At 45.2% G+C, this 57,671-nt stretch carries 55 protein-coding genes (1 of these 55 running past the window's edge); 25 read left to right on the top strand and 30 right to left on the bottom strand.

What is annotated here, in order from left to right; all coding sequences use genetic code 11:
- A protein-coding gene (locus tag FXO21_RS13690; RefSeq protein WP_192579217.1) for an Rne/Rng family ribonuclease crosses the window boundary here: on the top strand, positions 1-339 show its final stretch. The gene continues 1,224 nt to the left of window position 1, outside the view; only the last 339 of its 1,563 coding nucleotides appear in the window; its start codon lies beyond the left edge, outside the window; its stop codon occupies positions 337-339.
- Between the two features lie 94 nt (positions 340-433).
- On the opposite strand, the gene FXO21_RS13685 is transcribed toward FXO21_RS13690, so the two are convergent.
- From FXO21_RS13685 to aat, 5 genes are all read right to left on the bottom strand, one after another.
- A complete protein-coding gene (locus FXO21_RS13685; protein ID WP_149640595.1) occupies positions 434-1,261 on the bottom strand; it encodes an enoyl-CoA hydratase/isomerase family protein in 828 nt (275 codons plus the stop codon).
- Positions 1,262-1,298: 37 nt separating this feature from the next.
- Positions 1,299-2,381 carry a M20 family metallo-hydrolase gene (locus FXO21_RS13680; protein ID WP_149640594.1) on the bottom strand — a complete coding sequence of 361 codons (1,083 nt, stop codon included), beginning with the start codon at positions 2,379-2,381 and terminating at the stop codon, positions 1,299-1,301.
- Positions 2,375-3,625 (bottom strand): glutamate-5-semialdehyde dehydrogenase, encoded by a 1,251-nt coding sequence (locus FXO21_RS13675; protein WP_149640593.1) that lies wholly within the window; start codon positions 3,623-3,625, stop codon positions 2,375-2,377. The genes FXO21_RS13680 and FXO21_RS13675 overlap by 7 nt, the downstream gene beginning before the upstream one ends.
- The gene (gene proB / locus FXO21_RS13670; RefSeq protein ID WP_149643489.1) at positions 3,625-4,656 is read right to left on the bottom strand and encodes a glutamate 5-kinase; all 1,032 of its coding nucleotides are present in this window, start codon (positions 4,654-4,656) and stop codon (positions 3,625-3,627) included. Before proB ends, FXO21_RS13675 begins: the two co-directional genes overlap by 1 nt.
- A gap of 102 nt (positions 4,657-4,758) precedes the next feature.
- A complete protein-coding gene (gene aat, locus FXO21_RS13665; RefSeq protein WP_149640592.1) occupies positions 4,759-5,370 on the bottom strand; it encodes a leucyl/phenylalanyl-tRNA--protein transferase in 612 nt (203 codons plus the stop codon).
- Between the two features lie 328 nt (positions 5,371-5,698).
- On the opposite strand from aat, the gene FXO21_RS13660 reads away from it, so the two are divergent.
- The 10 genes from FXO21_RS13660 to hemH all read left to right on the top strand — a co-directional run bounded on the left by FXO21_RS13660 (position 5,699) and on the right by hemH (position 13,354).
- Complete coding sequence (locus FXO21_RS13660; protein ID WP_149640591.1) at positions 5,699-6,424, top strand: GNAT family N-acetyltransferase; 726 nt, start codon at positions 5,699-5,701, stop codon at positions 6,422-6,424.
- Positions 6,425-6,559: 135 nt separating this feature from the next.
- Entirely contained in the window at positions 6,560-7,759 is a 1,200-nt protein-coding gene (locus tag FXO21_RS13655; RefSeq protein WP_149640590.1) for an argininosuccinate synthase, read from the top strand.
- 6 nt (positions 7,760-7,765) lie between these two features.
- Entirely contained in the window at positions 7,766-7,999 is a 234-nt protein-coding gene (locus FXO21_RS13650; RefSeq protein WP_149640589.1) for a hypothetical protein, read from the top strand.
- Positions 7,996-8,403, top strand: a complete 408-nt coding sequence (gene vapC, locus FXO21_RS13645; protein WP_149640588.1) for a type II toxin-antitoxin system tRNA(fMet)-specific endonuclease VapC — start codon at positions 7,996-7,998, stop codon at positions 8,401-8,403. Before FXO21_RS13650 ends, vapC begins: the two co-directional genes overlap by 4 nt.
- The gene (argC, locus tag FXO21_RS13640) at positions 8,396-9,379 is read left to right on the top strand and encodes an N-acetyl-gamma-glutamyl-phosphate reductase (protein WP_149640587.1); all 984 of its coding nucleotides are present in this window, start codon (positions 8,396-8,398) and stop codon (positions 9,377-9,379) included. The genes vapC and argC overlap by 8 nt, the downstream gene beginning before the upstream one ends.
- 51 nt (positions 9,380-9,430) lie before the next feature.
- The gene (locus FXO21_RS13635) at positions 9,431-9,658 is read left to right on the top strand and encodes a hypothetical protein (protein ID WP_149640586.1); all 228 of its coding nucleotides are present in this window, start codon (positions 9,431-9,433) and stop codon (positions 9,656-9,658) included.
- Positions 9,652-10,026: a type II toxin-antitoxin system VapC family toxin gene (locus FXO21_RS13630; RefSeq protein ID WP_225865676.1), complete on the top strand. Its 375-nt coding sequence runs from the start codon at positions 9,652-9,654 to the stop codon at positions 10,024-10,026. Before FXO21_RS13635 ends, FXO21_RS13630 begins: the two co-directional genes overlap by 7 nt.
- A 12-nt stretch (positions 10,027-10,038) precedes the next feature.
- Entirely contained in the window at positions 10,039-11,175 is a 1,137-nt protein-coding gene (locus FXO21_RS13625) for an aspartate aminotransferase family protein (RefSeq protein ID WP_149640584.1), read from the top strand.
- Between the two features lie 54 nt (positions 11,176-11,229).
- The gene (locus tag FXO21_RS13620; RefSeq protein ID WP_149640583.1) at positions 11,230-12,177 is read left to right on the top strand and encodes an N-acetylornithine carbamoyltransferase; all 948 of its coding nucleotides are present in this window, start codon (positions 11,230-11,232) and stop codon (positions 12,175-12,177) included.
- A gap of 85 nt (positions 12,178-12,262) precedes the next feature.
- Complete coding sequence (gene hemH / locus FXO21_RS13615) at positions 12,263-13,354, top strand: ferrochelatase (RefSeq protein WP_149640582.1); 1,092 nt, start codon at positions 12,263-12,265, stop codon at positions 13,352-13,354.
- Here the strand turns inward: hemH and FXO21_RS13610 are convergent.
- The 3 genes from FXO21_RS13610 to FXO21_RS13600 form a co-directional block, all read right to left on the bottom strand.
- Positions 13,344-14,492: a cysteine desulfurase family protein gene (locus FXO21_RS13610; protein WP_149640581.1), complete on the bottom strand. Its 1,149-nt coding sequence runs from the start codon at positions 14,490-14,492 to the stop codon at positions 13,344-13,346. The genes hemH and FXO21_RS13610 overlap by 11 nt on opposite strands.
- A 28-nt stretch (positions 14,493-14,520) precedes the next feature.
- Positions 14,521-15,924 (bottom strand): phosphoglucosamine mutase, encoded by a 1,404-nt coding sequence (gene glmM, locus FXO21_RS13605; RefSeq protein ID WP_149640580.1) that lies wholly within the window; start codon positions 15,922-15,924, stop codon positions 14,521-14,523.
- Between the two features lie 217 nt (positions 15,925-16,141).
- Complete coding sequence (locus FXO21_RS13600; RefSeq protein WP_149640579.1) at positions 16,142-17,158, bottom strand: alpha-E domain-containing protein; 1,017 nt, start codon at positions 17,156-17,158, stop codon at positions 16,142-16,144.
- Positions 17,159-17,378: 220 nt separating this feature from the next.
- Here FXO21_RS13600 and FXO21_RS13595 point away from each other — a divergent pair, with 220 nt between their 5' ends.
- Positions 17,379-18,935, top strand: a complete 1,557-nt coding sequence (locus FXO21_RS13595) for a helicase HerA-like domain-containing protein (protein ID WP_149640578.1) — start codon at positions 17,379-17,381, stop codon at positions 18,933-18,935.
- Here the strand turns inward: FXO21_RS13595 and FXO21_RS13590 are convergent.
- The 4 genes from FXO21_RS13590 to FXO21_RS13575 form a co-directional block, all read right to left on the bottom strand.
- Entirely contained in the window at positions 18,932-19,492 is a 561-nt protein-coding gene (locus tag FXO21_RS13590) for an acyl-CoA thioesterase (RefSeq protein ID WP_149640577.1), read from the bottom strand. The two genes, FXO21_RS13595 and FXO21_RS13590, sit on opposite strands and share 4 nt — an antisense overlap.
- An 8-nt stretch (positions 19,493-19,500) precedes the next feature.
- On the bottom strand, positions 19,501-20,586 hold the full coding sequence (locus FXO21_RS13585) for a Gfo/Idh/MocA family protein (RefSeq protein WP_149640576.1): 1,086 nt from the start codon (positions 20,584-20,586) through the stop codon (positions 19,501-19,503).
- Between the two features lie 11 nt (positions 20,587-20,597).
- Positions 20,598-21,950 carry a neutral/alkaline non-lysosomal ceramidase N-terminal domain-containing protein gene (locus tag FXO21_RS13580; RefSeq protein WP_149640575.1) on the bottom strand — a complete coding sequence of 451 codons (1,353 nt, stop codon included), beginning with the start codon at positions 21,948-21,950 and terminating at the stop codon, positions 20,598-20,600.
- Positions 21,951-22,074: 124 nt separating this feature from the next.
- Positions 22,075-22,608: a YceI family protein gene (locus FXO21_RS13575; RefSeq protein ID WP_149640574.1), complete on the bottom strand. Its 534-nt coding sequence runs from the start codon at positions 22,606-22,608 to the stop codon at positions 22,075-22,077.
- A gap of 177 nt (positions 22,609-22,785) precedes the next feature.
- On the opposite strand from FXO21_RS13575, the gene FXO21_RS13570 reads away from it, so the two are divergent.
- A complete protein-coding gene (locus FXO21_RS13570; RefSeq protein ID WP_149640573.1) occupies positions 22,786-23,577 on the top strand; it encodes a transglutaminase domain-containing protein in 792 nt (263 codons plus the stop codon).
- Positions 23,578-23,660: 83 nt separating this feature from the next.
- On the opposite strand, the gene kbl is transcribed toward FXO21_RS13570, so the two are convergent.
- Together kbl and FXO21_RS13560 are read right to left on the bottom strand one after the other, a co-directional pair.
- Complete coding sequence (kbl, locus tag FXO21_RS13565; RefSeq protein ID WP_149640572.1) at positions 23,661-24,848, bottom strand: glycine C-acetyltransferase; 1,188 nt, start codon at positions 24,846-24,848, stop codon at positions 23,661-23,663.
- Between the two features lie 150 nt (positions 24,849-24,998).
- The gene (locus FXO21_RS13560) at positions 24,999-25,952 is read right to left on the bottom strand and encodes an NAD-dependent epimerase/dehydratase family protein (RefSeq protein WP_149640571.1); all 954 of its coding nucleotides are present in this window, start codon (positions 25,950-25,952) and stop codon (positions 24,999-25,001) included.
- A 167-nt stretch (positions 25,953-26,119) separates the two neighbouring features.
- Between FXO21_RS13560 and FXO21_RS13555 the strand changes: the two genes are divergently transcribed.
- Complete coding sequence (locus FXO21_RS13555) at positions 26,120-26,581, top strand: Lrp/AsnC family transcriptional regulator (protein WP_149640570.1); 462 nt, start codon at positions 26,120-26,122, stop codon at positions 26,579-26,581.
- 6 nt (positions 26,582-26,587) lie between these two features.
- Here FXO21_RS13555 and FXO21_RS13550 read toward each other — a convergent pair whose 3' ends face one another.
- From FXO21_RS13550 to FXO21_RS13535, 4 genes are read right to left on the bottom strand one after another with little or no spacing between them, the layout of a single operon-like run.
- A complete protein-coding gene (locus tag FXO21_RS13550) occupies positions 26,588-28,990 on the bottom strand; it encodes a hypothetical protein (protein ID WP_149640569.1) in 2,403 nt (800 codons plus the stop codon).
- Between the two features lie 25 nt (positions 28,991-29,015).
- Positions 29,016-30,143 carry a DUF4249 domain-containing protein gene (locus FXO21_RS13545; protein WP_149640568.1) on the bottom strand — a complete coding sequence of 376 codons (1,128 nt, stop codon included), beginning with the start codon at positions 30,141-30,143 and terminating at the stop codon, positions 29,016-29,018.
- Positions 30,144-30,158: 15 nt separating this feature from the next.
- Positions 30,159-32,930 carry a TonB-dependent receptor gene (locus FXO21_RS13540; RefSeq protein WP_149640567.1) on the bottom strand — a complete coding sequence of 924 codons (2,772 nt, stop codon included), beginning with the start codon at positions 32,928-32,930 and terminating at the stop codon, positions 30,159-30,161.
- Positions 32,927-33,649 carry a hypothetical protein gene (locus tag FXO21_RS13535; protein WP_192579216.1) on the bottom strand — a complete coding sequence of 241 codons (723 nt, stop codon included), beginning with the start codon at positions 33,647-33,649 and terminating at the stop codon, positions 32,927-32,929. Before FXO21_RS13535 ends, FXO21_RS13540 begins: the two co-directional genes overlap by 4 nt.
- A 249-nt stretch (positions 33,650-33,898) precedes the next feature.
- Between FXO21_RS13535 and FXO21_RS13530 the strand changes: the two genes are divergently transcribed.
- Together FXO21_RS13530 and FXO21_RS13525 are read left to right on the top strand one after the other, a co-directional pair.
- Positions 33,899-34,960: an NAD-dependent epimerase/dehydratase family protein gene (locus tag FXO21_RS13530; RefSeq protein ID WP_149640566.1), complete on the top strand. Its 1,062-nt coding sequence runs from the start codon at positions 33,899-33,901 to the stop codon at positions 34,958-34,960.
- A gap of 137 nt (positions 34,961-35,097) precedes the next feature.
- Positions 35,098-35,958 carry a beta/alpha barrel domain-containing protein gene (locus tag FXO21_RS13525; RefSeq protein WP_149640565.1) on the top strand — a complete coding sequence of 287 codons (861 nt, stop codon included), beginning with the start codon at positions 35,098-35,100 and terminating at the stop codon, positions 35,956-35,958.
- 38 nt (positions 35,959-35,996) lie between these two features.
- Here FXO21_RS13525 and FXO21_RS13520 read toward each other — a convergent pair whose 3' ends face one another.
- Positions 35,997-37,103 (bottom strand): hypothetical protein, encoded by a 1,107-nt coding sequence (locus tag FXO21_RS13520; protein WP_149640564.1) that lies wholly within the window; start codon positions 37,101-37,103, stop codon positions 35,997-35,999.
- Between the two features lie 102 nt (positions 37,104-37,205).
- Here FXO21_RS13520 and FXO21_RS13515 point away from each other — a divergent pair, with 102 nt between their 5' ends.
- Both FXO21_RS13515 and FXO21_RS13510 read left to right on the top strand, forming a co-directional pair.
- Positions 37,206-37,802, top strand: coding sequence for a thymidine kinase (locus FXO21_RS13515; RefSeq protein WP_149640563.1), 597 nt, complete (start codon positions 37,206-37,208; stop codon positions 37,800-37,802).
- Positions 37,803-37,805: 3 nt separating this feature from the next.
- Positions 37,806-38,450: an SGNH/GDSL hydrolase family protein gene (locus FXO21_RS13510; RefSeq protein ID WP_225865675.1), complete on the top strand. Its 645-nt coding sequence runs from the start codon at positions 37,806-37,808 to the stop codon at positions 38,448-38,450.
- Positions 38,451-38,510: 60 nt separating this feature from the next.
- On the opposite strand, the gene FXO21_RS13505 is transcribed toward FXO21_RS13510, so the two are convergent.
- Entirely contained in the window at positions 38,511-39,605 is a 1,095-nt protein-coding gene (locus FXO21_RS13505) for a chorismate mutase (RefSeq protein WP_149640562.1), read from the bottom strand.
- Between the two features lie 173 nt (positions 39,606-39,778).
- On the opposite strand from FXO21_RS13505, the gene FXO21_RS13500 reads away from it, so the two are divergent.
- Complete coding sequence (locus FXO21_RS13500; protein WP_149640561.1) at positions 39,779-40,981, top strand: proline dehydrogenase family protein; 1,203 nt, start codon at positions 39,779-39,781, stop codon at positions 40,979-40,981.
- A gap of 49 nt (positions 40,982-41,030) precedes the next feature.
- Positions 41,031-41,795, top strand: coding sequence for a lipoprotein signal peptidase (locus FXO21_RS13495; RefSeq protein ID WP_225865674.1), 765 nt, complete (start codon positions 41,031-41,033; stop codon positions 41,793-41,795).
- Between the two features lie 19 nt (positions 41,796-41,814).
- Here the strand turns inward: FXO21_RS13495 and FXO21_RS13490 are convergent, their stop codons facing one another.
- The 8 genes from FXO21_RS13490 to FXO21_RS13455 all read right to left on the bottom strand — a co-directional run bounded on the left by FXO21_RS13490 (position 41,815) and on the right by FXO21_RS13455 (position 51,745).
- On the bottom strand, positions 41,815-43,413 hold the full coding sequence (locus FXO21_RS13490; RefSeq protein ID WP_149640560.1) for a hypothetical protein: 1,599 nt from the start codon (positions 43,411-43,413) through the stop codon (positions 41,815-41,817).
- 284 nt (positions 43,414-43,697) lie between these two features.
- Positions 43,698-44,339: an OmpH family outer membrane protein gene (locus FXO21_RS13485; RefSeq protein WP_149640559.1), complete on the bottom strand. Its 642-nt coding sequence runs from the start codon at positions 44,337-44,339 to the stop codon at positions 43,698-43,700.
- 11 nt (positions 44,340-44,350) lie between these two features.
- A complete protein-coding gene (locus FXO21_RS13480) occupies positions 44,351-44,965 on the bottom strand; it encodes an OmpH family outer membrane protein (protein ID WP_149640558.1) in 615 nt (204 codons plus the stop codon).
- 51 nt (positions 44,966-45,016) lie between these two features.
- Positions 45,017-47,620 (bottom strand): outer membrane protein assembly factor BamA, encoded by a 2,604-nt coding sequence (bamA, locus tag FXO21_RS13475; protein ID WP_149640557.1) that lies wholly within the window; start codon positions 47,618-47,620, stop codon positions 45,017-45,019.
- A gap of 6 nt (positions 47,621-47,626) precedes the next feature.
- Positions 47,627-48,379: an isoprenyl transferase gene (locus FXO21_RS13470; protein WP_149640556.1), complete on the bottom strand. Its 753-nt coding sequence runs from the start codon at positions 48,377-48,379 to the stop codon at positions 47,627-47,629.
- Positions 48,380-48,698: 319 nt separating this feature from the next.
- Complete coding sequence (locus FXO21_RS13465; RefSeq protein ID WP_149640555.1) at positions 48,699-49,481, bottom strand: LytR/AlgR family response regulator transcription factor; 783 nt, start codon at positions 49,479-49,481, stop codon at positions 48,699-48,701.
- Positions 49,465-50,913, bottom strand: coding sequence for a histidine kinase (locus FXO21_RS13460; RefSeq protein ID WP_149640554.1), 1,449 nt, complete (start codon positions 50,911-50,913; stop codon positions 49,465-49,467). Before FXO21_RS13460 ends, FXO21_RS13465 begins: the two co-directional genes overlap by 17 nt.
- A 196-nt stretch (positions 50,914-51,109) precedes the next feature.
- Positions 51,110-51,745 carry a 3-keto-disaccharide hydrolase gene (locus FXO21_RS13455; RefSeq protein ID WP_149640553.1) on the bottom strand — a complete coding sequence of 212 codons (636 nt, stop codon included), beginning with the start codon at positions 51,743-51,745 and terminating at the stop codon, positions 51,110-51,112.
- Positions 51,746-51,839: 94 nt separating this feature from the next.
- Here FXO21_RS13455 and FXO21_RS13450 point away from each other — a divergent pair, with 94 nt between their 5' ends.
- Complete coding sequence (locus tag FXO21_RS13450) at positions 51,840-52,343, top strand: fasciclin domain-containing protein (protein WP_149640552.1); 504 nt, start codon at positions 51,840-51,842, stop codon at positions 52,341-52,343.
- Positions 52,344-52,407: 64 nt separating this feature from the next.
- On the opposite strand, the gene FXO21_RS13445 is transcribed toward FXO21_RS13450, so the two are convergent.
- Complete coding sequence (locus FXO21_RS13445) at positions 52,408-52,827, bottom strand: nucleoside-diphosphate kinase (protein WP_149640551.1); 420 nt, start codon at positions 52,825-52,827, stop codon at positions 52,408-52,410.
- 200 nt (positions 52,828-53,027) lie between these two features.
- Between FXO21_RS13445 and FXO21_RS13440 the strand changes: the two genes are divergently transcribed.
- The 4 genes from FXO21_RS13440 to FXO21_RS13425 all read left to right on the top strand — a co-directional run bounded on the left by FXO21_RS13440 (position 53,028) and on the right by FXO21_RS13425 (position 56,588).
- Positions 53,028-54,062 carry a DHH family phosphoesterase gene (locus FXO21_RS13440; protein WP_149640550.1) on the top strand — a complete coding sequence of 345 codons (1,035 nt, stop codon included), beginning with the start codon at positions 53,028-53,030 and terminating at the stop codon, positions 54,060-54,062.
- 51 nt (positions 54,063-54,113) lie between these two features.
- On the top strand, positions 54,114-55,019 hold the full coding sequence (locus FXO21_RS13435) for an FKBP-type peptidyl-prolyl cis-trans isomerase (protein WP_149640549.1): 906 nt from the start codon (positions 54,114-54,116) through the stop codon (positions 55,017-55,019).
- Between the two features lie 81 nt (positions 55,020-55,100).
- Positions 55,101-55,694 (top strand): non-canonical purine NTP diphosphatase, encoded by a 594-nt coding sequence (locus FXO21_RS13430; protein ID WP_149640548.1) that lies wholly within the window; start codon positions 55,101-55,103, stop codon positions 55,692-55,694.
- Between the two features lie 12 nt (positions 55,695-55,706).
- Entirely contained in the window at positions 55,707-56,588 is an 882-nt protein-coding gene (locus FXO21_RS13425; RefSeq protein ID WP_149640547.1) for a polyphosphate kinase 2 family protein, read from the top strand.
- 81 nt (positions 56,589-56,669) lie between these two features.
- Here FXO21_RS13425 and FXO21_RS13420 read toward each other — a convergent pair whose 3' ends face one another.
- Positions 56,670-57,620: a synaptonemal complex protein 1 gene (locus FXO21_RS13420; protein WP_149640546.1), complete on the bottom strand. Its 951-nt coding sequence runs from the start codon at positions 57,618-57,620 to the stop codon at positions 56,670-56,672.
- Positions 57,621-57,671 lie beyond the last annotated feature (51 nt).

The raw sequence follows: 57,671 nt of genomic DNA, 5'->3' as shown, positions 1-57,671 counted from the left end.
ACACGTCAGCGCGTACGGCCGGAAATGAATATCGTTACCCGGGAAACCTGCCCTACCTGCGGCGGTACTGGTACAATTCAAGCGAGTATCCTGGTTTCAGACGTGATCGCGAATAATCTGGATTACATTCTTACGAAACAGAACGAGCGCGGTATTACGATTTCGCTGCATCCGTTTCTGCATTCCTATTTCACGAAAGGCCTGATGTCTGAGCAGATGAAATGGTTCTTCCAATATAAAACCTGGATCAAGTTGATCAAAGACAGTTCATTGGGTGTTACTGATTTCAAATTCCACAACAGATACGGGGAAGAAATTGAGATTGTACCTGTGAATTGAGGTGAAGCTGTTAGCTGTTAGCTGTTAGCTGTTAGCTGTTAGCTGTTAGCTGTTAGCTGTTAGCTGTTAGCTGTTAGGCAATTGGCTTGGGTGATTATTTGTTCTGCCAGTTTTGAATTCTTTTTTCTTTGAAGGCAAGAACACCTTCTTTTGCATCGTTTGTTGTCAGCAGGAAATCCAATTGTGCTTTCAGGAATGTATGCCGCTCAGTTTCAGGAATATTCTTCATTCGCTGAAATGCAGATATACCCGTTTTTATAGCAAGCGGCGCATTCTGACAGATTAAATTAGCCAGACCATTCACTTCGGAATCGATAGTTTCCTTTTCCACTACCGCAGTAACCAATCCGTATTCGAAAGCCTCCTTCGAAGAATAGTTACGGCCGGTAATTGCCATTTCCAGCGCTTTCCTGTCAGGAACAATCTTAGACAAAGAAGCCATTACCTGCATTGGCCAAATGCCGCGCTTTACTTCCGGCAAGCTGAAATTTGCATTCGGGATACTGATTACAAAAGTGCAGCCGCAGATGATGAGAAAGCCTCCTGCAAGCACCGGGCCTTCTACTTTTGCGATAGCAGGTTTAAGTAAAGCATCAAAAGCATCACCTAATCGCGCCTCTTCGCGTATTGTTGGTAGCGTATTATTTTTCTGGTCAGCGGAACTGTCATGAAATGCATTCAGATCAGCGCCTGCACAGAAAACCGGGCCGGCTGCCTGCAAAATCACACATCTGATTTGTGGATTGTAATGCGCAAAAGCAATTGCATAAATGATCTCTTCGACCATCGTAGGCGTGAATGCATTCCTTTTTTCAGGCCTGTTCAGCGTGATGGTAAAAATATGTCCGGTTAATGTAGTTTGAATGTACAAAAACCGGACAGTATCGAAAGTCTGAGTATCTTCTTGAGAGTAGAATTGCATTGCCAAGCGCATATATTTTGCCGGCAATAATAGCGAATTATTGGGTCACCACACCTTCCAGCATTTTAATATACTGAGCGATACCCTCACCAATTTCATTTAAATAAATAAACTCATCCGCACTGTGTGACCTGCCGGAATGTCCTGGACCCATTTTCAGCGAAGGACAATCAAGTAACGCCTGATCAGAAGTCGTGGGCGAACCATACGTTTTTCTTCCCAGTTTCAAACCTTCCTGAACAATAGGATGATCCACAGGAATACTCGACGGACGTAGTCTGATCGATCTTGGAACCACCTCTGACTGCATGTTCTGCTGAATCTCAGCGATAATTTCTTCCAATGTATATTGATCCGTCACCCGCACATCGACCGTAAAAACGCAGGTATCAGGAACTACATTATGCTGCGTGCCTGCATTGATGATCGTCACTGACATCTTGATCGGTCCCAATGAAGGTGACACTTTCGGAAACTGGTAGCCCGTGATCCACTGAATATCTTTAAGTGCTTTGTAAATTGCATTGTCGCCCTCCTCACGCGCAGCGTGCCCCGATTTCCCTTTTGCAGTACAGTCCAATACCAATAAGCCCTTTTCTGCAACCGCCAGATGCATTTCGGTGGGCTCTCCTACAATCGCAAATTCGATGTTAGGCAGCAATGGTGCGACGATTTCCAAGCCCTCTTTACCAGAAATCTCTTCTTCGGCAGTAGTTGCGATAATGATATTGTATTTTAAATCTTTCCGCTCATAGAAGTAGCAGAAAGTGGCGATCAGCGAAACCAGACAGCCGCCTGCATCATTGCTTCCCAACCCGAAAAGCTTCCCGTCTTTTTCAATTGCCTTAAAGGGATCCAACGTCCATGATTTGTTCGGTTTGACAGTATCATGGTGTGAATTAAGTAAAATAGTTGGCTTAGTGATGTCAAAATGAAGGTTTGTAGCCCAGATGTTATTTTTTAAACGTTCGAACGGAATGCCCTTTTCGTTAAAAAAATCTTCCAGCAACTGCGCGGTCCCATCTTCCTCCTTACTAAACGAAGGTGTCTCAATCAATCTTCTCAGCAATACAATTGCCTCTTCTACCAGCCTTTCTGTTTGTCCCAATTTAATTACCATCTTACCTGTCCATCACCTTTAACAATCCATTTTTCTGTCACCAGCTTTTCCAGCGCAAATGGCCCACGTGCGTGCAACTTTTGTGTAGATATACCAATTTCAGCTCCTAATGCAAATACGCCTCCGTCAGTAAAGCGGGTGGATGCATTTGCGTAAACTGCTGCCGCGTCAACTTCTTTCAAAAATCGGTCGATTAAACTTTCGTTCTTGGAAATAATAGCTTCGGAGTGCCGGGACGAATGTTCGCGAATATGTTCAAGCGCTTCATCCAGCCCATCTACAACTTTTACGGAACACTTATAATCAAGAAATTCCCTTCCAAAATCCTCCTCAGTTGCATGCTGCAAAAATGGATATCCGATTTCAGAAAAGATTGAAAATGAAAGGTCGTCAGCGAAAACCTCCACATTCCATTTCACGAAGTCTTCTTTAAGCTTAGGTAAAAATGCTTTTGCAATTTTCTCATCTACTAAAATGGTATCCAAAGAGTTGCAAACAGATGGCCTGGACACTTTTGCGTTGACAACGATACCAGCCGCTTTTTCCAGGTCACCGGTTTGCTCCACATAAGTATGACAAACGCCTGCGCCGGTTTCAATCGTAGGTACCAGTGAATTTTCCCTCACGAATTTGATCAGACTTTCAGATCCGCGGGGAATGATAATGTCCACAAAGCGGGTAGCAGTCAGCAGCTCGCTGACAAACTTTCTGTCCGTTGGAAGCAGCATGACAGCCGCAGCCGGTATATCAAACTTCGCCAGACTGTCGTGGATCAGACTTACCAGATATAAATTGGAATAGTGGGCTTCCTTGCCGCCTTTTAACACGCAAGCATTCCCCGAACGCAGACATAATGCCGCTACATCGAGCGTTACATTGGGTCGCGATTCATATATTACCCCCACTACGCCCAACGGTACCGCTACCTTTTGCAAAGACAACCCCTGTTCGATCGTCCGCTCCAGTAGTATTTCACCTCCGGGATCCGGAAGTGCCGCTACCTCGCGAAGGCTCTGCGCAAGCGCCTGAATACGTTTTTCGTTCAGCAGGAGCCGGTCTTTTTTAGGATCGGCATCGTCCATCGCTTCGAGATCTTTCTGGTTTTCTGCGATAATTCCGGCAGCGTTTCGCAATACATTTGCGGCCAGATCTTCAAGCATCGCAGATTTCGAAGCGTCTCCCAGATTGCGGATTTGCGCCGAAGCTTTCTGAGTTTCCTGTAATAAAGGTAAAATAGAGTCCATTAGAGCAATACTATATCGTTGGCATGTGCCACTTCAAAATTCACTGTTTTTAAGTTTTGACGAATTGCCGTCGAGGTTTCCCGGGCCCGTGCTACTGCGATCATTTCTTCAGTCGGCGAATAGATTTCGATGATTTCACCGGATTCAAATTCACCTGTAACTTCGGCCACACCCACGGCCAGCAGGCTTTTTCGTTTGGCAAGTGCTTTACAAGCGCCTTCGTCAATTTGCAACCTGCCTGATACAAGTCCGCCACTGCCCAGCCACCTGTTACGCGCAGAAAGCGTGCTTTTACCCGGTGTTATGACCGTACCAGCGGCTCCCTCCAATGCTTTCAGCAATTCATTTTCGGTATTCATCCCAAAAATAACCACCCTGATCGCCATTCGCGCTGCTAATTTGGCAAACGTGAGTTTGGAAGCCATTCCGCCTAGTCCGAGGAATGATTTATCTGTTTTAACAAACTTAAAAACCTCGTTCACATTGGATACGTTCCTCAGTATCTGCCCCGCTTCGTCCAGCAAGCCGCCTACCGACGTACAAAACATAAGCGATTCAGCACCGAAGCCCACTGCCAGTAATGTAGCCAGTTCGTCATTGTCGGAGAATTTGAGCTCACGGTCGCTGACGACGTCATTTTCGTTGACAATAGGAATAATGTTGTTTTCCCAAAGCTCTTCAAAAGTTTCTTTAAGCTGTAAAAATTTATCCCTGTTGGCGAAATGCTGTCTTTCGCACAGACTTTGGGCAATAAAAATATGATTAGGCGCAAAATAGCTCGCATATAAACCAACCAGCAGCGGGTTACCGACCGAAGCAGCGGCCTTCCGTTGGGTCATTGTGCCCTTGTAATTGTGAATATAAGCTTTCCCCGCTCCTACTGCCCCGGAGGAAACGATGATAATGCGGTATTTGGGATGAATTTCAGAAACCTGACGTGCTATTTCAGAGATTTTTCCGGTATCCGGTTCTCCCGAAGCAAGCGTAATCGACGCAGTTCCGAATTTGATGACAAGAATGGGTTTCGACACTTCTGATTTCAAAAAAAGCACTCACTATTAAAAGGAAATGCCTGGTAGTGGATTTTGAGCTAAAATTAAATCATTTCCAATGAAATGGCACATTTACTTTACTTATACGATATCGGGAAGCGGGCTTCCGTTAAAACTGGCCTTCACTTTCAAAGCCTTGTGCAACAGGTCGAGGTACTCTTCCCGAGGGATTTCAATTGCCCCGTAGCGTAATACATTATCATTAATAAACTGTGTATCCAGCAATGCAAAGCCGTTTAATTTCAATATCTGAACCAGGTAATGGAATGCTACTTTGGACGCATTGCTTTCGATGGTGAACATCGATTCTCCGAAAAACACCCCATTAATCGATACGCCATAAAGTCCGCCGACCAGCCGATTGTCGCGGTACGACTCGACACTATGTGCGTAACCAAACCGGTGAAGGGCTGTATAACTCGAAATGATATCGTCTGAAATCCAGGTACTATTCTCCTTCGAGCGTGGCCCGGAGCAGCCTCTCATTACGCCTTCAAAATCCGTATCAACGCGTATTTCGAAATGATTTCTGTTCAAAACCGGCCTCAGCGATTTGGAGGGCTTGTAAGTATCAATAGGAATAATTGCCCTGGGATTAGGAGAATACCAGTAAATTGTCCCATCCGACTCCGCCATAGGAAATATTCCATTGATATAACCGTTAAGAATATCATCCGGATTCAAAGCTGACATAAGATAGGTTCAGGAGTGTTTAAGTAAAAGTTTAATCAAAACCGAACCATAAAAATATATCTTCTGTTTCTTTGGAGTGATAATTTTTTTTTCAAAATTTGCACCTTCTTAGACTCTCTTGACAGTCAAATGAATAGCATCGGCACATATACTGTTCTTCATACTACGCCTTTTCGATTCAGGTCCCCCCGGACCGCATAATTATCTTTTACCTACGTGGTAAAACTTTATACCCCCGATTTTCTTTCTTTTAGTTCTAAACGTCCCATCGTTTTTCATCTGGGTATAGTAATTATTGTTTCGAAATTTTTTGTCAGAATCGCCATCAATGAAAAATACCGAAGTAGTGGGCAGTAAGTTTATCGTTCAGACTGCCAATGAAAATCACCTCAGTTTCGCCGAAGTAATTTGTGCTGAAATGGAGGAAAGCGCTAAAAAGCGCGGTACCGGTATAGCCAAACGTTCTCCAGTGTACATCATGGAAAAAATGGTGGAAGGTAAGGCGATCATCGCTACTACCGATACGGGTGAGTGGGTTGGTTTTTGTTATATAGAGACCTGGGAGCACGGGAAGTTCGTTGCTAACTCCGGATTGATCGTACATCCCGATTTTCGTAACAGCGGAATGGCGAAAGCGATCAAGCAGAAAGCATTTGAATTATCGCGTAAAAAATATCCTGATGCGAAAATCATAGGCATTACTACCAGTTTGCCGGTAATGAAAATCAACTCTGACCTGGGATACGAACCGGTGACTTTTAGCGAACTGCCAGCCGATGATGCATTCTGGAAAGGATGTGCGAGCTGCGTTAATTATGATGTGCTGACCCGGACCGGCAGAAAGCATTGCCTCTGTACAGGAATGATGTATGACCCCACAGAAAAAGAGCCGGCTGCTGCCAAAAGCGGCGTTGTGGTAGAAGAAAAGCATTCCTGGGACTTTTTGAAAGAATCGAGCCTCTACGAGCGCTGGATGCGCATTAAGCAGCGCATTTTGTTGCGAAGGGAGGAACGTGCCAGAAAGAAAAACGCCGGGGCTGTGCTCGTACATTAGAGAAGCACATTCATTTACAGATTTTAATATCTTTTAAATACCTCGCCCGGCAGCTCTGACAAGCCCGATGCGAGGTATTTTTTTGTTTACTTTGTACCTCCATTTAAGAATCCAGTCAGAACCATACCAATCATAATGTCACAACCGAAAGTAGTATTAGCGTTTAGCGGAGGATTAGATACCTCCTTTTGTGTAAAATATTTAGCCGAGGACAAGGGTTACGAAGTCCATTCAGTTTTGGTGGATACTGGCGGCTTTTCGGACGAAGAACTCAAAACCATTGAGGCAAATGCCTATTCACTGGGCGTTAAAAAGCATGCAACGATTTCGAAAACCAGTGATTATTATAACGATTGCATTAAGTACCTCATTTTCGGGAATATCCTTAAAAACAACACTTATCCGCTTTCTGTAAGTGCAGAGCGCGTTTTTCAGGCCGTCGCAGTAGCTGAATATGCCAAGGAAATAGGGGCCCATGCGATTGCGCACGGAAGTACCGGTGCGGGAAATGACCAGGTGCGTTTTGATATGGCATTCCGGATCATTATTCCCGAAGCTGAGATCATTACTCCGATCAGGGATCTCAAACTTTCACGCGAAGCTGAAATTGAATATCTGACCAATAAAGGCGTTGGTCGCGAGTGGGCGAAAGCTGCGTACAGCATTAACAAAGGACTTTGGGGCACGTCAGTAGGCGGCAAAGAAACGCTGACCTCAGAACAGTACCTGCCTGAATCTGCCTGGCCAACCCAGATTACCAAAACTGAACCTGAGCGAATTACGCTTGAATTCGTTGAAGGTGAACTGAAAAGTGTAGCAGGAGAAACTTTTGAAGATTCCGTTCACGCAATTCAAAAACTGACGGCTATTGCACAGCCTTTTGGAATCGGTCGCGATATTCACGTGGGCGATACCATTATTGGCATCAAAGGTCGTGTAGGTTTTGAAGCCGCCGCGCCGCTGATCATTATCAAAGCGCATCATACTTTGGAAAAACACGTTTTGAGCGAGCAGCAGCTTTACTGGAAAGAGCAACTTTCCAACTGGTACGGAAGCCTGCTGCATAAAGGTCAGTTTGTGGAGCCGGTAATGCGCAATATCGAAACATTCCTGACGGACACACAGTCTCACGTAACTGGGAAGGTTCACGTTTTCCTGGCACCCTACCGCTTTCATATTGAGGGAATTGAGTCACCATTTGACCTGATGTCCTCGAAATTCGGAAGCTATGGCGAAATGAACAATGCCTGGACCGGCGACGATGTACGTGGCTTCTCAAAAGTAGCGTCGAATCAGGTAATGATTTATCAGAAAGTGACGGAATCGAACCAATAACTGAATATGACCAAGATAGAACTTCAAAGCCAAATCCAAAGGAAAGTCCAGGAACTACCTGCTGACGTTCTTCAGGAGCTTTATGAATATATGGAGTCTATTTTGGAGAAACGAAAACAGCAGGCTGATGTTGAAACCGGGCTAGTGAAATGGTGGAATGACATTGCTGATTTTTCTGACGATTATTTAACTCAACGTATCCAGCCACCTCTCGATAAATCTGAAAATTTATTCGAATGAAATATCTGTTGGATACCAATATTGTAGCCTACATTATAAAGAAACGGCCGATTGAAGTACTGCATAAGTTGCAAACATTGGAATTAAAGGAGATCGCGATTTCTTCTATTGTTGTCGCGGAGCTTTGGTATGGTGTTGAAAAAAGTCAGTTGAAGGAAAGGAACAAAGCAGCTCTGGAAGCTTTCCTCAAACCGTTTACAATTATCGACTTCGACTCTGCCGCAGCAGCAGCGTATGCTTCTATCAGGGCTGATTTGGAAGGTAAGGGGAAGGTGATCGGAGCAAATGACCTGCTGATCTCAGCACATGCATTAAGTCATGGATTAATTTTGGTCACCAACAATGTCAAGGAATTTGAAAGAGTTGGTAGACTTCAGATTGAAAACTGGATTATAAATGAGTAATATCAATATAGGAATAATAGGCGCGGCTGGTTACACTGGTGGAGAGCTGATTAGAATTTTAATCAACCACCCTCATGTAAATATTGCCTTCGCGCACAGCAAAAGTCAGGCGGGGAAGCCGGTTTATGCTACACACACCGATTTGCTGGGAGATACCGACCTGGTTTTTTCAGGAGATGATATTCAGGAATTGCTGAATAAAGAGGAGTTAAATGCTATATTTCTCTGCTCGGGACATGGGGAATCGAAGAAGTTTTTAGAGGCACATTCGCTGCCTGAAACTGTGAAAGTGATCGACCTGAGTACCGATTTCAGACCAGAAACGGATGGATTTGTATATGGTCTGCCGGAATTGCAACGCGATAAAATTAAGGTTGCAACGAAAATCGCAAATCCGGGCTGCTTTGCCACCAGTATCCAACTGGCGATTTTGCCGCTGGCTGATGCAGGATTGATCAAAGATGCAGTTCACGTAAGTGCAGTAACCGGAAGTACGGGAGCGGGTCAGGCCCTGAGTGCGACCACCCATTTTACATGGAGAAATAACAATATGTCTATCTATAAAGCCTTTACGCACCAGCATTTGACTGAGATTAAAATGAGTATCAGCAAGTTGCAGGCAGGTTTTTCGGAAGCTGTAAATTTCGTGCCTTACCGCGGGGATTTTACAAGAGGTATTATGGCCAATGTTTATACAGCATTTGCAGGCTCTCTGGAAGAAGCAAAAGTAATTTACAAAAGCTTCTACGCATCGCACCCGTTTACCCACGTCAGCGACTCCCCGATCGATCTGAAACAGGTTGTAAATACGAATAAGTGCCTGGTACACCTGGAAGTGCATGATGGTCAGCTGCTGGTCTCCAGCATCATAGACAACCTTACCAAAGGCGCATCAGGACAAGCAGTGCAAAATATGAATATCGCATTCAACTTGCCTGAAGACGCCGGGTTACGGTTGAAAGCACCGGCGTTTTAGGCTATTATGTTATTTTTGTAGTTTTTGCAGCAGACTGTAATTACAATATCTATGGAAGATTTACTTCAGACATTTGATCAGTTGAGCGAACCGCATCGCAGACAATTACTTGCCTATGCCGATACACTTCTGATTCAGCAGAAAGTAAGAAAATCTGATGGAAATCTCGCAGCTTGGAAGGAGAAGATCAAAGGCGTATCCACATGGAGCGAACAGGATATTGCAGCGATGGAAGCCAATTCAAAAGACATTAATACCTGGAAGGTTCCGGAATGGTAATTGACACAGGAATATTTATAGAATACCTGCGAAAAGCAGACAAGTCCCGGACTGTATTAGCTTCGCTACCAAATGAAGCCTCACTTTTTGTATCTGCTGTGACTGTTTACGAGCTCATGATCGGTGCGACAAGTGAAGAGAAAAAGAATGACGTCAGGTTGCTTTTAGATGGAATTCCAGTTTTGCCATTCACAGAGAAAGTAGCTGTTAATGCAGCTGAGATCTATCATCAACTGCGAAGGCGAAACCAAATGATAGAATTTCGCGATATTTTCATTGCCGCTTCGGCGATCACATTTCACTTACCAGTCAAAACATTGAATCTGGAACACTTCCAAAGGGTTGAAAACCTGACTGTTGTCTCTTAAAATAGAAATAAAATGTCACATTTATTTGATGTTTATCCCCTCTACGATATTGAGCCTGTGAAGGCACAGGGAAGTTATTTGTGGGATTCAAATGGCACTGAGTACCTTGACCTTTACGGCGGTCACGCGGTGATTTCGGTCGGCCACTGCCATCCCAAGTATGTTGAAAAACTGACTAACCAGCTGAATGCGATCAGCTTTTACTCCAATTCCGTAAGGATCTCCCTGCAGGAAGAATTGGCTGTGAAGCTCGGTGAAATGTCTGGCTACCCTGATTACAAACTTTTCCTTTGCAACTCGGGTGCCGAAGCGAATGAAAATGCATTGAAACTGGCTTCGTTTCACAACGGCCGCAAAAAGGTAATTTCGTTTACCAAATCATTCCACGGCCGCACAGCCGGCGCGGTTGCTGCTACCGATAATCCTTCCATCGTCGCGCCCGTCAATTACAAGGAGCACGTTACTTTCCTTCCCTTCAATGATGGAAATGCTGCGGAAGAAGGGATTACCGACGAAGTTTGCGCGGTGATCGTAGAAGGTATTCAGGGCGTAGCCGGCATCCACGTTTGCACAGACGAATTTTTGCAAACACTAAGACGTAAATGCGACGAAACGGGCGCGGTTTTAATACTGGATAGCGTGCAATGCGGTTACGGCAGGACCGGCAAATTCTTCTCGCACCAGTTCAGCGGCATTGAGCCTGATATTATGTCCATGGCCAAAGGAATGGGCAATGGTTTCCCGATCGGCGGTATTTTGATTTCTCCCAAGTTCAAAGCCAGCTACGGACTTTTGGGTACTACTTTCGGGGGTAACCACTTGGCTTGCGCGGCAGGTGTGGCGGTGTTGGATATTATGAAAGAAGAAAACCTGATCGAAAATGCAGCTGAGATTGGCGGCTATCTTTTTAAAGGAATAGAAAAAATAGGCGGTTATAAGGAGCTGAGAGGTCGCGGGCTGATGATTGGTATTGAGTTTGATTTTCCTGTAAAAGACCTGCGTAACAAACTGCTTTTCGAACATAAAATGTTTACCGGCGTGGCTGGTGCGAATACAATCCGTTTGTTGCCTTCGCTCGCATTGCGCAAAGAAGAAGCAGACCTGTTCCTCGAAGCTTTGAAGAAAGAGGTTGCAGTCGCAAGCATTTAATATTAACCTTAATCGGCCCGGCCGAGATACAATACTCTCTGAATACTAAACTGAATGAACCACTTTCTTTCCATTAACGACGTCACTGATCTCAATCAGCTTATCAGCAGCGGAATTGCCGCCAAACGGAATCCATTTGCCGACATTGATTTGGGGAAAAACAAAACGATCGGCCTGCTTTTCTTTAATTCAAGTTTAAGGACACGGATAAGTACCCAGAAAGCAGCCCAAAACCTGGGCCTGAATGTGATCACCATGAATGTGGGGCAAGACGGCTGGGGGCTGGAAATGGAAGAGGGTGTGATCATGAATGGAGACAAAGCCGAACACGTAAAAGAGGCGGCTGCGGTGATCGGCAGCTATTGCGATATCATCGGTATCCGCTCATTCGCAGGTTTGCAGGACAGAGAAAAGGATTATGCTGAGATTGTTTTCAGACAATTCCAAAAATATGCCGAAGTACCGATCGTAAATCTGGAATCGGCGACGCGGCATCCTTTGCAATCACTCGCAGATTGTATTACGATTGAAGAATTTAAAATAAAGCAGCGCCCAAAAGTGGTATTGACCTGGCTGCCCCATTTTAAGGCATTACCGCAAGCCGTGGCCAACTCTTTCTGCGAATGGATGAACCCAATGGATGTGGAGCTGGTCATCACCCACCCGGAAGGCTACGACCTGGCACCGGAATTCGTAGGAAAAGGCCAGGTGATTTACGATCAAAACAAGGCATTGGAAGGAGCTGATTTTGTATATGGTAAAAACTGGTCGTCATACCAAAGCTACGGACAGGTACTTACTGATGATCCGTCGTGGATGATCAACGAGGCAAAAATGGCACTGACCGACAATGGAAAATTCATGCATTGCCTTCCGCTGCGCCGGAATATGAAGGTAGCGGACGAAGTGCTCGACGGACCAAGATCCATCGTAATTGAGCAGGCCGCCAATCGCGAATGGTCGGCACAGGCTGCTTTGAAGGAGATTTTGCTCGGAATGTGATCATAATCATACTTGCAAATTCGAACTTTTAAAACTCCGGAAACATTTATTCAATAGTACTACCGGATTTGACTCAATACCAATAATGAATACTGATATCCTGGCACAGCCAACTGCTTCAACGTCTGCAAAATCAATTAAAAAAACAGGTGTTCTCATTGTAAACCTCGGAACGCCGGATAGCCCATCGGTGCCGGATGTTCGCAAATACCTGCGCCAGTTTTTGATGGACGAAAGGGTGATCGATATTCCTTATTTAAACAGATGGTTTCTGATCAACCTGATCATCGCTCCTTTCAGGGCGCCGAAATCAGCCAAAGTATACAAGCAACTCTGGCGGCCCGAGGGGTCTCCGCTTAAAATTTATGGATTTTCAGTAAAAGAAAAATTGCAGAAAGCCCTGGGCGACGACTATGTGGTGGAGCTCGCCATGCGTTACCAGAGCCCAAGCATTGAGGGCGCATTAAATGGCCTTCGCAAACATTGCTTTTCCGAGATCATTGTTGTACCATTCTTCCCCCAGTACGCCTCTGCTTCAACGGGTTCTGTTTATAAAGAAGTTATGCGGGTAGTACAGGATTGGGAAGTATTGCCTGAAATCCGTTTTGTTAACCGTTTTTTGGATCACCCTAAATTTATTCAGGGATTTGCTGACTTAGGAAAAAAACACATGGCTGCGCATGAATATGATCACTTTGTATTCAGCTACCATGGGCTGCCTGAGCGGCAGATTACAAAAGGAGATGTTACCGGAAGTTTCTGCCAGTTTGGAGAATGCTGCAACCAGCTTGATCACCGTAACCAGCATTGTTACCGCGCTCAGAGTTACGAGACCACAAGATTGCTGGTAAAAGCGTTAGGGATACCAGAAGGAAAATACACGACCTGCTTCCAGTCACGCCTGGGCAAAACGCCATGGATCAAACCTTACACAGACGAAGTGATTCCTGAGCTGACCAAAAAGGGAGTGAAGAATGTGCTTGCATTTTCTCCGTCTTTCGTGGCCGATTGTTTGGAAACAACCATCGAAGTCGGTGAAGAGTATAAGGAGCTGTTTGAGAAAGAAGGTGGCCAGCACTGGCAGCTTGTAGAAAGTCTCAATGACAGCGATATCTGGATTGAGACTTTGGAAGACCTGATCACCGGCCAGCCAAAACCGGCAGAACTTAAAGCGTAACGGTTTCTTTTTTATAGAGATCTGCGAGGGTATTAACCGCATAGTCGATCTCGGCTACGGTATTGTATTTGCCAAAAGAGAAACGGACATTCGCCCGCTCGGGATCGATTTGAAGCTCATTCAATACGTGCGAACCAATTTCAGTCCCGCTTGAACAGGCGCTGCCTCCCGAAACCGCAATCCCGGCAATATCCAGATTGAACAACAGCATATCGCTAATGTCCGAAGGTGGCAAACTTACGCTCAGTACCGTATATAAACTATTCCCAAGGTTCGCGGAATTTCCATTAAAAGTTACCCCTTCAATTTTACTTTTGAGGCTTTCGATCATTCTTGATTTCAGACCTTCAATGTGCGTTCTATGCGCATTCATATCCCGGTAAGCAATTTCCAGCGCCTTGGCCAAACCTACGATACCGTAGATATTTTCAGTTCCGCCCCGCATATTACGCTCCTGCGCGCCGCCGTGAACGAAAGGCGCGATTTTGATTCCCGGACGAACGTAAAGGAACCCCACTCCTTTCGGGCCATTGAATTTATGTGCCGCGCCTACGATAAAATTGGTTTTCAGTTTTTGCAGATCATGGGAAAAATGACCCATCGTTTGAACGGTATCACTGTGAAAAACAGCGTCATACTGCTCACAAATATCCCCTGCAACTTCCAGATCAAGCAAGTTTCCGATCTCGTTATTGCCGTGCATTAAAGAAACCAGTGAGCGGCTGTTCGTAGCCAGAAGATTTTCCAGGTGCGCGAGATCTACTTCACCCTTTTCGTTCAGGTTTACATAACTCAGCTTGATGACACCGGTTTTTTGAAGGTGTTCCAATGTATGCAAAACCGCATGGTGCTCGATGCGCGAAGTGATCGCATGTTTAAGGCCCAGCGTTTCAATGCTGCCCCTGATCGCCGTATTATCTGCTTCTGTACCACCCGAAGTAAAAAAGATTTCCGCAGGTGCGGCATTCAGGATACCCGCTATACTTTTCCTTGCGCGCTCTATGGCCGAACGTACGGATCGTCCATAAGCATGAATGGAAGAAGGGTTACCAAATTGCTCGGTCATCATCGGAAGCATTACTTCCAAAACTTCCGGATCAAGTTGGGTAGTAGCGGCGTTGTCCAGATATGCTTTCATGTTCTTACTTGTTGTTACTATTTCTGAATCAGTTTTTAGGCTCAGAAATAATCTCCTTGATATCCGAAATAATCTTATTAGCCAGATTCATTGCAGTGGTCTGCGTTTCAGACTCGGAGTAAATTCTGATAATTGGTTCGGTGTTGGATTTTCTTAAATGAACCCATTCTTTATCGAATTCGATCCTTACACCGTCCGTTGTATTGAGTGGCTGTTTTGAATATCTGCTCTGAATGCGGCTCAAAATGTTGTCCACATCGATATCAGCAGTCAGCTCTATTTTATTTTTTGAAATATAATAGTTAGGATAAGACCTGCGCATGACGGAAGCAGTTTTTCCAAACTTTGCCAAATGCGTCAAAAATAGCGCAATACCAACTAATGCATCACGACCATAGTGACTTTCAGGATAGATAACCCCTCCGTTTCCCTCCCCGCCGATGACCGCATTATTGGCTTTCATCATATTGACGACATTCACTTCTCCAACGGCAGAAGCAAAATAAGAGCCTCCTGCTTTAACAGTCACATCACGCAATGCGGCTGTGGAAGAAAGGTTGGAAACTGTATTGCCAGGTGTGTTTTTAAGAACAAAATCCGCAACTGCTACCAGTGTATATTCTTCACCGAAAGGTGTTCCGTCCTCACACATCAGCGCCAGCCGGTCCACATCAGGATCAACTACGATACCCAGGTTATAAGAACCATTGTCCAGCTCTTTGCTGATCTCCCTGAGATGTTCCGGTAACGGTTCGGGATTGTGGGCAAAATTCCCTGTCGGTTCGCAATTAAGCTTCCTGATATTTTTTGACGATACACCAAGTGCCTCTAAAAGCATAGGAACAACAGTACCGCCGGTAGAATTGACCGCATCTACGACAATCTTGAAATTTGCATTTGCGATCGCTTCCCTGTCCACCAGCGGAAGGGCAAGTACCTGGTCAATATGCTTTTGAAGATAAGAATCGTCCGTACTGTAACTGCCCAGCTTTTTGACATCAACAAAAATGAAATCTTCCTCTTTTGCGATCCGGAGCACTTCTTCCCCATCTGTCTCGGAAATGAATTCACCGAGATGGTTGAGCAGTTTTAATGCATTCCATTGGATAGGATTGTGGCTGGCTGTGAGGATGATCCCGCCCGCCGCGTCTTCCGCAGTCACCGCTATTTCGACGGTTGGTGTCGTAGACAAGCCGAGATCCACTACATTCAGGCCTACACCCTGTAATGTCCCGGCAACGAGCCGGCTGACCATTTCACCGGAAAGCCTTGCATCTCTGCCTATGATAACTTTGGAATTCTGCGGATTTGCGCGCCTCAACCATGTTCCATATGCAGCTGCAAACTTTACTACATCAATCGGAGTCAGTGCTTCCCCGGACTTGCCACCTACAATACCTCTGATTCCGGAGATAGATTTAATTAACGTCACGTGTTGGTATATCTCTTTGTTTGCTGCAAAAATACGAAATTTCCCTCTCCGCCCTTAGCTTTTTCTACAACTAATAACGCCATCTATCTTTCGGTCTGCTAAAAGGGACTTTCCGGTTAGAATATGACTCCCCAGCTGTTATTTTTGAAATCCTCGTATTTTTCTGAATACCAGACACATTACTTTTGAAGAAGGTATGTAGTTGCGCAATCTGAGGTTAGTTCATCCATTGTGTCCGAAACTGGCCGGAAGTTTGTCCCATCGACTGGCTTTGCGATTGCCCGGTTTCCAATCCGAAATACATATCGAAAATTGCATTGTCGACCACGTTGTTTTTGGTTTGGAATGTATCGAGGTAATCATGCAGGCCCGTCTTGAAGATTTCCTCCACGTCGGTAAATTCCAGCTCACTGCGGATTTTACTCAATGCCCTTTCCGCCGGATTATTGTGGCCCCGCTCCGGGATCGACCCGCCGATCGCGTAAAGCGAAAGTTCGGCCTGACGGACGCAATAGGCGATCGACCGTGGAAAAAGCTTATCCAGGATCAGAAACGCCACTATATTCATTGAGGTAAGTGCCCGGTGCGTTTGCCGGTACATATTATAGGCGCTCACAGATTTCAAAACTGCTGTCCAGAGCATCAGATCCAATGTAGATCCGGAAGTCCCAGAATCCTGCTGCAGCGTAAAATATTTAACATCCAGAAACCTCGAACATTTGTCGCCACGCTCGATATGACGTCCCAGCCTGCCGAAATGCCATGCCTCATTTCTGGTTATAGAAGTATCCACGACACCATGAAAAAGCTGGCAGCTTTTGCGGATATCCGAGAAATAGGATTGCATATGGTCCATATTCCGGAAATTATCAGGTGAAGTGGCACGAATCGATAAGTAAAAAGTATTGATACTTTCCCACATTTCCTTCGAGATCGCCTCCCGGATCGTCCGCGCATTCTCCCGCGCTTCATAAAGACAGCTGATAATGGAATTGGGATTGCGCTTGTCAAAGGTCATGAAATGGATCACATCCTCCTTGGTGGGCTTGTCGTAGTACTTATAAAAGAGGTAGTGATCCGCCGTGGCGACCAGCAGCGGCTCCCATTGCTCGTCCACATCAGGCGGCAAATCCAGGGCCAGATTAAAGTTAACTCCTACGAAGCGGGCATAATTTTCAACCCGTTCCATATAACGGTTCATCCAGTAAATCGAATTCGCAACTCGGCTAAGCATAAACGGCAATTATAGTCTCTAAAATAAATATTCAGAATAATTATTAAGCAGTTCCACCAAAATACCTAATAATATTTTGCAAATACAAAACTATGCGAAAAGTAATACTATATCTCAAAAGAGTATTATTTACTAATAAATAGACTTTCTGACTTGGATTATTGACGAAACATTTAAATTTTGTAAAATATCATTTCATAACCTAAAACCAGAGATTCCAGTGTCAAAAAAAGAACAGTTTGTTGCCGCGATCCAGAAATCTTACCAAACAGACAAGCCCGTTATCCACCTGGGATCTGCAATTCTGGATGGTGAAATAATAGGCGAAGCAAAGGTTAGTCTTCCCCTCCGGATGATGAACCGGCACGGGCTCGTTGCCGGAGCGACAGGATCGGGTAAGACGCGCACCCTGCAGGTTTTCGCCGAGCAACTTTCAGCTGCAGGTGTGCCAGTGTTTATGTCAGATATTAAGGGAGACCTGTCAGGAATTGCGCAGCCTGGCAAGACAAATGCGGCATTGGAGGAGCGGTCGCAGGTCCTCGGGAATGTATTTACGCCGAAAGGTTACCCGGTTGAGTTATATTCCCTTAGTGGGCAGAAAGGAGCTCAGATGCGGGCTACCATTCTGGAATTCGGCCCTATTCTTTTGTCCAAAATATTTGAGCTGAATGATACGCAGTCGGGCGTTTTGGCAATCCTTTTTAAATATGCAGACGACAAGGATTTACCGATGGTAGATCTGAATGACTTAAAAAAGGTCCTCAATTATTTATCGGAAGGCCCAGGTGCGGCGGAAATTAAGGGTGACTACGGCAGTATTTCCAGCTCTACCGCTGGTACCATTTTACGTAAGATCGTTGCGCTCGAACAACAGGGTGTAGGAAGTATTTTCGGTGAAAGATCGTTCGATATCAACGATTTGATAGACCGCGTGGACGGGCAAGGCATTATCAGCCTGCTGAATATTTCTGACGTTCAGGACAAGCCTGCATTGTTTTCCACATTCATGCTGAGCCTCCTGGCCGAGCTGTATCAAAAACTTCCCGAAGCGGGCGATCTTGATAAACCTAAATTAGTATTCTTCCTCGACGAAGCACATTTATTGTTCAAGGATGCTCCAAAAGCATTTCTCGATCAGATTGAGCAGGTCATCAGGTTGATACGTTCCAAAGGAGTCGGCGTTTTTTTCTGTACCCAAATGGCACAGGATGTTCCGGTTTCGGTACTTTCTCAGCTTGGAAACCGCGTGCAGCACGTATTGCGTGCATTCACGCCGCAGGATGCGGATGGTTTGAAACAAACTGTAAAAACCTACCCAAAATCAGATTTTTACCAGATCGACCAGATACTCACAACGTTGGGAATAGGCCAGGCGCTTATTACAGTGCTCAACGAAAAGGGAATCCCGACGGAAGTAGCCGCAACGCATTTGCTGCCTCCTACTTCCATTATGGGCCCGATGGTGCAGGCAGAATACGACCAGCACGTGCAGCAGTCGAGCTTGTATCAGAAGTATAAAGATCCGGTCGATCCGGAAAGTGCCTATGAAATGCTGACCAGGCGAATGGAAGAGCATGCAAAGGTGGAAGCCCAGGCGAAAGAGGAAGTTCAGGAGGTTAAAAAAGAGAAAGAAGAAAAGGGCATGATTTCTGAGGCGCTCAACTCACCTTTGGCAAAACAAATAGGAAGAGAAGTTGTGCGGGGCGTTTTCGGGATGCTTTTTGGGAAAACCACCCGGTCCAGGACCAAGAAATCGGGCGGGCTTTTCGGGTTTTAATCAGAGTCGTGCTTCCACCCCACAACACATCGATGCCCGGTTAGCTGGTCCAGATTATGCTGCACATCTAACCGGGTTATTGCATTATCAAATGCGTCTTTATATCTCTCCCGGAGTTCCCGCCTTTTGATCGCTTCAAGGAAACGCCGTGCATCTTCTTCGTTTTCAAGAAGCAATTCCGGAACTACCGTCGGTTTATCGTCATCACCTTTCGCAACCATCGTAACATACGAAGTATTGGTATGCCGCTCGGTACGGTTACGCACATTTTCAGCGATTACACGGATCCCGATCACCAGCGAAGTCCTTCCGACATAGTTCACCGACGCATGCAACGACACCAGGTCGCCTACTTCGACCGGCTGCAGAAAATCGACACCGTCGACAGAAACAGTTACGCAATAGGCGCCTGCGTGCCTCGAAGCACAGGTATAAGCCACTTTGTCAATCAGCGAAAGCAATATTCCACCGTGTATTTTTCCGCCAAAATTAGCGTAGGCAGGTATCATTAATTCGGTTAGTGTACTCTGTGAATACCGTACTGAGCGTGGCTCCATGTTTTCGTCTATTTTTTCAAGAAAATTGTCTTGCCCGTTTTCGCCGATTCCTTCGCGGTTTCGAGGATTTCGACCACTGTCAAATTCACCGGCAAACCGTACATATCGTATTGTTCCAATTTTAATTTACCCGTCACCACATCCGCTAATACTGAAAAAGGATCAGTAAACGGAGCTGGGCGCGGGTCAAGCCTGATCGTTTCCTCCGGCGCTTTCTCCTGCAACCTCTGACGCACAACTGTTGGGTTTACGGCGACCGCGTAACCTTTGTTTCCGAAAACCTCCATATCCTTCCGCGCAAAGGACCAGTTCCAGGAACCCTGGATTACGCACTGTGCTTCGGGATATTGCAAAATAATAGTAGCCTCATCGTCCACCTGCTTGTAAATTTCCGGCTTATTCTGATGTGTGACCGCCGTAATTGAAAGGGGGCGTTCGCCTTTCAAAAGCCAGGTCATTAAATTGGCACCGTAACAACCGAAATCAACCAGCGCGCCGGCCCCATTTTTAGCGGGATCAGTGAGTATTTCCAGAAACTCCTTGCTTACCCCGATTTCCTTTGGTCCCTGGTGACCGTCATTGACCATTACTTTGCGGATCTCGCCTAGTTTTCCCTGCTCCACCAGGTCTTTCACATATTGATTGCTCGCATACCAGGAAGTTTCGAAGTTGGTCAATACCTGTATCCCGTTCTGACCAGCCAGCTTCTGGATCTCCTTTGCATCCGCAAAAGTCGTGGCCAGCGGCTTTTCAACCATCACGTGGATTTTTCGAGGCGCACACGCGCGTACCACCATAATATGCTCACTAATCGCACCAAATGCAGAAACGGCCTGCGGTTTGGTCTCATCCAGCATTTTGTTGAGGTCGGAATAGAATAGCTTTTTATCCAGCTTGTATTTCGAAGCAAACTGATTGACCAGCTCGGGGTTGGTTTCGTAAATACCAACCAGCTGAATATCCTTTTTATCGGATCTGTTAAATATCCAGCCGACGTGCCCATGCGTCAATCCTGCAACTGCAACCTTCACGGGAGCCTGCGCGATTGCCTGAATACTCATTATTCCAAAAATCAGTAATACAAATGCTTTCATGTTTGAGCAGTTTAGGACATTTTATCAATAATATCTTTGATCACTTCCTGGAAATACGCGCCGTTGTAAGGTCCATACCAATTCATTGTTTTGGTTTCGTACAAATCCCGGTCAAAGTACTTGTCATGAGTAATGTAACCGATATAACCCCCATTAAAGCTGGTTACCATCAGGTTTAATCCCTTCGTTTTTGCGTAGGCATCGAGGCCCGCCACCAGCTCACCTGAAAAGTCGCAGGGCATTCCTACCATTAAAATATTCCCGATCCGTAATGCTTTTACAAAAATCGGATATTCACCGAATGCCTTTTTGAAGGCCCATGAGCGCAGTACCAGGTTCATTGTCAGTCTGGGGCTTGGCTCACGCAGCGGCAGAGGTAATGTAAGCGACCGGATTACCGGCTGTTTGGAAGGTTCTGTTAAAGTAGCCGGTGAAAGAATCGCATTCTGTACGCCAAATGCCTGATTTTTTATTTCATCAAAATCGTCAGTACCTTTTTCAATCGGCCCCATACTGCCCACTGCACCCGCCATGTACATCGCGAAATTGTAGCGCCCATTTTCCAGAGAATCCACCAGTGCGCCAGGATAGTCTCTTGAAAGCACAATGTTTCTTGAACCCAAAACCGTAGAATGTGCCCCGAAGGAGCTTAGAATAGCCTTTTCGCCTTTTTTAGTTACAAAAGCGGCCGATCGTATTTCCGGGTCGACCTCCCCTTCCTCTCCTACCAGCCGGTTTCGAATATCGAGCGTATCAACTGACTCCAGATAGGTCAGCTCAACGGGCTGCAGCTTGTTCTTCGCTTCCACTATGGCTGTGTAAAATGCGTCAGCCAGGCGATCGACCATCTTAGGATCATATTTGCCCGAAAAAAATAAGGAAGAAACGCCCGTACCCCAGCCGCCGACACTATTATGTGTGTGGGTAGCCCCAAAAAACACCTGATCAAAAGGTACTTCTTTTTCAGTAAGACGAGATTGCAGCACTTTGACTATGGTAGGCGGAATAATAAGCAGGTCGGCCGAAACAATGGCCGCCAGCGAAGCCCCGTTATCCACCACCATTGCTCTCACATAAACAGAGTCATGAATTTCCGTGTACAATTTGCCTTTTCTGTTACCATATCCCGCAGTCGGGGTCGGTGAAGAGGGAGTAATATTTACTTTCGCCCAACCTGCCCTCAGCTGACCGGCTGAATCGGGTGGCGCTGTCTTGACCTGACTGATTATCTTCTTCCATTCCGCATAATAGGGCATTTCCCTGTAAGGCGTTTTGTCCATCGTGGTGACGAGCGCCGCGAGAATCAATACCAAAAGCAGAACGATCGAACCAATGATCCGCAGCAGAATTCTAAGAAATCTCATGAAGCGTACTTTGAAGATTAAGTCGGTCAAATATAAAAGGAAAACAACCCCTTCATATCCTCATATATGAAAAAACCCGCCGGACAGTTTAGCCGACGGGTTTTCATAGCTATTAAATTCCAGTCTAAGACTGCTTCACAAGCTGGATATTGGCGATGAGCTTCACATCTTCTCCGACGACCAGGCCGCCGGAATCTGTGAGCTGCATATAATTCAGCCCGAATTCCTGCCGGCTCAGCCTTCCTTCTACTTCAAAACCAACTCTTAACTTACCTTCCGCGTCCCGCTCGGAGCCTCCGTATTCGGCGTCGAGCTCGATGGGTTTCGTAATACCTTTTAAGGTCAGTAAGCCCGACAATTTGTAGTTGTCACCTTTTACCTTATGAAAATAATTAGATTGAAAAGTGATGTGCGGAAATTGCTCTGCATCGAAAAAATCGGCCGACCTCAAATGCTTGTCGCGGGCTTCAATATTCGTATCGATACTGCTCACATCCAGCGAAAAGTGAATTTCAGCATCCTCAAAATTACTCATATCCGAGGTTGCGCCTCCTTCAAAATTATTGAACGAACCTGTGATCGTTGAAATGACCAGGTGTTTGATTTTAAACTGAACCTCAGAATGTACAGGGTCTACGATCCATTTGGTAACTGCCATAGATAAAAAATTTAAATGCTACATATTCCTATGAATGCTAAAATAGTATTCCAGTCTGAAAACGCGTATTAATATGTTTTAATTCAGAACGTATAGCGGTTTATTGACAAGATAAATGGCACGTAATTTTTAAGTGGCACCCTATCACTATATTTACTAAACATAAATCGATTCCACATGAAAATGCAGGGAAGAAGCATATTTACGTACGACGTGTATGCTCCCACTACAGTAACCACCATGTTACGCCCCCGTCGCCAGGAAGGCCAATCTATTATCCAGGAGGGCTTCAATATCGAGCCACAGGTGCCATTTTCAGAATATATCGATATTTATGGAAATCCTTGCCAACGCACAATTTTGCCGGTAGGCAGGGTAACGATTACGACCGAAGTACAGGCGCAGGTGAACGCAACCAAGCCGATCCCAAGTCCGCCGCCGGCTTATGTGCTTGTCGGAGATCTGCCGGATGAAGTGATGCATTACATTTTACCAAGCCGCTACTGCCAGTCGGACCTCCATGAGATCAATATGCTGGCCATGGAAATAGCGGGAAACCTGGTTCCCGGTTACGAACAGGTTGAGGCGATCAGGACGTGGATACACAAAAATATTACGTATCAATATGGTGTTACCGACGCCAGCACAACCGCACTGGATCTGGCTAGAAACCGCATAGGCGTTTGCCGCGATTTCACCCACCTTGCCATTGCATTGTGCCGGAACCTTTGTATCCCGGCCCGCATGACAGTCGGCTATCTGGACAGGCTTAAAGTGATGGACTTACACGCCTGGTTCGACGTCTATATCGGTGGAGACTGGTATACTTTCGACGCGGTACAGGAGAAAACCGAAGGCTACCGCATTGAAATAGGCCACGGCAGGGACGCCGCCGACGTAGCGATGGTGACACAATACGGAAATGCCACTTTACAATCCCTGCACGTGGAAGCGTCGTTGTTGGGATAAAGGGAGGATGGAGGAAGGGAGGAAGGGGGGAAGGGACTTTTTACTTTCGCCTTTCCTCCATCCTCCCTTCTTCCTTCCTCCCTTCAAATGACTCCCAGCTCTTTCCCTACTTTCGTGAATGCCGCCACCGCTTTTTCCAGGTGTTCCTGTTCGTGGCCGGCTGAAATTTGTACACGGATCCTTGCTTTTCCCTGTGGTACTACGGGGTAGAAGAAACCTATTACGTAAATGCCTTCGTCGAGTAATTTAGCCGCGAATTCCTGTGCGAGTTTTGCGTCGTAAAGCATGATCGGTACGATCGGGTGCTCGCCTGGCAGAATATTAAAGCCGGCTTCCGTCATTTCTTTTCTGAAAAAAGCGGTGTTTTTTTCCAGCTTATCACGAAGCTCCGTCGACGAGGATAGCAGATCTAATACCTTGATTGAAGCGCCGACAATTGAGGGTGCCAGTGTATTTGAGAACAGATAAGGTCTCGACCGCTGGCGCAATATTTCAACGATCTCCTTTTTAGCGGCTGTAAAACCGCCCGAGGCTCCACCCAGCGCTTTTCCGTAAGTGCCTGTAATGATGTCGATTCGCCCCATAACGTTCCTGAACTCGTGCGAGCCGCGGCCGGTTTTCCCCATGAACCCGCTCGCGTGGCATTCATCGATCATGACCATTGCCTGATATTGTTCGGCGAGGTCGCAAATTTTATCGAGCTGCGCAATTGTTCCGTCCATCGAAAATACGCCGTCGGTCACAATCAGGATCCGGCGGCTTCCAGCTGCATCATTGAGCTGGGTTTCCAGATCCGCTATATCATTGTGTTTGTAGCGAAAGCGTTTTGCCTTGCATAACCTGATCCCGTCAATGAGGGAAGCGTGGTTGAGTTCGTCGGAAATAATTGCATCCTGCTCGTTTAGCAGCGGCTCGAACAAACCTCCGTTCGCATCGAAAGCGGCTGCGTACAAAATACAGTCCTCTGTGCCCAAGAATTCCGCCGTCTTCCGTTCAAGTTCCTTGTGAATATCCTGCGTGCCGCAAATAAAACGCACCGAGGACATTCCGAATCCATGCGTGTTGATCGCCTCGATACCTGCTTTGATCACTTCCGGGTGAGAGGAAAGTCCGAGGTAATTGTTTGCACAAAAGTTAAGGACATCCTTGCCGTCGGTCGTGGCAATACTGGCCGACTGTGGCGTGGTAATAATTCTTTCCTTCTTATATAAACCCGCTTCTTTGATCGCGTCGAGTTCTTTTTGCAGTTCTTGCTGAATGTTTCCGTACATGATTTATGAATGATTGACCGGGCCGCCGGTGCGATGACTGAATGACTGAATAATTGAATGACCGAATGACTCAATGACTCGATGACAATTACAATGACTCAATTAGAAACCTGAGTTTGATACTTGACTACTTTTTTTCCGGTGTAACTATTACCCTTTTACTGTCTGGTATTTCTTTGTCAATTCTTTGATCATTTCCTGCGTCATTTTTTCGAGATTATAGGTTGGTCGCCAGCCCCAGTCTTTTCTGGCTTGCGTGTCGTCTATTTCCTGTGGCCAGGATGCTGCTATTTGCTGGCGAAAGTCCGGTTTGTAAGTAATATCAAAATCAGGGATGATCTCTTTGATACTGGTGGCGATTTCTTCCGGAGAAAAACTGATTCCCGCCAGGTTATAGCTTGTCCTGACTGTAATTTTTTCTTTTGGCGCTTCCATCAACCGTACCGTCGCGTCCATCGCGTCGGTAATATAGATCATCGGAAGCGTGGTATCTGATTTTAAAAAACATTCAAAAGACTCTCCCTTCACTGCTTTATGATAAATATCGACCGCATAATCGGTAGTTCCGCCGCCGGGCATGGATTGGTATCCTATGATACCAGGGTACCGTAACGAACGGATATCAAGCCCGTACCTTTTAAAGTAATAGTTTGACCAGTTTTCTCCTGCCGCCTTGCTAATTCCGTAAACGGTCGATGGATCAAGATAAGACCACTGTTCTGCTTTGGTGTCAACCTGTTCGCCAAAAACGGCGATCGAACTAGGATAGAATATTTTTTCAACCTGGTTTTCGCGGGCTATTTCCAGCACATTGAAATAGGTTTGCATATTAATGTCCCAAGTTTTCAGTGGCTCCTGCTCACCTTTTGCCGATAGAATAGCCGCCAGGTGATAAATCTGGGTTATCTTAAATTTCTTAACAATTGCCGAAAGTGCTTGTGCATTTGTTGCATCAAGCTGCTCAAAAATACCAGATTCAATTTCCGGTTTCCGAATGTCGGAAGCAATCACATGGCCCACGCCATAAATTTCCCGCAGATATTCAACCAGTACAGATCCGATCTGGCCATTTGCCCCGATTACAAGGATATTTTCAGACTTCATAAGCATAAACTTTAAAGCATAAATCACTTGCAATTTGTCATTTATGGAAATTATTTTCAATAAATGGCGCATTAGACAGTAAATATTCCCGGACAATACGATATTTATCTAAAATATTACTTTACCGAACCCATTAACCGGCGCTACGCAGCAAATATTATTGCACCATGGAACAGTTGGACAAAATTGATACCAAAATACTCCGCATCCTGCAAAAAGATGCAAAAAAAACAACGAAGGAAATCGCTGCGATGCTCAATCTGACGATCTCGCCGGTTTATGAAAGGATCAGGAGATTGGAAAGCCTGGGGTTCATTAAACAGTACGTCGCGATACTGGACAAAAAGCTGATTAACCGACAGGTAACCACAATTTGCCAGGTATCAATGCGGTACCACAACGAGGCATTTATCGAGAAGTTCGAGCAGGAGATCCAGAACCTGGACGAGGTGCAGGAATGCTATCACATGGCCGGGCAGGTGGACTTTTTATTAAAAATCAACGTCGCCAGCCTGGATGAATACCACGATTTTGTCAAATACAAGCTTTCTAAAATAGACAATATCGGTGTGCTAAACTCAACCTTTGTTCTGAAAGAGATCAAGCACACCTCTGAATTTTATATTTGAAGGCTGCTAGAAATTACGTTTGCCCACCTCGAAAGAAAGCTTCTTGCTGCCAGCTACCCCGAAAGGTGTAATTCCCTGGATAACGACGCTGTATTTGCCAGTTTGATCGGAGGTGTAAAATTCCAGCGAAGCTTTGCCTTTTTTGTCAGTTACTACATTCGGAGCCCAAAAAAGCAGATTTCTGAAATCCGGAACCCGGCTGTTCGCATTACCGCCGTCGTATTTCGGGGCATAAAACTCCCGCTGTGCCTGAACCCCCTCGTAAGGCATTACCAACACTTTCGGATCGAGCTCAAAACCCGACAGATCGTTGCCGTAGGTAGAAAAGCTGACGATACCTGTGAAAGTCATAGGCCCGAGGAAATAGCGCGAGTTTAAAACCTCAATCTTCTTGATTTTGAGAGGATCGAATTCCATAATTTGATCGGCGTCAAAAATCGGGATACCGTCAACCAGCATCAATGGATCGGTGGTATAGTAGGTATTGGGCAACAGCTTGTCGATCATCCTGAAGTGAAATTCCTTCTGCCGCCTTCTCACAAGCACACCTTTTACATATTCTCTCAGCACCTCTTCCATCGTGGGGAAACGGGTGAAATCATCGAGAAAATACTTTTCGTCAGGCATCCCAAAAAAGGCGAGCGAATCGGTAAGAGTCGGCTTTTTCTGATTATAAACCCTTGGAATATAGGAATTGACTGTCTGCATATTAATAGTGCGCGTCAGCAACTGATTTTCGAATGTTTTATCGAAATAAAAAGCGGGCAATGGGTTGGGAGAATATTGCTTTGAGAAGGGGCTCAGAATTTCAATTTTGTAGGTAGAATCGATGCCAAGATTAGTCTGAACTGTAATTTCCTTCGGACCAATAAAACGGCGCACTTCAAAAGTCACTTTTCCCTGCTGATCACTCTGCGCTGCATATAACCGGGCCGGCACGTCAAGCGCCGCGAGAAACGCATCCTTCCCTTTCGCGGGATCGCCGCTTACCCTGTCAACAATTTTTCCCGAAATGAAATGACCATCGTACTCTGGCAGGTTTGCAAATTTGGGTGGCTGACTTCCAAACACACCTTCCCAGTTCAACCTGCGCCAACCATGCGTAAGCATCAGATTATCAATCTGCCGATCCGATTCTTCGGTTGCATTGCTGAAATAGTATTCGGGAGACTCAATGGTGCCTTTCAGGTCCGAAGTAAGCCAGAGGTAGGTATTGATATCTTGTTGCAGATCGCCCTTGATCGAATCATCAAGGTATATTGCAACCGACAAATTAGACATCTGATCGGTAGCGGCTGCGACAGAGGACGAAAGGTTTAATACCACCTTTTCTCTTGTGATAAAGGTCCTTGCCAGCTGGGCATCCACTTCCAGCTTTGCCTTTGGCCGCTTAAAGTACAGCCGCTCGGTAACCGGCTTTACCTTTTCATTGAATATCGTGATGTGCGAAATCCCTTCACCCAGCTTGCTTTTATCAAGCAAAAACACCGCGCGGTTTCTCACAACAGCCTTTTTCTCGATCACAGGATTCGCCTGCCTCGTATGGGCAAGCATATATATGTAGGTGGGCTCATCCGTATTCAGTCGGGCTGATACAGATACTTTCAACCAGGTTTCTGTCGAATCCTTTACCTGCATTACGTAACCCGCATCTTCGACAGCAGGAAACTGGTATTCCGACTTCAGACCTTTGGCGTCGGTAACAAACGCTTTATAAGTCTCGCCCTCTTTGGGAGTAAATGTAAAATTTCCGATTCCGCTCACTTCCGGCGTAAACTTCTGAACGGTATCATTTTGCGCATTCACAATCGCTCCATTGAAACGAATACCCTTTCCATCGGCAGCAACAGCCCGAAAAGCTATTTTACTTTCAACCCCCTTTACCAGCCTGCCGCCCTCCGGAAAAAACTGAACATCGTAATGTGCATTGTCGTTAACAATGCGATCGGGATCAAACCTGATGAATGGATTGACGACGGTGATATCACTTTCAAAAAACTGATCGGCGCTGAAATTCTTCATCCAGTTGGTATAGCAGCGTACCTTATATTTCCCGCTGACAATCGTCGCCGGAATCTGCGCAGAGCCGTTTCCCTGCCCTGTGCTCATTGAGAACTTGGTTTGAACGACCGGATTATTTTCACTATCCAATATTTCCAGATACCCCACTTTGCTCAGATCCAGAAAGCGGTGAGTCGCCCCGTTAAGCAGATAGGCTTTGAACCAGACGGTTTCTCCAACCAGGTAAAATGGCCTGTCCAGATGCACGTACATTTTCTCCTGCACAGCCCTTTCTGTGTACAGGCCAAAGCGCTGCTTCATGGAAGTTACCATGGCGTCTTCCTGCGCAGCGACAATCAGCGGCGCTGCCAGCAGAAAACAGATGCAGGTTAGGATTCTTGTCTTCATTTTATCTTTTTAGAATGACTCATTTTCACCAAAAAGGCGGTCTTCTCGTGGTTCCACCCTGCGTGCGGCAATCGATGCAGCTTGACGGTGCGCCCAGAATATATTCCGAGCGCTCGCCTCCGTAAGACATCAGCAAAGCAGTGGTTTCCAATGCGCATTGCCGGTCACTCATCGGCCTGCAGACGATATCGAAGGTATCAGGGGGCATACAACGCGGGTAGCTTCCAAGTCTTGGAGTAATCGTAAGACGCTTGGTTTGCTCCGTGGATGCACTGAAGTAACCGAAAACAAGGTCTTTCGCATCTTCTACATTATGAATGTTTCCCGTCACCTGCGATGGCTGCGGATCGAAGAGGCTTCCTGTTCCCTGCGTTGTTTTTGCTAGACTTGTCCAGTATTCAAATGCTGGCCTGGACAATGCATATTGCCGCACTAAAACACTGTATTTAATATAAAGCTTGTTGGTAGAAACAGGCACCCTGAAAAGCGGGAGGTCCTTTATCACGTCACTGGTTAGCTTGATCGTCGAGCCCAGCAAAATACTACCGGAACGGCTACTGCCCCAGCATAGATTGATATCCTCTGTGCGTGGAACAATTTCCTTATCGATCACTTCCAGATAGGAAAAGTAAGCGGCGCGGTATTCCCATGTTTCCTCAAACTTCCACCGGTAAAAATGCGTCTTGTTGTTCGGGTCATGGGTATTTACATAAAAAACCATAGCGTCCTGCCCCTGGTCATAGCGACTTTCAACGCTGTCGATCGGCGGAGTTGCCGTAACATCCACATAATCTGAAAGGTATTCCTTACCATCCACAGTTTTAACCCGCAACCGATATTTGGCAGCGGCATTGTATTGATTTGGAGGTAAAACGTAAAGCCCGCCACCCACTTCTGTGAAACTGTAACTCTCGCCTCCTTCAGACTCTACCGCCAGTGATGCCATAATCTCACCAACAGAGGTTGCGGTTTCATTTACATTCTGCGTTCTCCTCAATTCAATCCGGGTCGTATCCTGCCCAACATTCAGGAAACCGTCTACTACCAGGTGATTCTCGACAGAATTCACTTCCGGCGGAGAAAACGGTTCAATACAACTGTCCAGAAAAAGCAGCAAAGCGAAAAAACTAAGCTTTATCAGGAAATATCTCATACTACTTTCACTGTTTTAAAATCTGAAATTGTAGGTAATCGTAGGGATCGGCTGTCCGAAAATGGAAAGCTGGTAACCATTAACCCTGCCTCCGACCGTCTGGAAATAAACTGAGGTCGGATTTTTTCTTCCAAAAAGATTATAAACCGCCACAGTCCACGAGCTGTGCGCCAGCTTTTTGACTTTATGGTTTCCTTCAATATTCATAGCAAGGTCGGTGCGATAGTAATCAGGGATTCTGAACTGGTTCCTGTCTGCATAATACACCCGCTGGGCACCGTCAATCAAGTATTTCCCGATCGGCGGCGTGTAGGGCCTTCCCGTGCTGTAAGTAAAATTGAATGACAGACTGAAACGGTGTGAGAACCGATAATTGGAAATCAGCGTAAAATCGTGCGGCTTGTCATAATTGCTCGGGTAGAAATTACCGTCATTGGGCGCGTCGGGTGACTCGCGGTCAACAGCCCGGAGCAATGTTCTCGCGTAGGTATAACCTAGCCAACCATTCAGCTTGCCGGTCATTTTCTTAATCATAAATTCCACTCCGTAAGCTTTCGCTTTTGTATTCAATACGGCTGCTTCGATATTGTGGTTCATGATCAGCGAATCACCGCCTTTGTAATCGAGGAAGTTCTGGATGTTTTTGTAATAACCTTCTAGCGAGACTTCTATTTTATTTCCCCTGAAATTGCGGTAAAGTCCCAGTGAAAACTGGTCACCGATCTGGGGTTTAATGTACGGATCGCTCAACTTCCAGATATCAGTCGGAGAAATGGTCATCGTGTTTGTCAGCAAGTGAATGTATTGCCTTAATGTATTGTAGCTGACTTTCAGTGAAAGGTTGTCAAACACGCTGTAACGCACCGACGCACGATATTCCGGGCCTCCATATGTTTTAATGTTCTTCCCGGACTTATATTCTTTCACACCGTTCTGGTAGATATAGTCGATCGGCAGGCCGGGCACATAGGTATTTACATTTCTTGGCCCCAGATACTGAAAGAAGGAATACCTGATCCCTGCGGAGATTGATAACCTCGGATTAACTTCAAATTTGTCTTCCAGGTAAATGGCGCTTTCCACTGCCTGCTCTGCCTGCAATTCGTCAGGAACGATCAGCGACTGGCTTCCCCTCGGCTGGAAGGATCCGGGATGCAGCTTATAATAAATACTGCTCAAACCGAATTCCAACGTATGTCTGGGATTTAAGGAATAGCTGAAATCGGCCTTGAAATTGGATTGATTGATGTCGAATTTAAGGTCAAATGCATTCAGCGGTAAACCCTCGGCCTCCATTCCGTACTGGTATTTGCTGTGGGAGGCGGTGAGTACTCCGTATAATCTGGTATTAAAAGTATGCTTCCATTTCAGGGAAGCGAGCTGGTTCTGGTAATTGTAGAGCGTATCTCCCGCAAGTTTAAACCGGTCGTCGCTGATGTAGCCAGTCAGGAACAAACTGTTTTTTTCATTGATTTCATGACTGATATTCAGGTTTACATCATAGAAAGACGCAGAGCTTTTGTTATAATTTTCATTATCAAGCGCCTTGATAACCCAATTCGAATAGGTTGACCGGCCACCGAGTAAAAAGGAAGTTTTATCTTTAATAAGCGGGCCTTCAAGGGTCAATCGCCCGGTCACCAACCCAATTCCCCCCGACGCGACAAATTTCTTTTTATTACCGTCCCGGCTGTTGATATCGAGCACAGAAGACAGCCTGCCGCCAAATTTTGAAGGGATCGTACTTTTATACAATTCAACATCTTTCAGTACATCAGGGTTAAATGCGGAGAAAAAACCAAAAAGGTGGGATGGATTATAAATCACCGCGTCGTTGTACTGAATCAGATTCTGATCCGTCGAGCCGCCGCGAACGTTCAATCCGGTACTATTTTCACCAACTGATTTGATTCCCGGTATCGTTAATACAGTACGCAGCAGGTCGGTTTCTCCAAATACGGTCGGCACCTGTTTCAGGTTTTTAATGGTGAGTTTTACCGTTCCCATTTGCGTGCCTACCACGTTTTTATCCATTCCTGCTTTTACCGAAACCTCTTTCAGGGCGATTACGCTTTCGCGCATTTCAATGTCCAGCTTTCCATCCGAATAAAGTATTACCTGCCGCTGGGTTTCACGCATTCCAGTGCTCCTGATCCTGAGAATCTGCTTGCCGCGGGGAATAGTGAGCGCATAGAAACCGAGTGCGTCAGTAGTGACCCCGATAGAAGGCGAAGCAATAAATACCGCGGCACCGATAACCGGCTCGCCAGTCACCGCATTTCGTACATATCCTGTGATGGTAGAGTTTCCGGGCGTGATCCTGTGTTTCCGGATGCCGATATCGTGCACTTTGCTTTCGGCGGTCGATAGTAACTTTTCTTTCGCGTCGTCCCCGGGACCTACATATGCTATTGAGTCGTTATCGCTGGCTCTGTCCGGTTCGAAAATACCCGGCACCAGCTGCGTGATAATCTTCGGCCCCTGGGTAATAAAGATCCTTTTTTGAGCATCTATCGCATATTCGAATTCCGAACCTCTGAAAACCTGATCGAGCACTTCCCGGATCGTAAGGTTCTCGACCTTCAAGTCAAGGGTAAGGCTATCGAACCGCGTCGCATCGTAATAAAAATAGTACCCGGTTTGTGCTTCGACCTGCTTCACAAAATCTCCGAACCTTGCTGAATCAAGCTGAACTGTAATCTTTTTTTCAGCAGTTCCCTGTCCCAGGACCAGGTTGGAAAGAAAAACAAGGCTTGCCGAAAGAATTAATGGTAGAAGTATTTTCATGGCTTGGCTAATTCGTCGTGAATGGACACCATTTTGGCAATGGCCAGGTCTTTCTGCTTCCTGAATCTGAGCTTGCCGTCCCGCAGTGCCTTTCGCAGCTCTTTTTTATGTTCAGGAAAAAGATTTAAAACCGCCTTTTTTGTCTGCGAAGCGTGGTATTTGCCGTCTTTGAGTATGTAGAAAAAGCTCTTTTGAGGATAAAGGGCGATCACACGCTTGTCTACAATCTTTTCCTGTCGCTGTTTAGCCCTTCGGACGATCGTGCGCGATTTGCCATCGTAAAGAATGTCATAAAATCCTGTACGCATTTGCGGATTAATATCCTTCCCTGATTCCATGCGGACAAAATTGTGGTCGTCGAGCATGAAAAAATCTACCTTCTCGGACTGCAGCAGCAAATGGTCGCCATTGAAATGCTTAACAACCAGCTCGTCCCGGAAAATATCATATATCATCGGAATGCTGTCAAATTGCTGTTCATCATATCTGACAACTCCTTTTCGCCATTTTCTATCGTTGAAAAACTGATGTTCTTCGCTTCTGGCATCATATACGTAATACTGCCGCCCGTTGTAGAGGTTTTGAGATTGCGCGGTCGCTTCCTTGTATATCGAAACGGGATAGGCTTCCGGTGCGGCTATGCTGGCGGTTGTTGCCTGCCCAAAGGATATACCGGTGCAGCCAGTGATCAGAAAAAACACAAAGGTATAATGCGACATGCACGAAATTTTTAAGGTCAATACTACGAAAACATGTTCACTTGTTGCAATCCCGGGGCCAAGTATTTAAAGAAGTGATCGTGAGTTACATACTTCAAGGATAATACATTTATTTACATATATGCATCAGATGAATTTTAAAGAAGATTTAATTATAAAATTCCTGCTGATGGTTACCCGTTTTTCGGGAATATCCTAACTTTGGCTTTACTGGAATTCCACACATTCAGTTCACTTCAAAAAACCTTTATGAAAATTTTAATCACCGGAGGAGCAGGTTTTGTCGGGTCGGCGCTGGCCATTTCTTTAAAAATAAATTATCCTGATTATCAGGTATTTGCACTTGATAATCTGAAACGTCGCGGATCCGAGCTCAATATCAGCCGGCTGAAAAAGCACGGCGTAGAGTTTGTTCATGGTGATATCAGAAATAAAGAAGATTTCGACGCGATACCGGCAGTCGATACTGTTATAGAAGCATCTGCTGAACCATCAGTACTTGCTGGACTTGATGGAACACCTGATTATCTGATCAATACCAATCTGGTCGGAACGGTCAATTGCCTCAATTATGCTTTGAAGCACAAGGCCGGTTTCATATTTCTTTCGACGAGCCGCGTGTATCCGATCAAAACCATCGAAACGCTGAATTTTGTTGAGGAGGAAACGAGGTTTGCATTGTCTGACGAACAACCCGTTCCGGGCGTTTCGTCCAAAGGTATTGCAGAAGATTTTCCACTGAATGGCGCGCGTTCGCTTTATGGAACCACCAAGCTCGCCTCGGAGCTGATTATTCAGGAGTACAATGAATTTTATAATCTTAAAACGGTCATCAATCGCTGCGGCGTGATCACCGGTCCGTGGCAAATGGGCAAGGTTGACCAGGGAGTTATGGTTTTATGGATTGCCAAACACTATTTTGAGCAACAGCTGGGGTACTTTGGTTACGGTGGAACGGGTAAGCAAATCCGTGACATGCTGCATGTAGCAGACCTTTACAGACTGATCGACTGGCAGTTGCACAATTTGGAAAAAGTAAATGGCGAGATACTAAATGCGGGCGGCGGATTGCAAAGTAGCGCATCCTTACAGGAACTAACGAAAATTTGTCAGGAAGTGACCGGCAAAACGATCCCGATCAAAGTTGTACCCGAAAACCGGACAGCGGATATACGTTTGTACGTAACTGATAATACGAGGGTAACTGCATTGACAGGCTGGAAACCGGAAATCGGCATCCGGCAGATTGTCGAAGAAATCACAGCCTGGCTACAGGAAAACGAAGCCGATTTGGCACCGATATTGAAATAAGGAGGAAGGGGGAGAATGGAGGAAGGAGAAAGGGAGAAAGGGAGGAAGGAGAAAAGGAAGGTTTCGCTATTTATTTCCTTCCCTTTTTTCCCTTCCTCCATCCTCCCTTCCTCCTTCCTCCCCTAATCAACGACACATTGAAAATCATCGAATGCCCACGCGATGCCTGGCAAGGCTTTCATCCTTTCATTCCTACGAATCAAAAGGCTGCTTACATTAATCAGTTGCTGAAAGTAGGGTTTGATACGATCGACTTTGGAAGCTTTGTTTCCGCGAAAGCAATGCCGCAGGTGAGCGACACCGCATCGTTGCTTAATCAACTGGATGTTGCGCAATCGAAAACCAAACTGCTCGCAATTGTAGCCAACGAGCGTGGGGCCGCAGAAGCGTGTCGCTTTGAACAGATTACCCACCTTGGTTATCCTTTCTCTATTTCAGAAACCTTCCAGCTGCGCAACACAAATGCTTCTATCGCCGAATCAGTGGAGCGGGTGAAGCGTATTTGTGAAGTTGCTTTGATAAGTAAAAAGCAGGTGGTTATCTATATTTCAATGGGGTTTGGAAATCCTTATGGTGATCCATGGGAACCGGCAATTGTAATGGATTGGGTAGAAAAATTAGTAAAGCTGGGCGTCAGGGTATTTTCACTTGCCGACACGGTTGGATTAGCTAAATCCGAAGATATCAGTGCTCTCTTCGCACAACTGATCCCTGGTTCCCCGGATTTGGAATTTGGTGCCCATTTTCACACTGTACCCGATCAATGGAGAAATAAAATTGAAGCCGCCTATCAGTCAGGTTGTCGCCGGTTCGATGGAGCGCTGCTGGGCTACGGCGGCTGCCCGATGGCGCAAAATGACCTCGTAGGAAATATGCCGACAGAACACCTGGTTGATTTTGCGAACGAGCAGGGAAGTTCCGTTCATCTTAATACTGATGCATTATTGCTCGCCCGCACCATGTTTTTACAGCTGGTACAAAAACAGCAATTCTCCTGACCAGGACAGCCAGGAGAATTGCTTCATTCTATTAAGTCTCAGGCGAATTTCCTTTTCACAATCGCGAGCAGGGCAGTTACTGCCTCTCCATTGACATCCCACGCATATTTTGAAGCGTACCGGTGCCAGATCAGGTTCTCAGCCTCTTCAAAACTTTTCACGGCATCCAACTCATAGATTGCTTTGTCGAAATGTTCGCTGTTTTTATCGAAAAGCTGATTGACGAACATAAACCGCTGGCCTAAGGGAATGGAAGTGGCTATGCTCTCTACTTTGAACGGAACGCTTCCATAAGATTTATCGTCGCCCGGCTTCGGAATATCGACCTTGAAACGGTTATTTAAAGACTCGCTTTCAACGGTCGTCGCCTTTTTTACAATATCACCAATTATAACCGAAACCGGTTCAGCGCGTGGAGGCGTTGTTTTAGGAGCAACTTCCTCCAACTCATTAAACGCAGAATCGAAGAATGATTTCGACTCATTTTTGTTGCCCACCAGCGGCTTACTTGGTTCTTGTATCCTGATTTCGTTGATATTGATCGGAAATACATCCGCAAACTGCATCAAATGCGTATCCACATCATCGATCAGATCTGCATTATCTTTCAATTCATAAAGCCAGCTTACTGCCTGTGTTTGGTAAACGGAATCAGAACCACTGTCGGTCAGCCTTCCAAGCATTGCCTCAGCGATACCCCTGTGAATATGCGTGTACTTTAATATCTGCTCTGCTCTCTCCTGCGTAAACTCTGCTTCCGGAACTGCCCTGATCTTCTCCTCGAAGTAAATGGCCGGAGTAAGTAATAGCTTCAGTGCCTCCTTCACAGATTCGGAAAGCAACGGTTCCAGGTCAGTACGCTTTACCGAAATATGTTGAGAAGCGGTGTTCATAAATTCTTCCAGCGCACGCTTTACCTCATCATTCGAAAAGTCAAAGTAGGGGCTGCGAAAAGATTCTGCATTACTTTTCCAGGCTTCGAATAACCGGTTCAAAATTCCGAGATTCACCTGCCTTACTGGCGTCAGCTTCAATAAAATAGCCCCATTAATAGCATTCTGCGATTTGTACACCTCATTCAGGACTGTCGTTGTGAACCTGGCGGCATATTGGTTAAGGGCGTTTGAATTCAAATTATCCGGCATAAGGAATATGAGCTTTTGATAACGATCGTGTTTAAAAAAAATATGTTTGCTTTGTAAATATAATCAAAATTGGCTTGCCCGCAGGTCAATCCGACGCCAAAGATGTTCGTAGAACCATCCCATAAAAGAGAAAGTCAGGGTCCGAAAACCGGTTGGATCGAAGTCATTTGCGGCTCGATGTTTTCCGGTAAAACGGAAGAACTGATCCGCAGACTGAACCGCGCCAAGATCGCCCGGCAAAGGATACAGATTTTTAAACCGGCACTCGATAAACGATACCACGATGAGAACATTGTTTCTCATAATGACAATTCGATCCGCTCTATTCCCGTCAAAACGGCGCTTGAAATTGCGCAATTGGCGGAAAGTTGCGAAGTGGTAGGACTCGACGAAGCGCAGTTTTTTGACGACAAGATCGTTGAAGTATGCGATGCGTTGGCTAATGCCGGAAAACGGGTTATCGTTACAGGCCTTGATATGGATTACCTGGGCAAACCTTTTGGTTGCATGCCTCAGCTGATGGCTATTTCAGAATATGTGACCAAGGTGCACGCGATTTGCATGGTTTGCGGAGAGGTTGCATCTCACTCCTATCGCATTTCTCCGTCAAGCGAGCGGGTTTTGCTGGGCGAAACAGAACATTACGAGGCGAGGTGCAGAAGGTGCTTCAACCTGGGCGACAAAGCCTATTTGCCATAAATTATGATGAGTTACAGAAGGTTATATAAAGCTTCACTTGCACTTAATGTGCTCCTGATTACACTCTTTTTAGCGACCGCATACATTTACCGCGACAAGATTTTCCAACGATTTGTATCAATGAAAGGAAACCCTCAGATCGTTATGTATGGTAATTCAATTACAGCGCAGGGAAAGTGGGTGGAGCTGCTTGGCAGGACAGACGTGATGAACAATGGATTACCTGGGCTGTGCACATATCATTTTGTCCAATTGATCAAAACGCACGTAGTGGATTTGCAGCCTAAGATTTGTTTTCTGGAAGGCGGGATCAATGATATAACAGTGGGCGTGTCTCAGGAAAAGATCCAGGCGAATTTCAGGTTACTGCTCGAAACAATCCAGAAAAACGGGATTGTCCCGGTCGTGACGCTTACAATGTTTGAACAAAATGATCCTGCCAGCAAGGCAGAAGTAGTGGAATTAAATCGGTTTCTAGTGGAATATTGCAAAGAACACCGTATCACCTACATTGACATGAACCCGCAGATAGCCGATTCAACTGGTCTCAAACCTGAATTCGCTTTTGATAAGACGCATTTGAATGAAAAAGCCTACGAGATTTGGGCAGCAGAGATAAAGAAAGTATTAAAAATGAAAAGGTTATGATTACCTAAAACAACAAAGGCTGCCCATTGGACAGCCTTTGTTGCATATAACAGAGTTACGTTAAGCGTTAACCTGGTTCATCACCTCGGTCTGCTTACGGATAGATTCCATGTGGACCAGCTTGAATAGTTCATCAACCAGATTTGGGTACAAGTTCATGCTTTTCCCCCATCCAGCGCGTGTTTCGAGCACTTCACGGAAACGATCAACCTGGTAAGCAGCTACGCTGTTGTCGCGTTTGTATTCGGCCAATTTCTCAACCAAAGCCATACGTTGCGCCAGTGTTTCCAGCATTTCACGATCAAGATGGTCAATCTTTCCACGGATAATTTCCAGTTGAGACTGGTAGTCACTTCCATAAGATTCTTTCCGAACGTGCAGGTCGTGCAGCATTTGTCCCAATGCAGCAGGAGTCAATTGCTGAGAAGCATCAGACCAGGCTTTATCAGGATCCCGGTGCGATTCGATGATCAAACCGTCATAGTGCAAATCCAGAGCGCGCTGCGCAAGTTCATATAGGTAAGCGCGTTTTCCCGCCATGTGGCTCGGATCACCTATTACCGGCAATTCAGGGAAAAGCGTTTTCAATTCAATTGCGATATTCCACATCGGAGAATTGCGGAACTTAGTTTCCTGAGCATTGGAAAAACCTCTGTGGATAGCACCGAGCTTTTTCACGCCTGCCTGGTTCAAACGCTCCAAAGCGCCGATCCAAAGTTGCAGGTCAGGGTTAACAGGGTTTTTAACAAGAACAGGTACATCCACTCCTTTCAATGCGTCAGCTAGTTCCTGCACATTAAACGGGTTTACAGTGGTGCGAGCGCCTACCCAAAGAATATCCACACCATATTTAAGTGCCAATTCAATATGCTGCGGGTTAGCAACTTCAACTGCAACAGGCATTCCTGTCTCTTTTTTGACAGCCTGCAACCAGGGCAACGCTGCTTCTCCCATACCTTCAAAACTTCCGGGACGAGTCCTTGGTTTCCAGATACCGGCACGGATTACATGCGCAAAACCTTCCTCTTTAATCTGGCTTGCGGTTTCTAACATTTGGTCCTCCGTCTCTGCACTGCAAGGCCCTGCGATTACCAAAGGTTTTCCTTCGGTATTGATCCAACTACTGAGCGGAAGGATATCTAAAGAAGCATTCATATTCAAAAACTTGTCCTTAATAAAATAGATAATTGCAATATTTTGACCCGGCAGTTCATGCGTATTTCCGGGATTGACGTACATTTGATGCCATAAAAGTCAAATAACTTCTTAATGAACACAGCCTTCTCTTGTGATTAATAAAAATCCACCCGGGAAAAAGTGTACTCAAAATGGCAGATTCTTCACCGATAAACCAAATACCTGTATTTTTTGAAGACACCTACGTTGCTTTCGCTTCTAAATCTGACGCTAAACTTCGGAAAACATACTGGTTATTCAGCCTCATGAATCAGGCTCGAGTGGTAAATTTAGGCACTTTTTTTATAAAGCTTGCACTAAAACTAAACTTACCTATAAAAAATCTCATCCGGGTCACCATTTTTGAACAATTCTGTGGAGGTGAGACAATTAGCGAATGTGATCAGACAATTGCTGAGCTGGGTAATTCGGGAATAGGAACTATTCTGGACTATTCAGTCGAGGGAGAGGATGATGAATCAAGTTTTGATGCAACAGCAGCCGAAATTTTTAAAACGATCGACAAAGCTGCCGGGTCAAAAAGCATTCCATTTTCAGTGTTTAAGGTAACGGGGATAGCTTCCGCGGACCTGCTGGAAAAAATTCAGCGCAAAGATGCGTTGTCGGATCAGGAGGAAGCTGCCTATATCCGGGTTCAGCAGCGCGTGGAAAAGCTTTGTTCCCACGCGCACGAAAAGAATGTCAGGATCTTTATCGATGCCGAAGAAAGCTGGATACAGGGAATCATTGATGATCTTACTTATCAAATGATGCAAAAATTCAACCGGGAAAAAGCGATTGTATACAATACTTACCAGCTCTACCGGCATGAAACACTTGAATCACTAAAATCCGCCTATCTAACAGCCAGGCAAAAAGGCTATCAGCTGGGCGGGAAGCTGGTTAGAGGCGCTTATATGGAAAAAGAGCGACTACGGGCGCGTGAAAATGAATACTTCAATCCGATCCATGCTTCCAAGCAGGCTACCGACGACGACTATAACCTTGCGATCGACTTTTGCCTCGAACATATAGAATACATCGCAATTTGCCTGGGCACGCATAATGAGTTTAGCTCGCAGTACTGCGCATCGAAAATGAAAAAACTTGATCTGCTCAACAATGATGAACGGATATGGTTTGCCCAGCTGCTGGGAATGAGTGACAATATTTCGTATAATCTTTCCAAAGCCGGCTATAATGTTGCCAAATATGTCCCTTATGGCCCGATAGACGCGGTATTGCCGTATCTGATCCGTCGGGCCGAAGAAAACACTTCCATTGCGGGGCAGAGCAGCAGAGAGTTTTTACTAGTTAAGAGTGAATTGCATAGAAGAGGAATCAGTTCTTTATAAGGAACTTGTTACTTTCACGTTTTTAAATTTCAATAGTTTTCCATACCGAATGAACCAATCCAGAAATCCGGCCCCTTACTTATTATTCAGCTTGCTGCTCATACTGGTTGATCAGACATCAAAATTGCTGGTCCACAAATATATGGAGCCGGGTTTTTCAGGCCAGATTGCATTGATAGGAAACTGGTTGAAACTCCACTATGTGCTGAATCCCGGAATGGCGTTCGGTATGCAGCTGGGGCACGAGTACGGAAAGCTTTTCCTGACATTGTTCCGGCTGGTAGCAATGGTCGCAATCGGAGGTTATATGATTCACCTTGCCCGCGCCGGCGCCTCCAAAGGGTTGCTCTGGGCCCTTTCAATGATTCTCGCAGGAGCAGTAGGTAATGTAATAGACAGTACATTTTACGGGGTGTTCCTGCAAAATGCACCCTACGGATCGCCTACCCCGTGGTTCCATGGACAGGTTATTGATATGATCTTTGTAGATTTTTGGGAGGGGTTCATCCCTGATTGGGTACCTCTCTGGGGCGGTCAGTATTATTCAACGCCCATTTTCAATATCGCCGACTCCTGCATTTTCATAGGAGTTTGCAGCATCCTCATTTTTCAGGGCAGCTTTCATTCTCACGGCCCGGTCGAAGACGAAAGGCTTATCCAAGAGGAAGAAAGTGATCAGAATGAGAGCAGGGACGAGGCAGGCGCAGATTATTCTTCGACACTCGGGCCTTCTGCGGATGTTTCGCAAGTTCCGGTCTCACCGGAGGAGCAGATCAATAATGAAAATGATAACGACAAAAAAGAGAGCATTTAGCTCTCTTTTTTGTTACCGCTCAATTTTCATCCTGCGTGAAAGGAACAAAATCCTTAAAGGTCTTTTTCAAGGCAGTATCAGTCGCTTCTTTCTTATTCTCCCACCGCGCATCCAATTCAAGGGCAACTAACCCACTTAGGTTCATCAGCGACTTAAATTCGTCTAATTTGCGAATAAAGTCCGGATGGCGTCGTGCAGATTTCTGCCCATATTCACGTGCAAAAACATCCCCTTTATTTTGCAGCTCATTCTTCTTCTGCATTACATAATTGAAGCGGTCGAGCAATCCATTTACCGATTTACCAATAACCTCCGTAGCTTCCAAAGTACCTACGGTAGCTACTGTTGTACCGCCTATTGTCGTTATATAACCTCTCCTGTCCGGCCTATCCTTTGCTATCACCGGCGCCAGGCCTGTTGTTGCTCCAAGAGATGCATTCAAAAGTGAGCGGCTTCGCTTACCTTTCTTCGCACGTGTATATGCTTTTTTTAACTGGCCTTCTTTCTCCGTCATTTGCTCCAGTAAACCCCATGCATTTACAAGTGCACCGCGATAAAGATTATAAACGTAGTTGTCACGCAGGCTTTCATCAACCGTATTCTTTATCACAAACCTAACGCTCCGCTCCTTTTTGTTTTGAGCTTTGTCGAGCACGTAGAATGTAATGTTGAAAGCGATTGTATCCAGCGGATCCTTGACAAAATCGTAACCCGGCTCCCAGATGAACTCGTAACTGGTCGGTGTATTTTTTATCAACGCTTCTACAGGTACCTTTTTGTTTTCAGACACAAAGTTAAATGCAGTAATATCATCTTCACCATTTGGATCCGACAATGTAAACCGCAGGTTAATCCTGTTGTTCTCTGCGCTTTTAACGATTGAATTTTGTGGTATAATTGTAAAATCCGGGGCCAGGTCCATCTGAGTCACATCTAATTTCAGACGACCCTTTGTTCTTGCCTTTGACGGTTGGTCCTCCACATAGAACTCCACGTAGCGAGGGCCCTTCTTAAGTATACTAAATTGAGCGATCGAGGGCTCCCAGGTGATCTCGCCAGCAGCTGTCAACTTCATCCCCTCGGGCATTTGTTCCAGTATTGGCACAAATACAATCGGATCCGCATCCTGGTCTCGCACTGCGCCCATATCTATTTTATAAACATTCTGTGTCTTATACTGGACATAGAATGGGTGAAGCTCATCGATTTGAGGGGGCCTATTGACGTGGTTTACTTTGAATACCACTTCGCGAGAAACACTTTCACCGGTTGCACTTTGGGCTTCAAATACGATCGGAAAGGACTTTGTAGTATTGATCCTGTCGGCAACCTCAAATCCAGGGGTCCATATAAAATGCCCGAGCGAGTCAAATTTCATCTCCTTTGTGAGCCCGCTTACAGCGTTATACCGGATCGAATCACCTTTACCGCCCCTTACCTGAAGATGAAAGTTGATTTCTTTTCCCTCATATAAAACGTTCCATTCTGATTCCGAAGGAAATACCAGTTGCAACGGGCCAGTTGAGGTATTCTTCATATTGTCCTGTCCTTGTGCACCTGATGCGATTAAAGCAACTGTCAGAAGTATCAGTATTTTATGAATATGTTTTATGAGCATGATGTCAAAAATATAATTTATCCCTTGTTGAGAAGAACACTGAATTTAAACGCAAAACTACTAAATCCTGTATAGAAAGCGCTGTCAATCGATACAAAAATGAAACAACGCTTTCATTCGCATTTGCAGGAATTACGAATTGTATTTTTCAAATAAACCGTCCGTCTTAAACATGTAACAAAAGTTAAGTTAACGCTTTTGCCAGCTCCATTCTTATATACAAAAACCGGAGAACAGCCGTTTAAAAGACTGTTCTCCGGTTTTTTAAGTTCAAATGTGACTTATTATTTTTTCTTGGGGGTTGCAGCAGGAGTCGTTGCAGGGGCAGTAGTTGCTGGCTTGGCAGGAGTCGCTGCTGCCGGCGCTGCATCTACTTTATCAGGATCAACACCCAACTTTTTAAGGATCAAAGGAGTAGCATTATTTTCCTCAGAAGCGGCAAAGAGAATGATAGGTGTCGAATTTGCTCCTGCGTCCATGTTCAGGATATACAAAAAGCCGTTTTCTTTACCTACTTCCTGTATTGCATTATTAACCTTTGTCAGGATTGGTTCCAAAAGCTGCTGCTGCTTCGTTTGCAGTGAAGTTTGTGCATTCGTCTGCATTTCCTGAATACGTGTTTGCAGATTTGCCAACTCCTTCTCCTTGTCCGCACGAATCACATCGGTCATATTAGCACCATTCTTTTGGTAAGCCTCATACTTATCCTGCGCCTCTTTATAAGTTTCTCCAAGCGCTTTATCCAACTGCGCTTTTGTGACTTCAAGTTGATTTTGCATCACTTTGCTTTCAGGAAGCTTAGCAATTATATAATCGACATTGGTATAGCCTATTTTGGTTAGTCCGCCTGCAGGGGTAGTTTGAGCCAGAAGAGGGGTGGTGATTATGGTCATCACGACCAAAAAAGCCATCAATTTTTGTTTCATTGCTTTGTTACTTATTTAAGTTTACTAGTTGTACTCTTTTGTTTTGGTGAGGTACTGGCCGGCACGTTGGCCGATTGATCTGCTTTTTCGTTTGCTGACGCTTTATTCGCTTTCGGGTCTATGCCCAACTCCTCCATCACGTAATCTGAATAATCGTGCTTGGGATTTGTGTAAAGCATTCCAACATCGCTGGATTTGTCAAACATAAAATCGAGCCGACGCTGGCTGCATACTTTGGTAACGGCACGCTGCACTTTTTCAAGTACAGGTTTCATGAGTTCCTTTTTCTTCTGGAACATCAGGCCGTCCATGCCGAAAATCTTACTGTTATACTCGCCCGCTTCCAGCTCCTTTTCCTTTATCTCACTTTGTCGTTTTCTTTTCAACTCCTCGGTGAGCAGGATCTCCTCTGCCATATATGCCCGCTGCATGCGATCGATGTCAGCAAACTTATCCTGAATTTCCTTGGCCCACTTTTCAGAGAATTTTTTCATCTCCGCCTGTGCAGCCTGATACTCGGGCATTTTACTGGTTATGAACTCCATGTCAGTATACCCAATCTTCTGAGCATTAGCCTCTGACCGCCATAGAATTGACAAAACTAGTAAAATTAAAAACTTCTTCATGTCAAGCTGCTAATAATTTGCAAACTTCTTAACGAAACTGTCAGGAGAATATTATCTGATTTGTTGCCCGATCGTAAAATGGAACTGAGCCCCGCTTGGCTTCGATTGTCCCTGAATTTTATCAAACCCATAACCCCAGTCGATACCGAGAAGACCAAATGCCGGCATAAAGATCCTCGCTCCTACACCAGCCGATCTTTTCAAATCGAACGGGTTAAATTCCTTATAGCTGCGCCAGTTATTTCCCCCCTCAGCAAAACCAAGGATGAAAATGGTCGCTTGCGGATTAAGCGAAACAGGATAACGAAGCTCGAGTACATATTTGTTATACACAACCCCGCCGCCAGATGCTGGCCGGCCCTGTTGCGTAATAGGACCCACTTTTTGATCCTCATAACCGCGCAAACCGATAATATCCTGATCAGCGAGCGAAAAAGTCCCTTGTCCGGCTAGCCCTGATCCACCGACAATAAACCTACCAAACGGACTGTAAGTGTCAGTCTTGTCATAGTTCCCAAGGAAACCCATGTGTGCCCGGGTGCTCAATACCAGCTTACCTGTGATGGTCGCGTAATAGCTCGCATCGAACATCCATTTATGGTATTCAACCCAGCGGTAAGTATCGGTTTTGTCAGCAAACTCCTTTTTCCGGAAAGCTGAATACGGAGGAGTAACTGTGGCACTCAATGAAATATTACTTCCGTTTCTCGGGAATTGGAAATCACTCAGGGTATTTCTCGAGATCGTCGTATTAAAGGAAATGTTGTTGGAATTACCGTTGGTGTATCCTATGCCAAAGATGTCAAGATCATCCAGGCGATATCGCTGGTACGACAATGAGTGTGTCATAACCAGGTTACGATCAGGCTCTTTTAAACGACGGCCCAATGAGACCGTTATCCCATTGTTATAGTATCCTCCACGATAGCTAAGCCGCCCGCCCCCGCCGTTCAGGCCGCCGATACCGAACATTGCGCTCGGGTCGGTAAGGCGATAAACTGTGCGCTGGAGAGATACCCCAAAGTTGATAGGTTTTTTACCTCCAAGCCACGGTTCGCTGAAAGACATCGAATAGGTTTGATATTGTTTTCCATTCGCCTGGAAGCGGAGTGACAATTTCTGTCCGTCGCCGGAAGGAAGTGGCCGCCAGGTTTCACGGTTCGGTATGTTTTTAAGGGAGAAATTATTAAAGACAAGTCCCAAAGTTCCTACAAAACCAATATAACCTCCCCAGCCTCCTGATAATTCGATTTGATCAGATGGTTTTTCTTCTACTGTATATTCAATATCAACCGTGCCGTCTGACTGATTTGGAATCGGGTTGATCTGAATTTTTTCAGGGTCAAAATATCCCATTTGAGAGAGTTGCCGCTGCGTATTGATAATTTCAGTTTTGCTGAATTTTTGCCCTGGCAATGTAAAAAGCTCTCGCAAAACAACCCTGTCACTTGTTTTAGTATTACCGTTCAGCAAGATCCGGTTGATCGTAGCCTGCTTTCCTTCAAACATCCGAAGCTCAACATCTATCGAATCGCCCTCCACAGCTTTCTCAGTAGGTTCAATACGAAAATACAGATAACCGTCGTCCATGTAAATCGAACTCACGTCACCTCCCGGAATACCGTTGATCTTTTTATCGAGCTCCTCCGGGTTATATACATCGCCCTTTTTGATACCCAGGCGCTCACCCAGGTATTTGGACGTATACAGATAATTGCCCGACCAGGTGATATCGCGATAGAAATACTTGGTACCTTCCTCGATTTTGAGATCAATACTAATGGTTTCTTCCCCGTTCTTGATTGTATCGAATTCGATGGTAGCGTCGCGGTAACCATTTTTGCGATAGAAAGCGATAAGCTTTTCCTTGTCTTCCTCGTATTTTTTTGGAATGTATTTAGATGGGTTGAAGAGCCTGCCAATTCTTTTCTGTTTTGTACCCTTCATTTTCCGCTTCAATGTTTTGTCACTGATATCGGTATTTCCTTCGATGTTTATTTTCTGGATCTTAACTTTTTTACCTTTCGTAATAGTAAAATTAAGAGTTGCCTGTCCGCGGGTAGAGTCAGGGATTTGCAACACCTTTACTTTGGTGTAGTAAAAACCCTTATCCATATAATATTTTTTGATAACGAGCTGAGTATTCTTGATCACTGTCGGCGTAATTACCCGGCCTTTGATCAACTTAACCTTATCATTCAATGTCTCTTTTTCCCCTTTGCGGATTCCTGAAAACGACACCTTATAGAGACGTGGCCTTTCTTTAATATGGATGTTCAGCCATATTTTTTCAGCTTCAATCTTTGTGTACAAAATCTCAACGTCATCCAAAGTACCGAAGTCCATCATTCTTTTGATTGACGAGGGAATAGCAGGTCCTGGAAGACGGATTTTGTCCCCTGGCTTTAAACCTGAAATAGATATCATGGAATTGGGGTCCAGAAACTGGGTACCCGAGACCGTTACCTCAGCGATCGTGTATTCTTTCGGATTGGCGGGGTCCATCACACTGGCGGCTGCGGCTGCGGCAGGCCGGCTAGTTGCACCGATACCTACCCGCTGCGCATTCACAGATACGCAGGAGCAGATCAGCAGCAATGCAGTAAGACATTTCAGATGTGCTAATGATTTATTCAAATTGGTAAGAAGGTTCATATTGTTCTACTTAGCACTATTCGCTTTTATTTGTTCGCCTGTTTTCCCAAATCTTCGTTCCCTGTTCTGATAAGAAAGGATCGCCTCATATAAATGCTCCCGACGGAAATCAGGCCAAAAAAGATTTTCATAAAAATACAATTCGGAATAAGCCAGTTGCCAGAGAAGAAAATTACTGATCCGGTGATCGCCGCCGGTACGCAACATCAAATCCACTTCCGGTCTGTTACCGGTCGCGAGCCTGGATGAAAGCAACTCTTCGCTGATTTCACCGGGAATTAAAGTTCCTTTCTGAACATCTTCTGCAATTTTTCTCGCTGCCTGGGTAATGTCCCATTTACCGCTATATCCCAAAGCAAGGATCAGGTTAAGACCGGTATTTTCCCGCGTGGCTTCGATAGCTTCGGCAAGTTGCCGCTGACAACTCCTTGGCAGGCTTTCTGTATCGCCAATGGTGTCCAGCTTCACCTTATTCTTAAGCATTGTAGGAAGTTCATTCCGGATAGATTGCACCAATAGTTCCATCAGAGCCCTGACCTCGAACTCCGGTCTGGCCCAGTTCTCGGTCGAAAATGCATAGAGTGTCAAACATGATACCCCGAGTTCAGCGCAGCCTTCCGTCACCTCCCTAACTGCCTTAATTGCATTGCGATGGCCAAAAACCCGGGCTGCGCCCTGGTTTTGAGCCCACCTTCCGTTACCGTCCATGATAACGGCGATGTGCTTTGGCAGATTGCCCGCATCAATGAGCTCCTTCATTACTCCTGACTCCCTTTAACCTTTTTTAACAAAACAATTGAACAATATCAAAGGATCTTATCAATTCAGGCAAAAAATCAACATCCTCAGTCTTTCAGGAATCACTTAACTAATAACCTGTACGCTGAGTAAGCAGATTTTGTGCCGGAATCCGGAAAAAAATCTATTTTGATTGTATCCTGAATTACAATAAACCGACTGATAAACAGAAGATTACACGCTTGAAATTTATCAAAATTGTAAACGAGGGCGCAATTTAGGAATAAGTATTGCCTATACAAAATCAATAATTCTTAATAAACGAATGGTGATAAGCGTATTAATTATCAAGAAGATGACGTATCGCATCCCCGTAAGTGCTGCCGCTCGTAACCTGTGAAGCCTTTCGGTCACGTAGTACGATCACATACTTTCCATTGAAATGCTTCTGGATTTCTTTGATATGATGGGAGTTGACGATGCCTGCTCTGCTGATGCGCAGATAATGCTTGGGAAGCTTTTCTTCAAGTGAAGTCAGAGTGTAATTGAGAAGGTATTTCTGTCCGTCCAGCGTATTGAGGAACACATATTTTTCTTCCGCTTCAAAATGGGTAATTTCTGTCATCGGGATCAGCAAAATCCGATCGCCCGATTTGACTGAAAGTGAAAATATTTCCTTTTTAGGCTTCATTTCTTCCAGTAACCTCAGCAGGTTCTCGGAGTACGGGTTCACATTTCCTGTGCTGCTCGTCCCCGCTTTGGTAATATTCCGGATCTTGTCGATCGTTTTAAGCAGCCTGTCATTTTCAACAGGTTTTAAAAGATAGTCAACTGAATTCTCTTCAAAAGCCCTGATCGCATATTGATCGTAAGCCGTTGAAAATACAACAAGCGGCATTTTGGTGAGTTTGGAAAGCATTTCAAAACCATTCAGAAGCGGCATTTCAATATCCAGAAAAATAACATCCGGGCTGTGCCTGTTGATCTCGATCAAACCTTCCGCTCCATTTTTTGCTTCGGAAACAATATTAAAAACGTCCGAATGCTTGTCCAGCAATCTTCGCAAACGGCTTAATGCCAGCGGCTCATCGTCGATCAATATGGTTTTAAGAGGAAACTGCATGACTAAAATTTTGGTGTTGTCCCATTACTGATTTTTGGATCGCAATATTGACGGTCTTGCTGGGCTCATTGTGGAGTTCAAGCCGGGCATTGTCGCCATAAAGCAGTTTCAATTTATCCTGAATACTCCTGATCCCGTAGCCGGCTCCCATTGTTTCGGGGAATGCCGGACCGTTATCGTGTACGCAAAGATGCAGCCAGGATTCTTCTTCATATATCCTAACCACAATATTTCCTTCCTCCGCCATATGCGAAATACCGTGCTTGATCGCATTCTCCACAATAGGTTGCAAAATAAATTTGGGAACCTGTAATTGCCTCAATTCTTCCTTCATTACTTCAACGCTAAACCTCAGCCTTGTCCCGAAACGCACTTTCTCTACCTGCAGGTAGGTTTCCACCATTTCCAGCTCGTTTTCTATTGTGTCAAAATAATCGTTCGTTTTCCGGCCGGTTGTGTACCTGAACAATTTGGAAAGCAGCAATGTCATTTCCTCCGCCTTGTCGGGATCTTCATGTACCAGGCTGGCAATGCTGTTCAATGAATTATAAAGAAAGTGAGGGTTGATACGCGCCTGCAAGGCGTCCAGCTCGGCACGTGTTTTAAGCTTTTCGAGATTCAACAATTGATATTCCTGATCAGAGATCTTTCGGGAGAGTTGCTGGCCTTTCCTTCTTAAGAAGTAAAAAACATTGGCAATCGCCACCGGTACCCAGGCATACCAGTACCAGGGCGCATTTTGCGAGGGTTCGTCCGGATATTGCATCACATACTCGCTTACAATATGGGTTGCAAACAAATGGTGTATACCCAGTGCCAGCAGGGTATCAAACAAAAACACCGTGATCGAAAGGATCAGGTGTTTGGCAAGCAGGCTCTTGATAATGAAATCGAGCCAGGTTGTGAGCCCCTGAGTAACAAGGATTGTAAACACACCGGTAGCTATATTGAGGACTACCAGGTATTTGTAAAAAGCCAGACGGACGGGCTCTTCGGTGAAGGACAGCTCGGCTGTAAAATAGGCTATTGCATTAAAGCCATACAAGACTACTGCACCCAGAAAAGCCGCTGCCAGGGTGCCGATCCAGCTTTGGCTCTGAATAATAGCTATCAGACTGAAATCCTGCCAGTTAAAGGATTTTTCCTGTGAAGTGAAACTAAAATTAGCGCCCTCTACTTTTGCTCCGCTCAAATCAACATCGCAAAGGCTACTGAAACTAAGATCCGCATTTCGCAGATCCGCATTTCGGAATGTGGTTCGGTCAAGGGCTGAAAAACGAAGTTTAGCGTTGCGAAGATTAGCCCCGTCGAAATTGATGTCCTTTAAGCTCGAAAAGCTAAAATCGGCATTTTCCAGATCCATGTTGCTAAAATCCCTGCCGTCAAGCGATGCGGCAGTCATACGCAGCGTCTTTGTTCTTTTCTCGTTCATACATAACCCTTTTGTTCGTATAGGTTTGGCTTACTATTATGTCCCGATGAGCTGATGACACATAAAAAAGCTTCATGGCTAACAGATTGCGTTATAATTGACACAAATCTATTTTCCATGAAGCCTGTTTGTTAGGTATTTCCGACGAACTGTCAGCTAGGCGGAATGAATCCCACCGGCACAGGAATGAAAAAGCTTACAGCTCTTCCAGCATGATATTTTTCCAGCGCACCTTTATACCACCGCCATCGTGAATCTGCAATGCGATCGAACCATTTCCTGCACCGATCTTCGCATCATCCAGATCGACCATTGCATTACCATTCAGCCAGGTCTGCACTTTGTCGCCTACCGCTCGGATCCGCAACGTGTTCCATTCGCCCATTTTCAGGAAACCTTCCTTTTCTTCCGGGATCTGAACGAGCCAGTTGCGGCCATATGATTCGTAAATGCCACCGGTGTCGTGATTTGGTGGGGCTACCTCTACCTGCCAGCCGGAAACTTTGGTACCGTCGACCGTCGAACGGAAGAAAACGCCGCTATTTCCATTTGCCTCCTGTTTGAACTGCAGCGAAAGGTCGAAGTTTTTGTAAAATTTGTCGGTGGTCAGATAACCATATTGTTTGTCGGGTCCGCTTTCGCAAACCAGCTCGCCTTTTTCGACATACCATTTTTCGGTACCATTGATTTTCCAGCCGCTCAAATCTTTTCCATTAAATAGCTTAACAGGTTTTTTCACCTGTGGATCACCGTTTTCCTGCGTCGCCAGGAACGCGGAATTGACGAATAGAATGGCGCAGCAAATGAGAAGCAGTTGTCTTGTTTTTAACATTTTTGTTTGGGGATTAGGATTAAAAAATTGCCGGCAAAATGCAGTTAAAATACATTTTCCATTAGTTTTACAAAAAATAACGATTTGGAAAGCTATGAAAAAAAACCGTTTTGTAGGGCGTTGGGCGACATTTTTTTTGATTGCAACATTGGTTTCGGCAACTGTATTCTCATGCAAAGAGAATAGCGATGACTTGGTAAAACCTAAAACTATAGCTGATGTCATTCTTGAAAACGGCCAGTTCAGCATACTTAAAGACATTATGATACGCGCAAAAATGACTGATGCGCTGAGAACGGATAATCTTACCGTTTTTGCCCCTGATAATAATGCTTTCGGCAAAGCGAACATTTTCAGTTCATCCGTGATCCCGGATGACTCCGTGAAGTATTTCCTTCAAAATCATATTATCAAAAACAGGACAAAAGCAGCTGATCTGAAAGTCGGGGATCATCCTGCCCTGAACAAGGCAAATCTGGTCATCACTAAAACAGACAGTGTTATCGCGGTGAATAAATCAGACGTTGTGATCCCGAATGTAAATGCAGATAATGGCGTGATCCACGTGATCGACAGTGTGGTAGTAGTGATCAAATGATTCAGGAAGACCATAAAAAAGCCCGGCAAAACAGATTTGCCGGGCTTTTTTATGGTCTTCTTAATTAGAACTGCTCGATATGGGCGAAAAAGAAATTGCCTTCGATCTCTCCATTTTCATCAGAATCAGAACCATGAATTGCATTTGCTTCGATTGATTTTGCAAACAATTTCCGGATCGTTCCTTCATCTGCATTGGCCGGGTTAGTTGCCCCGATCAGGGTGCGGAAGTCGGCCACCGCATTCTCCTTTTCAAGGATCATTGGAACGATAGGTCCAGAAGACATATACTTGCAAAGATCGTCGTAAAACGGGCGGTCTTTGTGAACAGCATAAAACTGACCTGCGCGTTCAGGGGTAAGTTGTGTTTTTTTTAAGGCAACAATACGAAATCCCGCCGCCTCAATCATCTTGATAATAGATCCCGAGTGACCGTCCTGTACGGCATCCGGCTTAATCATTGTGAATGTTTTATTCGTTGACATACTCAAAAGCTAAATTAATTTCCTGCAAAACTACTATTTTTCAATTTATATCCCTGATAGTTCGGCAACTATGCTCTCAAATGCTTAAAAGGCAATGTATACCAAGCCTTTCGCAGTCAGGATTAAGCAAATACCAACAGTTTTGTTAATTTTGTGGGCTTATATGCGTCGCGGAATTCCCCTTTTCGAAACAAATAACTGTGAATCAAACTGTTAAAGAGCTAAGCTCTTTTTTATCACTTCCCCAAAAAATCATCATCACGATGCACCGCGACCCTGATGCCGACGCACTGGGATCATCGCTTGGGTGGGCAAGCTATCTGGTAAAAAAGGGCCATGATGTAACCGTTATAAGCCCTACCGAATACACCGCGAACCTGCGATGGATGATTGGTCCGAACTCTGTACTGGTTTATGAAAAAGCCGCAGACCAGTATAAATGCAAACAAAAAATTCAGGAAGCCACATTAATATGCTGTCTGGATTTCTCGGCCCTATCCCGCCTGAAAGATCTTGGGAAAGTAGTTCAGGACGCCCCTGCCCCCAAATTAATGATCGATCATCACCTCGAACCGGAGCATTTTGCGAAATGGATGGTTTGGGATACCAACGCAGCTGCAACGGCGCAGCTTATTTACGCACTTATAAAAGAACTGGAAGCTGACGCGCCCGCCCGGCAAATATTCGATATCCCGATGGCTGAATATCTATATGCCGGCATTATGACCGACACAGGTTCATTCCGGCACGCGAATGTAACTGCCGACGTTCACCTTGCGGTAGCGGATCTGATGCACACGGGATTTGATTCAAGCAGGGTACACAGGCTGATTTATGACAATGCACCCCTGTCGAGGCTTCAATTTTTGGGGTACGTACTTTCTCAAAAACTAGTTGTTATTCCAAAATACCGCACTGCTTACATGGTATTGACGGAGGCAGAGTTGCAGAAATTCAATTCAAGTACCGGCGAAACGGAAGGTATAGTGAATTACGGGCTTCAGGTGGAGAACGTGGTCATGTCGGCTATGTTTATTGAAAGAAAGGGAGAAATTAAAATTTCTTTCAGGTCTGTTGGCTCGTTCTCGGTGCGAGATCTGGCGAGTGCACATTTTAATGGAGGTGGGCATAAAAATGCCAGCGGAGGAAGATCAGAACAGTCAGTAAATGAAACAGTTGAGTATTTTTTAAGCATACTTCCATTATACGAACAGGCCCTTTTAAGCGTTGACTAAACTTAAATTGATATATCAAATTCACAAGTATCTCATAATTAACACAATCAAATGAATCTTAAAACAATCGGTTATGCGATGGGCATAACTATCCTGGCAGCTTCCTGCAACAAATACCGGACGCAGGTTACGGACAGCGGCCTTAAATACCAGATCTTCGACCATGAAGACGACGCCAGAAAAGCGAAGCTTGGAGATATCATGTCTTTCCATCTTGTTTTGAAAAATGGTACTGATTCAACACTTAGGGATACTTACAAGGAAGGTAATCCAGTGAAAATGGTTTTGCAGGCGCCTCCTTTCAAAGGTAGTTTTGAAGAAGGTCTTGCAATGCTGGCGACTGGCGACAGCGCGAAATTCATGATCAATGCAGATACATTATTTGCCAAGATGATGCAGCCAATGCCTCCGATGATCAAAAAAGGCTCGGAGATCAGCTTCACCGTGAAAGTATTGAGCGTTTTGACTTCGGAAGAATTCCAGAAGCAACAGGCAGAAGCAGGCAGTAAACAAAAAGGTATCGATGCGAAAGTGATCGATAACTTCCTGGCAAAAAATAACCTGGCCGGCAAAGCCAGAAAAACTGCATCAGGACTGGTCTATGTGCCACAAACAGAGGGTACAGGAGCAAGTCCGGTGTCGGGAGATAATGTGAAAGTTCATTATACGGGAAAATTCCTTGACGGGAAAGAGTTTGACAGTTCTAAAAATCAGGGAAAACCCCTGGATCTTCAGGTTGGCCAGGGGATGGTAATCCCTGGTTGGGAAGAAGGTATCATGCTGATGAAAAAAGGGGAAAAAGGCCTTCTGATAATTCCTTCGGGACTTGCTTACGGGCCGGAAGCTTACGGTCCGATCCCAGGGAACTCCGTATTGCAGTTTGAAATGGAATTGATCGATTTTTCAAAAGGACCAGCCACTCCGGCAGCTCCTCCGGTTGCCCCTCCATCAAGGTAATCAATATAAAATTTGAACGGCCGCTTCACAAGAGTGGCCGTTTTTTTGTGTAAAATGCGCCGATATTCACTTGTGCATTTTATGAAACTTTGCTTCGCTACAAATAATCTAAACAAGCTCACCGAAATACAAGCGCTCCTGGGCGATCAGTTCGAGCTTGTCACGCTGGCTGATATCGGCTGCGAAACTGACATTCCCGAACCCTATGATACGATTTCCGAAAATTCATATGGAAAGGCTGCTTACGTGCATAAAAATTTCAGAATAGACTGTTTCGCGGATGACACCGGACTGGAAGTAAGTGCATTAAATGGCGAGCCTGGCGTCATGTCGGCAAGGTATGCCGGGCCGCAGCGCGACTCTGAAGATAATATAGCATTACTACTTCAAAAGCTTTCTGCTTTTACCGACAGGAGCGCACGTTTTGTTACTGTCATTACCCTGGTTTTAGATGGAACATTTCATCAGTTTGAAGGAATTGTTCAGGGCAACATTATTTCCGCTAAAAGGGGCACAAATGGCTTTGGCTATGATCCTGTGTTCGTTCCTGATGGTTATGAAAAAACATTTGCGGAAATGACATTGGAAGAAAAATCGCAGCTTAGTCACAGGGCCCGCGCATTTACGAAACTTGTGAAATTTTTACAGACAAACCGTGTTGACATTCAACCTTAAACCGCTCTCAAAATGCAAGACTTCGATCCCGCAGACTTCCGTGTAGACGGCACCAAGAAATTTGACATCAGCAAAACAAAGACCCGTTTTAAAGATATTTATGACAATAAGGAAGATTATGAGGCGCAGCAAAGAGAACAGGCTGAGGCACTGGACGAACTTCAAACGCTGATGTATGCCCACAATCGCTACGGTCTGCTTGTTATATTCCAAGCGATGGACGCGGCTGGAAAAGACGGAACGATCAAGCATGTTCTTGCGGGCGTCAATCCAGTGGGTATCAAGATCCATTCTTTCAAGAGACCTACCGAAACCGAACTAAGCCATGATTTTTTATGGCGTACCAATCAAGTGTTGCCACAAAGAGGCACAATCACCATTTTCAACCGTAGCTACTACGAAGAAGTGTTGGTTGTGAAGGTCGAGCCGGATATTTTGAAAGAATCTCAAAAATTACCTCTTGAACTTACAGAGGATTTGGACAAAGTTTGGAAACATCGGTATTCTGATATCCGTCATCTCGAAAAATATCTCTATCGCAATGGCATCAGGGTTATCAAGTTTTTTCTGAACGTCTCAAAAGAAGAACAGGCTGAGCGGTTAATCGAGCGCATTGAGGATCCCTCCAAAAACTGGAAATTCGACGAGCAGGATGTAAAAGTGCGGGCCAAATGGGATGAATACATGAATGCTTACGAAGAGTGCATTAACGCAACTGCATCCGAAAAAGCGCCCTGGTATGTAGTTCCGGCCGACGATAAGAAAAATATGAGGCTATGTGTAGCGAAAATTATTCAGGAAGAGCTGAAAAATATGAAGATGTCATACCCTGCCCCAGAAAACGGCGAATTGTTACAGCAATACATCGGTGTGATCAAGGAGCAGAATAAATAGATTCTATGGAATTAAATACGAAAAAAGCGGCCGATATAAACCGGCCGCCTTCATAGCTATGCATGGTGTGAAGTTGTAACCTTATTTGATGGTAAAATTACCACCTCCAATTTTGTAACCCTCAGCATATAACTCTACATTATATTTTCCAGGGCGGAATTGAGAAGCGTTATCGTACAGCATCTCAACTTTTTGGTTGTTATTTTGAAATGCTACCGACTCGCGGGTTGTGAACTTAGATGGTGCTCCATCCACTTCAAACTCGCCTGATCCCGTTGCATCATCAGCAATAACAGCTCCCTGTGGATCCAAAACTCTTACATAGATATCTTTTGATTCCTGAGCGGTAAGCTCATTTTCCGGCAGGTTGAAAACAAGTTTCAGCTTGTCAACTTTTTTGCCTTTATATTCTTCTTTGTCTTTCACCTTGCCTCTTGAATTAACGGTCAGGATTTTAAGGTTCTGAGCTCTCAATGCAGCTGCTTTGCTGACTTTGTCACTCAACTCCCTGTTAGCCGCAGTGAAAGTTACAACCGAGTCAGTAAGCTCAGTCTGACGCTGAACCAGTCTCTCACGTTCGCTGGTCAATGTACCAACATGTGTGCTTAAAGAATCGTTGGAAGCTACCAGGTGCTCGTTTTCAGCTTTCAGTTGAGCGATCATTTCATCCTTCTCAGTCAGGAATTTTTCATATTCCTTGATCTTACCCAGGTATTTGTTCGTCTCAACTCTTCTGCTTCTGCTGAAAGCCACTTTATCAGCTTCCAGTTTCTCTTTCATTTTCGTCAGTTCAGTGATATCTCCGCCCAATCTTTCTACTTCGGCGATCTTCGAATCAAGAACTGTGGAAATCGAATCCAATTTAGTTTTGGTTACAGCCAACTCTCTTGCCTTTTCAACTACCATCGATTCCTGCTGTGTCAACTCTTGTTTTTGAGTCGTAAACAAGTAGCCAAACATGGCTGTTGCTAGCCCAAGGACAACTACCATCGCCCAGGCTATGCTTTGCTTATTTTTCTGTTCTTGTTGCATTGAATGTTAAGTTTATTTATGATTTAGTTTACATGTTGACTGGTAAGTCCG

Source organism: Dyadobacter sp. UC 10, assembly GCF_008369915.1.
GTDB lineage: Bacteria > Bacteroidota > Bacteroidia > Cytophagales > Spirosomataceae > Dyadobacter.
The sequence above is the reverse complement of the archived record's forward strand: the minus strand, read 5'-3'. Positions and strand labels throughout refer to the sequence as shown.

What these genes read in the sequence shown, in the direction of transcription:
- FXO21_RS13685 (WP_149640595.1), bottom strand. Translation starts at nt 1,261, where the DNA reads ATGCAATTCTACTCTCAAGAAGATACTCAGACTTTCGATACTGTCCGG.
- FXO21_RS13680 (WP_149640594.1), bottom strand. Translation starts at nt 2,381, where the DNA reads ATGGTAATTAAATTGGGACAAACAGAAAGGCTGGTAGAAGAGGCAATT.
- FXO21_RS13675 (WP_149640593.1), bottom strand. Translation starts at nt 3,625, where the DNA reads ATGGACTCTATTTTACCTTTATTACAGGAAACTCAGAAAGCTTCGGCG.
- aat (WP_149640592.1), bottom strand. Translation starts at nt 5,370, where the DNA reads ATGTCAGCTTTGAATCCGGATGATATTCTTAACGGTTATATCAATGGA.
- FXO21_RS13660 (WP_149640591.1), top strand. Translation starts at nt 5,699, where the DNA reads ATGAAAAATACCGAAGTAGTGGGCAGTAAGTTTATCGTTCAGACTGCC.
- FXO21_RS13655 (WP_149640590.1), top strand. Translation starts at nt 6,560, where the DNA reads ATGTCACAACCGAAAGTAGTATTAGCGTTTAGCGGAGGATTAGATACC.
- FXO21_RS13650 (WP_149640589.1), top strand. Translation starts at nt 7,766, where the DNA reads ATGACCAAGATAGAACTTCAAAGCCAAATCCAAAGGAAAGTCCAGGAA.
- vapC (WP_149640588.1), top strand. Translation starts at nt 7,996, where the DNA reads ATGAAATATCTGTTGGATACCAATATTGTAGCCTACATTATAAAGAAA.
- argC (WP_149640587.1), top strand. Translation starts at nt 8,396, where the DNA reads ATGAGTAATATCAATATAGGAATAATAGGCGCGGCTGGTTACACTGGT.
- FXO21_RS13635 (WP_149640586.1), top strand. Translation starts at nt 9,431, where the DNA reads ATGGAAGATTTACTTCAGACATTTGATCAGTTGAGCGAACCGCATCGC.
- FXO21_RS13630 (WP_225865676.1), top strand. Translation starts at nt 9,652, where the DNA reads ATGGTAATTGACACAGGAATATTTATAGAATACCTGCGAAAAGCAGAC.
- FXO21_RS13625 (WP_149640584.1), top strand. Translation starts at nt 10,039, where the DNA reads ATGTCACATTTATTTGATGTTTATCCCCTCTACGATATTGAGCCTGTG.
- FXO21_RS13620 (WP_149640583.1), top strand. Translation starts at nt 11,230, where the DNA reads ATGAACCACTTTCTTTCCATTAACGACGTCACTGATCTCAATCAGCTT.
- hemH (WP_149640582.1), top strand. Translation starts at nt 12,263, where the DNA reads ATGAATACTGATATCCTGGCACAGCCAACTGCTTCAACGTCTGCAAAA.
- FXO21_RS13610 (WP_149640581.1), bottom strand. Translation starts at nt 14,492, where the DNA reads ATGAAAGCATATCTGGACAACGCCGCTACTACCCAACTTGATCCGGAA.
- FXO21_RS13600 (WP_149640579.1), bottom strand. Translation starts at nt 17,158, where the DNA reads ATGCTTAGCCGAGTTGCGAATTCGATTTACTGGATGAACCGTTATATG.
- FXO21_RS13590 (WP_149640577.1), bottom strand. Translation starts at nt 19,492, where the DNA reads ATGGAGCCACGCTCAGTACGGTATTCACAGAGTACACTAACCGAATTA.
- FXO21_RS13585 (WP_149640576.1), bottom strand. Translation starts at nt 20,586, where the DNA reads ATGAAAGCATTTGTATTACTGATTTTTGGAATAATGAGTATTCAGGCA.
- FXO21_RS13580 (WP_149640575.1), bottom strand. Translation starts at nt 21,950, where the DNA reads ATGAGATTTCTTAGAATTCTGCTGCGGATCATTGGTTCGATCGTTCTG.
- FXO21_RS13575 (WP_149640574.1), bottom strand. Translation starts at nt 22,608, where the DNA reads ATGGCAGTTACCAAATGGATCGTAGACCCTGTACATTCTGAGGTTCAG.
- FXO21_RS13570 (WP_149640573.1), top strand. Translation starts at nt 22,786, where the DNA reads ATGAAAATGCAGGGAAGAAGCATATTTACGTACGACGTGTATGCTCCC.
- kbl (WP_149640572.1), bottom strand. Translation starts at nt 24,848, where the DNA reads ATGTACGGAAACATTCAGCAAGAACTGCAAAAAGAACTCGACGCGATC.
- FXO21_RS13560 (WP_149640571.1), bottom strand. Translation starts at nt 25,952, where the DNA reads ATGAAGTCTGAAAATATCCTTGTAATCGGGGCAAATGGCCAGATCGGA.
- FXO21_RS13555 (WP_149640570.1), top strand. Translation starts at nt 26,120, where the DNA reads ATGGAACAGTTGGACAAAATTGATACCAAAATACTCCGCATCCTGCAA.
- FXO21_RS13550 (WP_149640569.1), bottom strand. Translation starts at nt 28,990, where the DNA reads ATGAAGACAAGAATCCTAACCTGCATCTGTTTTCTGCTGGCAGCGCCG.
- FXO21_RS13545 (WP_149640568.1), bottom strand. Translation starts at nt 30,143, where the DNA reads ATGAGATATTTCCTGATAAAGCTTAGTTTTTTCGCTTTGCTGCTTTTT.
- FXO21_RS13540 (WP_149640567.1), bottom strand. Translation starts at nt 32,930, where the DNA reads ATGAAAATACTTCTACCATTAATTCTTTCGGCAAGCCTTGTTTTTCTT.
- FXO21_RS13535 (WP_192579216.1), bottom strand. Translation starts at nt 33,649, where the DNA reads ATGTCGCATTATACCTTTGTGTTTTTTCTGATCACTGGCTGCACCGGT.
- FXO21_RS13530 (WP_149640566.1), top strand. Translation starts at nt 33,899, where the DNA reads ATGAAAATTTTAATCACCGGAGGAGCAGGTTTTGTCGGGTCGGCGCTG.
- FXO21_RS13520 (WP_149640564.1), bottom strand. Translation starts at nt 37,103, where the DNA reads ATGCCGGATAATTTGAATTCAAACGCCCTTAACCAATATGCCGCCAGG.
- FXO21_RS13515 (WP_149640563.1), top strand. Translation starts at nt 37,206, where the DNA reads ATGTTCGTAGAACCATCCCATAAAAGAGAAAGTCAGGGTCCGAAAACC.
- FXO21_RS13510 (WP_225865675.1), top strand. Translation starts at nt 37,806, where the DNA reads ATGATGAGTTACAGAAGGTTATATAAAGCTTCACTTGCACTTAATGTG.
- FXO21_RS13505 (WP_149640562.1), bottom strand. Translation starts at nt 39,605, where the DNA reads ATGAATGCTTCTTTAGATATCCTTCCGCTCAGTAGTTGGATCAATACC.
- FXO21_RS13500 (WP_149640561.1), top strand. Translation starts at nt 39,779, where the DNA reads ATGGCAGATTCTTCACCGATAAACCAAATACCTGTATTTTTTGAAGAC.
- FXO21_RS13495 (WP_225865674.1), top strand. Translation starts at nt 41,031, where the DNA reads ATGAACCAATCCAGAAATCCGGCCCCTTACTTATTATTCAGCTTGCTG.
- FXO21_RS13490 (WP_149640560.1), bottom strand. Translation starts at nt 43,413, where the DNA reads ATGCTCATAAAACATATTCATAAAATACTGATACTTCTGACAGTTGCT.
- FXO21_RS13485 (WP_149640559.1), bottom strand. Translation starts at nt 44,339, where the DNA reads ATGAAACAAAAATTGATGGCTTTTTTGGTCGTGATGACCATAATCACC.
- FXO21_RS13480 (WP_149640558.1), bottom strand. Translation starts at nt 44,965, where the DNA reads ATGAAGAAGTTTTTAATTTTACTAGTTTTGTCAATTCTATGGCGGTCA.
- bamA (WP_149640557.1), bottom strand. Translation starts at nt 47,620, where the DNA reads ATGAACCTTCTTACCAATTTGAATAAATCATTAGCACATCTGAAATGT.
- FXO21_RS13470 (WP_149640556.1), bottom strand. Translation starts at nt 48,379, where the DNA reads ATGAAGGAGCTCATTGATGCGGGCAATCTGCCAAAGCACATCGCCGTT.
- FXO21_RS13465 (WP_149640555.1), bottom strand. Translation starts at nt 49,481, where the DNA reads ATGCAGTTTCCTCTTAAAACCATATTGATCGACGATGAGCCGCTGGCA.
- FXO21_RS13460 (WP_149640554.1), bottom strand. Translation starts at nt 50,913, where the DNA reads ATGAACGAGAAAAGAACAAAGACGCTGCGTATGACTGCCGCATCGCTT.
- FXO21_RS13455 (WP_149640553.1), bottom strand. Translation starts at nt 51,745, where the DNA reads ATGTTAAAAACAAGACAACTGCTTCTCATTTGCTGCGCCATTCTATTC.
- FXO21_RS13450 (WP_149640552.1), top strand. Translation starts at nt 51,840, where the DNA reads ATGAAAAAAAACCGTTTTGTAGGGCGTTGGGCGACATTTTTTTTGATT.
- FXO21_RS13445 (WP_149640551.1), bottom strand. Translation starts at nt 52,827, where the DNA reads ATGTCAACGAATAAAACATTCACAATGATTAAGCCGGATGCCGTACAG.
- FXO21_RS13435 (WP_149640549.1), top strand. Translation starts at nt 54,114, where the DNA reads ATGAATCTTAAAACAATCGGTTATGCGATGGGCATAACTATCCTGGCA.
- FXO21_RS13430 (WP_149640548.1), top strand. Translation starts at nt 55,101, where the DNA reads ATGAAACTTTGCTTCGCTACAAATAATCTAAACAAGCTCACCGAAATA.
- FXO21_RS13425 (WP_149640547.1), top strand. Translation starts at nt 55,707, where the DNA reads ATGCAAGACTTCGATCCCGCAGACTTCCGTGTAGACGGCACCAAGAAA.
- FXO21_RS13420 (WP_149640546.1), bottom strand. Translation starts at nt 57,620, where the DNA reads ATGCAACAAGAACAGAAAAATAAGCAAAGCATAGCCTGGGCGATGGTA.